Raw genomic sequence first — 46,662 nt, 5'->3', positions numbered from 1 at the left:
CGTCGGGACTCGGACCACCCGAGCGCCTGCCACTTCGCGGAGAAGCGCGAGATCGTCGCCACCCACGAGGCGTGAGTCACCGAAACCGCCTGCCGTCGTCGCCACGACGACGGCAGGCGGTTTCGTCTGTTCGTGAGCCGGATCGGCCGCGTGGCGCGTGGTTGCCCACGCGGCGTCAGCAAGCACGACGGGCGGTAGTTGCTCACCAGGGTGGCCGTGGCCCGGTTCAGCGCGTCCTGGGGCGGCTCACAGCGGGCCGCGGCCCGCGCGGAGCAGCAGCAGGGCCAGCTGGGTGCCGTCGGCGCCGAGCGCGACCCGGAACCGCTCCAGGATCTCCCGTTCCCGGGAGAGCACCAGGCGCGTCCCACCGGACGCCATCCGGGTCGCGCCGACCTCCTGGGACAGCGCGGCCCGCTCCTGCCAGAGCGTGACCAGCGCGTTGTCGATCTCGTCGATCCGTTCCCTGATCTGCACGATCCGCGCCGAGGCGGACGGCTCCTGGGTGCCGGTCTGCTGCTCGGCCGGCTCAGCGCCCGCACCCGCCGGTGGTGTGGCCACCGCCGGCTCAGCCCCCTGCGCGGCGGGCTGCCCCGGTCGGATCGGGCTGCCGCTCTGCTCCATCACGTCTGTCATCATCGGGTACCTCTCGCACTGTGGTGCCCGGTGCCCGGAACCTGGGACGGAAAAGGCCCCGGACTCCAGGAGCCCGGGGCTTTAGCAGGTCTGAATCGATCAGGCGCGACCTACGGCAGCCGGACTCCCGGTGCCATAGTAAAAGGACAAGCGCGCAGCGATCACGCCGTCGAGTATGCCCACGTCGTTCCCGGGTGCGCAAGCATTCCGCGTCGCGGAGGGCACCTTTCCCGCCGGTGGGCGTGCGAGGTGGTGGTGCGCGCCATCGGGCACGAGCTGCGCAGCGCCAGAGGCGCAGTGTCCGGCCTGCGGCATAGACTTGTCGGGCGATGCATCCTCTCTTCGACATCCCCGCGTCCCCGCCTGCGCCGGAGTCCGCGCCGGCCCGCCCGCACCGACCCGCGGCGGCCGCCGCGCGCCTCGATCCGCAGCAGCTGCTCGCCGAGCTGAACGGGCCACAGCGCGACGCCGTCAGCCATGCCGGCTCGCCGCTGCTGATCGTTGCCGGCGCCGGGTCCGGCAAGACCCGGGTGCTCGCGCACCGGATCGCCTACCTGCTCGCCGCTCGGGACGTGCACCCCGGTGAGATCATCGCGATCACCTTCACCAACAAGGCCGCCGGTGAGATGAAGGAGCGCGTCGCCGCGCTGGTGGGCCCCCGGGCCCGCCTGATGTGGGTGTCGACGTTCCACTCGGCCTGCGTGCGGATTCTGCGTGCCGAGCACGAGCACGCCGGCCTCAAGTCGACGTTCTCGATCTATGACGCGGACGACTCCCGCCGGCTGATGCAGTTGGTGACCCGCGAGCTGGATCTCGACCCGAAGCGCTACCCGGCGCGTGGGCTGGCGGCCCAGGTCTCCAACCTCAAGAACGAACTGGTCGACCCGGAGCAGTTCGCGGCGCGGGCCACCGGGCCCAACGAGCGGGCGCTGGCCGAGGCGTACACGCTCTACCAGCGCCGGCTGCGCGAGGCACACGCACTGGACTTCGACGACCTGATCATGACCACGGTGCACCTGCTCCAGTCCCACCCGCACGTCGCGGAGAGCTACCGCCGGCGGTTCCGGCACGTGCTGGTGGACGAGTACCAGGACACCAACCACGCCCAGTACGTCCTGATCAAGGAGCTGGTCTCCGGCACCGACGGGCTGGACCCGGCCGAGCTGTGCGTGGTCGGCGACGCCGACCAGTCGATCTACGCGTTCCGGGGTGCGACGATCCGCAACATCCTGGAGTTCGAACGGGACTTCACCGACGCGCGGACGATCCTGCTGGAGCAGAACTACCGCTCCACCCAGACCATCCTCAACGCTGCCAACGCGGTGATCGACCGCAACACCTCCCGCAAACCCAAGCGGCTGTGGAGCGAGGCCGGCGCCGGCGAGCAGATCGTCGGCTACGTGGCCGACACCGAGCACGCCGAGGCCGACTGGGCGGCCCGGGAGATCGACCGGCTGGTGGACGCCGACGAGACCCGCCCCGGCGACGTCGCCGTCTTTTACCGCACCAACGCCCAGTCACGCGTCTTCGAGGAGGTGTTCATCCGGGTCGGCCTGCCCTACAAGGTGGTCGGCGGGGTGCGCTTCTACGAGCGCAAGGAGGTCCGCGACGCCCTCGCGTACCTGCGTTCGGTGGTCAACGACGACGACACGGTGAGCCTGCGGCGGGTGCTCAACACCCCGCGCCGAGGCATCGGCGACCGCGCCGAGGCGTGTGTCGAGGCGCTCTCCAGCCGCGACCGGATCTCCTTCGGCGCGGCGCTGCGCCGGGCCCGGGAGGCGTCGGGCATCTCCAGCCGGGCGGCCAACGGCATCGCCGACTTCGTGGCGCTGCTCGACGGCGCCCGCGCGCTGGCCGAGACTGGCACCCCGGAGGAGGTGCTGGAGGCGCTGCTGACCCGCTCCGGCTACCTCACCGAGCTGGAGGAGAGCCTGGACCCGCAGGACGCCGGCCGGGTGGACAACCTCCAGGAGCTGGTCAGCGTCGCCCGCGAGTACACCGAGCGGATCGAGGCGCTGGGCGAGGAGGGCGATCGGGCCACCCTGGCCGGCTTCCTGGAGCAGGTGGCGCTGGTCGCCGACGCCGACCAGATCCCCTCCGACGACCCCGACCACCAGGGCGTGGTCACCCTGATGACGCTGCACACCGCCAAGGGGCTGGAATTCCCTGTGGTCTTCCTGACCGGGCTGGAGGACGGCGTCTTCCCGCACCTGCGCTCGCTGGGCGACACCCGAGAGTTGGAGGAGGAGCGCCGACTGGCGTACGTCGGCATCACCCGTGCCCGACAGCGGCTCTACCTGTCCCGGGCGGTGACCCGCTCGGCCTGGGGGCAGCCGTCGTACAACCCGCCGTCGCGCTTCCTGGAGGAGCTGCCGACCGAGTTGGTGCACTGGGAGCGCACCGAGGGGTCGTACACCTCGTGGGCCGGCGGGGGCGGCGGCGTCGGTGGCCGCGCGGACCGCGCGCCCGGCGCGCGTGGCAACTTCACCGGGGGTACGCCGAAGGCGGCGCAGTTGGCGCAGCGGCTCGGCGTGGACGCCAGCCGGCTGACCACCGCCAGCGAGTTGCCGCAGGGGCCGAAGGTGTCCGCGGGCGACCGGGTCAACCACCAGCGGTACGGGTTGGGGCGGGTGCTCGCCGTCGAGGGGCACGGCCCGGGTGCCCGCGCGCAGATCGACTTCGGCGACCAGACCATGTGGCTGGTGCTCCGGCACGCTCCGGTCGACAAGCTCTGACCCGTCGCGCCCGCACCATTGCGCTGATGCAGGGAAGGAGGGGCCTCGGGCCCCTCCTTTCCTGCTGTCGCGCCCGGACCACGCCGGGATGTTGCCTCAGCAGCCCAGGTCGACGCCGTGGGCCCGCATGAACGGGGCCGGGTCGATCTGGTTCCACATGCCCTGGTGCACCTCGAAGTGCAGGTGCGGGCCGGTGGCGTCGCCGGTGGCGCCCTCGTAGCCGATGACCTGGCCGGCCTTCACCTTCTGGCCGACGGTGACCGCGATGCGGCTCTGGTGGGCGTAGTGGGTCAGGTAGCCGTTGCCGTGGTCGATGAAGACCGAGTTGCCGTACCCGTCGGAGGCGTCGCCGGCCTGGGTCACGGTGCCGGCGGCTGCGGCGTGGATCGGCGTACCGGAGGGCAGCGCCAGGTCGATACCGGCGTGCAGGGTGCCCCAGCGCTGCCCGTAGCAGGACGTGACGGCCGCGCCCGGCATCGGGTCGACCCAGGCGGGCGTGGGCTTTGTGGTCTTCTTCGGCTTCGGCTTGGCCTTCGCGGCGGCCGTCTTCGCGGGGGTCGGGCTGGCGCTGACCGCCGACGGGCTGGGTGTCGGGCTCAGCGAGGGGGCGACCGGGGTGCTCGACTCACGGACCGAGCGGTCGGCCCGGCTCGCGCTGTCGGCTCGGGCCTGGGCGTCGAGGGAGACGGCGGCGGGTGCCGGGTGGTCGGTGCCGCTGGTGGCGACGGCGACACCACCGAGGCCGAGGGCCACCAGGGCGGCGGCCCCGAGCACGATGAGGCGGTTCCGCCGGCCGGTGCGCCGCGGCGGCGCGGTCTGGCTGGTGTCGGGGGTGTTCTCGTTCTGGACGGGGCTGTCTTCCTGCACGGCGGACCTTCACAGTCGAGGGGCACTTGACCTCGAAATACTGGTGGCGGGCCGAGGTGGGGCAGGCGCGGGGACCGAACCCTCGGACGGAGAGCGGATGGTCGGTTGCCCGGATATGACCCGCTGTGCGGCGCTACATCCGGAAAAATGATCACCTTGGTGGGTGCCGTCGGTCACAGTCGACGCTGTGACCCGGGATACATCTGCCAGGACCGGCTGACGCAAAACCGCCCGGATCGACAGATCCGGGCGGTCAACGGTCGTGACGCATCGTCAGGAGGCGGCTACCTCGCTGTAGATTGCCTCGACTTGCAGCTTGATGTCCACTCCGCGCTCCTGGAGGAACGGCACCGGGTCGATCGGCTGCCCCTTGACATGGATCTCCAGGTGCAGGTGGGTGCCGTACGCGTGGCCGGTCTGACCCACGAGGCCGAGCTGGTCGCCCGCCTTGATCTGCTGGCCTTCCTTGACGCTCACCGCGGAGGAGTGGCCGTAGATGGCCTCGCTGCCGTCGGCGTGCTGGACGATCACCGCGTTGCCGTACCCGCCGAACCAGCCGGCCTTGGTGACCAACCCGTCGTGGATCGCCACGTAGGGAGTGCCCTCGCCGGCGACCAGGTCCACGCCGGTGTGCAGCTTGCCCCAGCGCATCCCGTACGGGGAGTTGAAGTCGTAACCCTGCAGCGGCAGCAGCCAGACCTCGGGCTCGGCGCTGTCCTTGCTGCGGCTGTCCCGGGAGGCGCGGTCGGCGTTCTCCGAACGGGCCGCGGCGTCCTGGCTGGTGACCGACGCCTGCTTGAGCTCGTCGAGGACCGTCGGGCTGACGTCCTTGGCGTCCGGCAGGGCGCTCGCGCCGAGAGCCACGATGCCGGCACCGACGAACGCGGTGGTGACGACAGCGGCGTAACGGCTGCGGGGTGGGGTGGGTACGCGGCGGCGACCGCGATATCGATCGGGCTCAGACGACAGGCGCTGGCGCACGCACACCCTCCGTTGTCGGGGTTCCGAAGCGGCCGGTGGCGTCCCCTGAGGCTCCAGTGAAACGTCCGCTGACCGCGTCGTCACCCGTCCATGGACCTGATGACAACCGTGGACACGTTAGCCAACCGCCAGGCGAGTCACAAGCTAGACCGAAAAATTGGCGTGTCGATCTGTCCGTTTGCGTCCACGATTGTCATGCATCGCGACGCCGAACGGTGCCCCCGTCGCTGCCCGTTCGTCGCCGAGCGTGACCGTTCCGGCGGAGTCGTCCGGCTTGACTCCGGACGACGCCAGGATGGTGTCCCCGGTCCTGCCAGCGACGTGGCGGCGGTGAGGTCGGAACGGGAAGGGGCCCGAGCTCTCCGGGTTGCCAGGTGGACACGCCGGGTAACGGCCGGTGACAGAGCCCGGATTTCCCGGGCCGGGCCCGCCGGGTTACCGTTCGTTAAGGTGAAGGCGGTCAAGCCGGTGAAAGGTGTGCGCTGATGAGCTCTCGGATTCGGGTCGTCGTCGCCAAGCCCGGGCTGGACGGCCATGACCGGGGCGCGAAGGTCGTTGCGCGCGCCCTGCGGGACGCCGGTATGGAGGTCGTCTACACCGGCCTGCACCAGACTCCCGAGCAGATCGTGGAGACCGCCATCCAGGAGGACGCCGACGCGGTCGGCCTGTCCGTGCTCTCCGGCGCGCACATGACGCTCTTCCGGCGGGTGCTGGAACTGCTCGGCGAGCGGGACGCCCGCGACATCGTCGTGTTCGGTGGCGGCATCATTCCGAACGGCGACATTCCCGAGTTGGAGAAGCTGGGCGTCGCGAAGATCTTCACGCCGGGCGCCACCACCCAGGCGATTGTCGAGTGGGTTCGACAGAACGTGGCCCAGCCGGTTTCCTGAGGCACGCCGATCTGTTGCGTCACCGACTGTGGGCACGGGGGAGGGGCCGGACGCACCCCTCACACGTCCGGCCCCTCTATGCACGATGCCCCGCCGCCACCCCTCGACCGACAGGGCATCGGCCGTATCCCGTCTTTGCGCTGTTCAGCGCTCCGACACCTGACTCAACGACGCCCCCACGGCAGGGTTACGCAAGCCGGACAACATCGCCCGGACGGTGGATGCCACCCGAGTCATGGCCGGAAAACGGCCACACCTGATGTCCGGTTGTGCATTACCGCACACCGTGCACCCGCTCGGTTGCCGGTGGTGCCGACCTCGCTAGGCTGCGGCCAATGGCCTGTTTCAACTGATGACAGGCGTCAAACTGTTTTCTGAACGCTGGTGGCGGCGCGACGGCGCGCCGCGGAGACGGGACGGGACGCGCAATCGTGGACCTGTACGAGTACCAGGGGCGGGACCTGTTCGAGCGGCACGGCTTGCCCGTGCTGGCCGGCGGCGTCGCCACTACCCCGGAAGAGGCCCGCGCGATCGCCGAACGCCTTGGCGGTCGTGTGGTCGTCAAAGCGCAGGTAAAGGTCGGCGGCCGAGGTAAGGCCGGCGGCGTCAAGCTGGCCGAGGGCCCGGATGAGGCAGTGGCCCGGGCCACCGACATCCTCGGCATGGACATCAAGGGTCACACCGTCCACAAGGTCATGATCACCGTGACCGCGGACGTGGCCGAGGAGTACTACTTCTCGTACCTGCTCGACCGGGCGAACCGCACCTTCCTCTGCATCGCCAGCGTCGCCGGCGGCATGGACATCGAGCAGGTCGCCGCCGAGACCCCCGACAAGGTCGTGAAGGCCCCGATCGACGCCGTCAAGGGCGTGGACGAGGCCAAGGCCCGCGAGATCGTGACCGCTGCCGGCTTCCCGGCCGAGGTCGCCGACCAGGTGGTCGAGATCGCCGTCAGCCTGTGGCAGGCGTTCGTCGCCGAGGACGCCACCCTGGTCGAGGTCAACCCGCTCGCCAAGAACGGCGACGGCCGGATGCTGCTGCTCGACGCCAAGATCAGCCTGGACGAGAACGCGGCGTTCCGGCACCCGGACCACGAGGCGCTTGTCGACCAGGCCGCTGTGGACCCGCTGGAGCAGGCCGCCAAGGCCAAGGACCTCAACTACGTCAAGCTCGACGGCGAGGTCGGCATCATCGGCAACGGCGCGGGTCTGGTCATGTCGACCCTCGACGTGGTCGCGTACGCCGGTGAGCGGCACGGCAACGTCAAGCCGGCCAACTTCCTCGACATCGGCGGCGGCGCGAGCGCCGCGGTGATGGCGAACGGGCTGGAGATCGTGCTCTCCGACCCGGCCGTGAAGAGCGTCTTCGTCAACGTCTTCGGCGGCATCACCGCCTGCGACGAGGTCGCCAACGGCATCATCCAGGCGCTGGCCCTGCTCGAGCAGCGCGGCGAGCAGGTCACCAAGCCGCTCGTCGTCCGCCTCGACGGCAACAACGCCGAAGCTGGCCGGGCGATCCTGGACAGCGCGAACAACCCGCTCGTGCAGCGGGTGGACACCATGGACGGTGCGGCCGAGCGGGCCGCCGAGCTGGCAGCTGCGGGGGTCTGATCATGGCTATCTGGCTGACCAAGGACTCGAAGGTCATCGTCCAGGGGATGACCGGTTCCGAGGGTTCCAAGCACACCCGGCGGATGCTGGCCGCCGGCACAGGAGTGGTGGGTGGCGTCAACCCGCGCAAGGCGGGCCAGACTGTCGACTTCGACGGCACCGAGCTGCCGGTCTTCGCGTCCGTCGCGGACGCGATTGCCGAGACCGGGGCCGACGTCACAGTCATCTTCGTGCCGCCGCAGTTCACCAAGGCCGCCGTGGTCGAGGCGATCGACGCCGCGATCCCGCTGGCCGTGGTGATCACCGAGGGCGTCCCGGTGCACGACACCGCGTCGTTCTGGGCGTACAACGTGGCGCAGGGCGAGCGGACCCGGATCATCGGGCCGAACTGCCCGGGCATCGCCTCGCCGGGCGCGTCCAACGCCGGCATCATCCCGGCCGACATCACCGGCTCCGGCCGGATCGGCCTGGTCAGCAAGAGCGGCACGCTGACCTACCAGATGATGTACGAGCTGCGCGACATCGGTTTCTCCACCTGCGTCGGCATCGGCGGTGACCCGATCATCGGGACCACCCACATCGACGCCCTCGCGGCGTTCGAGGCCGACCCGGAGACCGACGCCATCGTGATGATCGGTGAGATCGGTGGCGACGCCGAGGAGCGGGCCGCCGAGTTCATCAAGGCCAACGTCACCAAGCCGGTGGTCGGCTACATCGCCGGCTTCACCGCTCCGCCCGGCAAGACCATGGGTCACGCCGGGGCGATCATCTCTGGTTCGGCCGGCACCGCCGAGGCGAAGCAGGCTGCGCTGGAGGCCGTCGGCGTCAAGGTCGGCAAGACGCCGACCGAGACCGCGAAGCTGATGCGGGAGATCATGTCCGGCAACTGAGCCGGTCAGGCAGGACGAAGGGGGTCGACCGGTCACGGTCGACCCCCTTCGGCGTAGGCGCTCCGCGTTGGTCAGTCGTTGTTCCAGAACGGGTAGTTGCCGGTCGAGCGCAGGATCGCCCCGCCGATGATGTTGATCACGCCGAACGCGATGGCGAGGTAACCGAGCAGCGGCGACTGCCCGTACCGCCGGGCGTCGCGGATAGACAGGTAGCCGAAGACGATGCCGAAGATGCCGCAGCAGATCAGCCCCAGCACGATGCCCAGCACGCCCCAGAGGGTGGTGCGGTCGCGTCCCTGGGCCGGTGGTGGTGGGGGAGGCGGGTATGGCGTCGTCACAGCTTCCTCCGAGCGGTCATGGGCGACATGCCGGCCCGGACCGCTACCGGCGGGCCCGTCCCGGGTGGCGGCGACTCGCGCCCCCTCACGGCCGAGGCTAGACCGGCCCGGCTGGGCAGGACGTGGGTTCGGTGAACTCGCCGACCTTAGGAGGGGTTAACGGACTGCCACCGCCCGCGCGACGTGCCAGAGTAGAGCGGATGTCCCCCGTCACCCCTGACCGTCCCAGCCGTCCCGGCGGCGTGCGCGCCGACGACCGGCCGGTCGACCGTGCCGCACCGGCCCGGCGGGTGCCCGCGCCCCGCGCGGGCGGGTCGCCGCGCGGACGGGCGCCGTTGCCCGTCGCCGCCGGGGTGGCCGCCTGCTGGGCCGCCCTCACCTCGTACCTGCCGGTCGCCATCGTGCTCGGCCTGGTGCAGCTCGGCGCGGACTCCAGCACCCTCACCGGCACCCTGCGCACCGCGCTGACCGGCTGGTTGCTCGGGCACGGCGTGCCGCTGCACACCGAGTCCGGGCCGCTCGGGCTCGCCCCGCTGGCGCTGACAGTGCTCGCGCTCTGGCGGCTGACCCGCGCCGGTGTGCACGTCAGCCGCGCGATCGGTGCTCGCGACACCCGCTCGCCGCGCCGGGCACTGCTCGCCGCGGTCGCGGTCGGCATCGCGTACGCGCTGCTCGGCGCGCTCGCAGCGGTGCTGGTCGGCACCGGTGGGCCGGAGGTGTCAGTGATCCGGGCGAGTGGCACGTTCGCGGCGGTCGGCACAGTCGCCGCGCTGGTCGGCGCGGTACGGATCACCGCCGTGACCCGGCTGCTCGTCACCCGACTGCCGGGCCCGGTGCGCGACGGCGTTCGCACCGGTCTGGTGGCCGGGCTGCTGCTGCTCGGCGCGGGCGCGGGCGCGGCCGGCCTGGCGGTGGCCACCGGCGGCGGCGACGCGGCCGACATGATCGGGGCGTACCGGACCGGGGTCGCCGGGCAGGCCGGCATCACACTGGTCAGCGTCGCGTACGCGCCCAACGCGGCGGTCTGGTCGACCAGTTACCTGCTCGGGCCGGGTTTCGCGGTCGGGACGGACACCGCGGTCCGCACCAGCGAGGTGTCGGTCGGCGCGCTGCCGGCCGTGCCGCTGCTCGCTGGCCTGCCGCGCGGCCCGGTGGACGGCTTCGGCGCCCTGCTGCTCGCGGTGCCGGTGCTGGCCGGGATGGTCGCCGGTTGGCTGCTCGCCCGGCGGGTGGCCCGACTCGCCGGGCCGGAGCGGGCTGCGCAGCGCTGGGCCGAGTTGCTGGCGCCGGCGGCGCTGGCCGGGCCGGTCGCCGGGGTGGTGCTCGGTGCGGCCGCGGCGGTCTCCGGCGGGCCGCTCGGCGCCGGTCGGCTGGCCCAGGTCGGGCCGGTGGGTTGGCAGGTCGGGGCGGTGGCGGCCGGTGTCATAGCGGTCGGCGCGCTGCTCGGCGCCGCCGCCACCCGGGCGCTGACCCGCGGCCCCGCGCAGTAGACGAGCGCGGGGCGCCCCGGGGAAACCCGGAGCGCCCCGTCGAATCCGAGCCCGTCAGGGCTGGGTGGGCAGGTTGACCTGCGCCACGACGCTCAGGATGAGCAGCAGGATGCCCAGCCCGACGCCGACCGCGCCGCAGATCAGACCGGCCTTGGCCTGGCCGGCGTTGTTGGCCTGGCCCTGGGCCACCTTCTGCTTGGCGAGGTAGCCGGTCACGATGCCAGCGATGCCGACCGGGATGCCCAGGTACAGGCAGCAGACCAGCGGGATCGACGCGATACCGAGGATCATCGACACCAGGCCGAGGGTGTTGTTCTGCCCCTGCCCCTGCGCCTGCGGGTACCCGGCGTTCGGGTACGTCGGGCCGGCGCCGTACGGCGGCTGCTGCTGCGCGTACGGGTCCTGGTGCGGCGGCTGCTGACCATACGGCTGCCCCGAGGTGGGCTGCTGGCCGTACGGCGCCTGCGGCGCGGCGTACGGGTCGTGCGGCTGCTGGCCGTACGGCTGGCCGGAGGTGGGCTGCTGGCCGTACGGGGCGGCCGGCGGCTGGGGAGCGGTCGGGTCCTGGTTGGGCTGCTGGCCGTACGGGTCCTGACCGGGGTTACCGGGCTGCATTCGAGAAGCTCCTTGGACTGGTTCCGTCAGTTGGTGCTCTTTGTTTCCATCCATGATCGCGGTCAGTCCTCCCAAAGCCCAGTACAGCAACAGGACGACATGTCTCCCAAAGCAGGCAAACGGGCCCTCTTCGACCGCTTGGTGTGCCGGATCAGGGGCGGTGTGTGGGCCGGTGCGGCGTTCGGCCCGAGCGAGCGGCAGCGTACCGGGTCGACGCACGTCAGCACCGTCGAAGATCGGCGCACCGCCCGGTCGAAGGGCGTCCCTGACCTGCCCGATAGGGTGGCGCGGTGACCGAGCCCGCGCCTGTCGCCCGCATCGTCGTCCTCATCTCCGGCTCCGGGAGCAACCTTCAGTCGCTGCTGGATGCCGCCGCCGACCTCGCGTACGGCGCAGAGGTCGTAGCGGTCGGCGCTGACCGCGACGGCATCGCGGGCCTGGACCGGGCCGACGCGGCGGGGGTGCCGACCTTCGTCGAGCGGGTCCGCGACCACGACACCCGGGAGGACTGGGACCGCGCGCTCACCGCGCACGTCGCGAAGCACCAGCCCGACCTGGTCATCTCCGCCGGTTTCCTCAAGCTGGTCGGCCCGCACTTCCTCGCCGCCTTCGGCGACCGCTACCTGAACACCCACAACACGCTGCTGCCGGCGTTCCCCGGCATCCACGGCCCGCGTGACGCCCTCGCCTACGGCGTGAAGCTCACCGGAGCCACCCTCTTCTTCGTCGACGCCGGCATGGACACCGGGCCGATTGTCGCGCAGGTAGCGGTGCCGGTGCTGGACGACGACGACGTCGACACGCTCACCGAGCGCATCAAGGAAGCCGAGCGACGCCAGCTCGTCGAGCAGGTCGGTCGGCTGGTCCGTGAAGGCTGGACCATCACCGGAAGGAAGGTCACGGTTCCGTGAGTCCCACTCAGGACGGGCGCCGCCCGATCAGGCGGGCGCTGGTCAGCGTCTACGACAAGACCGGGCTGGTCGAGCTGGCTCAGGCCCTGCACGCGGCCGGAGTGGAGATCGTGTCCACCGGCAGCACTGCGGGCACCATCGCCGCCGCCGGGGTGCCGGTGACGCCGGTGGAGACGGTGACCGGGTTCCCCGAGGTGCTCGACGGCCGGGTGAAGACCCTGCACCCGAAGGTGCACGCGGGTCTCCTCGCGGACCTGCGCAAGGACACGCACGTGGCACAGCTCGACGAGCTGGGCGTGGCGGCGTTCGACCTGCTGGTCTCCAACCTCTACCCGTTCCAGGCCACCGTCGCCTCCGGCGCCGGTGTCGAGGAGTGCGTGGAGCAGATCGACATCGGTGGCCCGGCCATGGTGCGGGCCGCCGCCAAGAACCACGCCTCGGTCGCCGTGCTCACCGACCCGGCCGGTTACCCGGCCCTGCTCGGCGCGCTCGCCGAGGGTGGCTTCACACTGGCGCAGCGTCGCGCGCTGGCCGCCCGGGCGTTCGCCGACATCGCCGAGTACGACGTCGCGGTTGCCCAGTGGTGCGCCCGGGAGCTGGCGCCCGCCGACGACTGGTGGCCGCAGTTCGCGGGGCTGGCGCTGCGCAAGTCGACAGCGCTGCGCTACGGCGAGAACCCGCACCAGCCCGCCGCGCTCTACACCGACCCGGACGCCCCGGCCGGGCTGGCCCAGGCCGAGCAGCTGCACGGCAAGGAGATGTCGTACAACAACTACGTCGACGCCGACGCCGCCTGGCGGGCCGCGAACGACTTCGCCGACCAGCCGGCGGTGGCGATCATCAAGCACGCCAACCCGTGCGGCATCGCTGTCGGCGCGGACGTCGCCGAGGCCCACCGCAGGGCGCACGCCTGCGACCCGGTGTCGGCGTACGGCGGCGTCATCGCGGTCAACCGTTCGGTCTCGGTCGAGCTGGCCCGGCAGGTCGCCGAGATCTTCACCGAGGTGGTGGTCGCTCCCGGCTTCGACGAGGGCGCGGTCGAGGTGTTGCAGGGCAAGAAGAACATCCGGCTGCTGCGGGCACCGGCCTGGAAGCCGGCCCTGGTGGAGTTGCGGCAGGTGACCGGTGGCGTGCTGGCCCAGGTCGCCGACCGGGTGAACGCCCCCGGCGACGACCCGGCCAACTGGCAGTTGGCGACCGGCGAGGCCGCCGACGAGGAACTGCTGCGGGACCTCGCGTTCGCCTGGCGGGCGGTCCGCGCGGTGAAGAGCAACGCGATCCTGCTCGCCAAGGACGGCGCCACCGTCGGCGTGGGCATGGGTCAGGTCAACCGGGTCGACTCGGCGCAGCTCGCGGTCAGCCGCGCCGGTGCCGACCGGGCCCGCGGCTCGGTCGGCGCCTCGGACGCGTTCTTCCCGTTCGCCGACGGCCCGCAGATCCTCATCGACGCCGGCGTCCGCGCCATAGTGCAGCCCGGCGGCTCCATCCGCGACGAAGAGGTAATCGAAGCAGCCAAAAAGGCCAACGTAACGATGTACCTGACCGGAACCCGCCACTTCTTCCACTAACCCCGCCCGGGCCCCCGGCCCCCTACCTCGTTGATCATGAAGTTATTGCCCTGCACGTCGGCGTGTCAGGGCAGTAACTTCATGATCAACTGCAGGGGTCTGGTGCGGTCAGGCCGGGGTTGGGCGGAGTTCGGCGAAGTGGCAGGCCGAGGGGTGGGGGTCCGCTGCTCTCGGGACCGCCCGGGGGTCCTCGGTGGCGCAGATGTCCTGGGCCTTCCAGCAGCGGGTCCGGAAGTGGCACCCGCTCGGCGGGTCGGCCGGGCTGGGCACGTCGCCGACCAGCCGGATCATGTTGCGCTGGTCGCGGGCCTCCGGGTCCGGCACCGGCACGGCAGAGAGCAGAGCCTGGGTGTACGGGTGGGTGGCCCGCTCGTAGATCTCGTCCTCGGTGCCGATCTCGACGATCCGACCGAGGTACATCACCGCGACGCGGTCGGCGATGTGCCGCACCACTGACAGGTCGTGGGCGATGAAGATGTACGAGAGCCCCAGCTCGCCCTGTAGCTGCTTGAGCAGGTTGATCACCTGGGCCTGGATGGAGACGTCCAGCGCCGACACCGGCTCGTCGCAGACGATCACCTCGGGCTTCAGCGCGAGGGCGCGGGCGATGCCGATGCGCTGACGCTGACCGCCGGAGAACTGGTGCGGGTACCTGTTGATGTGCTCCGGGTTGAGCCCGACCAGGTCCAACAGCTCCTGGACCCGCCTGGCCTTGCTGCCCTTCGGCGCGGCATCCGGGTGGATCTCGAACGGCTCGCCGATGATGTCGCCGACGGTCATCCGCGGGTTCAACGAGGTGTACGGGTCCTGCATCACCATCTGCATGTTGCGGCGCAGCCGGCGCAGCTCGCCCCCGGAGGCCTTGAACAGGTCCCTGCCCTCCAGGGTGGCGCGTCCGGAGGTGGGCGTCTCCAACCGCATCAGCAGCCGGGCGAGGGTGGACTTGCCGCAGCCGGACTCGCCGACCACGCCGAGCGTCTCGCCCCGACGCAGCTCGAAGCTCACCCCGTCAACGGCCTTGACCGCCCCGATCTGCCGCTGGAACAGCACGCCCTGGGTGATCGGGAAGTGCTTGACCAGGTTGTCGACGGAGAGGATCGTCTCGCCGCGGACCTTGGTCGGGTTAGCGGGCGACGCTGTCATCACGGACCTCCTGCGCGAAGTGGCAAGCGCTGGTCCGGCCGTCGCCGAGGACCAGGTCGTGCGGCACCTCGTCCACGCAGACCTGCTGGACGTACGGGCACCGGGGGTGGAACGGGCAGCCGGACGGGATGCGCATCAGGTTCGGCGGCAACCCCTTGATCGTCGACAGTTCCTGGCCGCGGACGTCCAGGCGCGGGATCGATTCCAACAAACCCTTTGTGTACGGGTGGGCGGGCGCCTTATAGAGCGAGCGGACGTCGGCGTGCTCGACGATCCGCCCGGCGTACATGACGGCGATCCGGTCCGCGACGCCGGCGACCACACCCAGGTCGTGGGTGATCAGGATCATCGCCATGTTGAGGTCCCGACGCAGGTCGGCCAGCAGGTCCATGATCTGGGCCTGCACTGTCACGTCGAGGGCCGTGGTGGGCTCGTCGGCGATCAGCACCTTCGGGTCCAGCGCCAACGCCATGGCGATCATGACGCGCTGCCGCATGCCGCCGGAGAACTGGTGCGGGTAGTCACCGATCCGCTTGGCGGCACCGGGAATCTTGACCAGATCCATCAGTTCGACGGCACGACGTCGAGCGTCGGCCCGGGACATGCCGGCGCGCTGGCGCAGCGTCTCACCGATCTGCCAGCCGACCGGGAAGACCGGGTTGAGCGCGGAGAGCGCGTCCTGGAAGATCATCGCGATCTCCTTGCCGCGTACCTGCCGGCGCTGCTCCTCGGAGCGGGTGAGCAGATCCTCACCCCGGTAGAGGATCTGGCCGGAGCGGACGAACGCGGGCGGAGTGTCCAGGATGCCCATGATCGCCTGTGCGGTGACCGACTTACCCGAGCCGGATTCGCCGAGCACGGCGAGCGTCTCGCCGGCGTCCAGGTGGTACGACACGCCGTTGATCACCCGGGCGACACCCTCGTTGGTGCGGAACTCGACGTGCAGGTCCCGCAACTCCAGCAGGTGACCGCCCTCGGGCGTGGCGGAGGCGGGAGTGGGATTGACGGTCATGAGATTTTCACCGCAGCTTCGGGTCGAAGGCGTCACGGATCGCGTCGCCGAGCATGATGAACGCCAGCACGGTCAACGCGAGGAAGGCCGACGGGACGAGGAGCGGGGTGGCCGCCTCCCGCATGTGGATCCGGCCGGTGTCGATGTCCTGGCCCCACGAGATGGTCGGCGCCTTCAGACCGATGCCCAGGAAGGACAGCGTCGCCTCGGCCGCGATGAACGAGCCGAGCGCGATGGTCAGCACCACGATGGCCGGGGCCAGCGAGTTCGGCAGGATGTGCCGCCACATGATCCGGCTGTTGCCGGCACCGAGCATCCGGGCCGCCGCGACGTAGTCCTGTTCCTTGGCGGTGATCACCGAGGAACGAACCACCCGGGCGGCGGTGGTCCAGCCGAGGAGCGCCAGCACGAAGATGACCGCGCCGATCCGTGCCCACTGGCTGTCGCTGGACACCCGCTTGAGCAGCACGATCGCGGCCAGCAGCAGCGGGATGCCGAGCACCACGTCGATCACCCGAGAGAGCACGGCGTCGACCCAGCGGCCGAAGTAACCGGCCAGCATGCCGACCACCAGCGCGATGATTCCGGTGCCGAGCGTGGCGAGCGCGCCGACGAGCAGCGAGGCCCGGGTGCCGTAGACCGCCCGGGAGTACGTGTCGCAGCCCTGGAAGTCGTACCCGAAGATGGCCCCGCCGGACGGCCCGGCGTGCTGCCGGGACAGCACGCAGTCGTTCGGGTCGTTGGCGGTGAACACGCCGGGGAGCAGCGCCATCAGGGTGAAGATGGCGACCAGCGTCAGCGAGATCCAGAAGATCGGGTTACGGCGCAGGTCGCGCCAGGCGTCTCCGGCCAGGCTGCGGGGCTTCTGCGGGGCGCCGACCTGGTTGGGTGCGCCCGGCTCGCCCGAGGGGCCACGCCGTGCGGCCTGGTTCTCGCTGGCCGCCACAGTCTCAAAGTCACTCATAGCGGATCCTCGGGTCGAGTACGGCGTACAGGACGTCCACCACCAGGTTCGAGACCAGGTAGACCACGACGAGCACGCTGACGATGCCCACCACCAGGGGGCCGTCCTCGGTGCGGATGCCGCGGAAGAGGTTGAAGCCCACGCCCGGGATGTTGAAGACGCCCTCGGTGATGATCGCGCCGCTCATCAGGTTGCCCAGTTCCACACCGAGGAAGGTGACCACCGGGATCAGTGAGTTGCGCAGCACGTGGACGACGACGATGCGGCGCTTGACCAGCCCCTTGGACCGGGCGGTCCGGACATAGTCGGCGCGCAGGTTCTCGGCCACCGAGGCCCGGGTGAGCCGCAGTGCGGTGGCCAGAGACAGTGAGCCGAGCACGATGCCGGGCAGCAGGAGGGCGTAGAACGTCGGGTCGGAGCCGGCGGTGGGTGGGAAGAGTTGCCACTTGACGCCCAGGAAGTACTGCGCCAGCGGCGCCAGCACGATCGTCGGGATGCCCAGCACCAGCAGGGTCAGCACCAGCGTCGAGTTGTCGAAGATGCTGGCCCGGCGGATGCCGGCGAGCACCCCGGCGGTGACGCCGAAGATGATCGCCACAGCGAGCGCGATGAGCGCGAGCCGGACGGTGACCGGCCAGGCCGACTGGAGGATGTCACCGATGTTCCGGCCGGTGAGCGACTCGCCCAGATTGCCCCTGAGGAGGTTCTTCACGTAGTCGAAGTAGCGGTAGAAGAAACCACCGACGCCCGTCGCGTCCAGGTGGTATCTCTCGGTCAGGTAGGCCCGTTGGGCCGGCGTCACCGGCCGCTCACCGGCCAGCGCCTGGATCGGGTCGCCCTGCCCGGCGAATGTCAGCGCGTAGACGATCAGGGTGGTCCCGAAGAACGCCAGGACCATCTGCAGTAGGCGCCGCAGGATGTAGCGGAACATGCTTAGCAGTCTCTCCGGAAATGTGCGAAAGGGTCGCAGGACGGCATCTCTGGTCGTACCCGAAATATCCGAGACGTGCCGTCCGGCCCGGGGGAGCCGGCACCACCGACGCCGGGTCCGCTGCTGCGGCCCGGCCCCGGTGGCGCGGTCCGGGCCACCCGGGCTTCGTCGCCCGGGTGGCCCGCACCATGGTCAGCTCAGCTGGCTGCTTCGATCTTGACGAGGTTGACCCGCTGGAACAGGTCCATCTCCACGTTCTTGACCTTGGACGAGTGGCCGAACACGTTCTCGCCGAAGCGGAGCGGGATCACCGGCATGTCCTTGGCCAGGATGTCCTCCGCCTGCTGGTACTTGGCGATCGCCTCGTCCTGCGTCTTGGCGGCGGAACCCTCCTTGACCAGCTTGTCGAACTCCTTGTTGCTGTAGCCGTAGTAGTTCGACGAGCCGTTCGTGCTGTACAGCGGGCCGAGGTAGTCCTCCATGGACGGGTAGTCCATGACCCAGCCCAGGCGGAACATGCCGACCGGCTGCTTCTTCTCGACCTTGGTGAGCAGGTCGGCGAACTTCGGCTCGGCCGAGCCGACGGCGTCCACGCCCAGGTTGGCCTTGAGCTGGTTGGCCGTCGCGTCGACCCAGTCCTTGTGACCGCCGTCGCCGTTGTAGGAGATGACGATCTTCGACGGGCCGCCGGCGGCCTGGTAGAGCTTCTTGGCCTCGGTCGGGTTGAACTGACCGGCTGCGCCCGTGGTGTTGTCCCGGTAGCCCGGCAGCACCGGCGAGACAAACGAACGGGCCGACTGCTGCGAGCCCTTGAAGACCGACTTCGTGATCTCGTCCCGGTCGATGGCCATCGAGATCGCCTTACGCACGTCCGGGTTGCTGAAGTTCTTGTCGAACGTCGGGAAGGCCAGGAACTGGAACGACGACATCGGGCTGGTCTGGTAACGGTCGCCCAGGTCGGTCGGCGCGTTGCCAAGGCTCTCGGTCGGGATCGTCGGGAGCACGTCCAGGTTGTCGCCCAGCACGTCCGCGTAGGCCGCGGTGAGCTGCTGGTAGACCCGGAACTCGACGTCCTTCACCTTGGGCTTGTCGCCCGGGTAGGCGTCGTAGCGCTCGACGTCGATCTTGCTGTCGTGCTGCCAGGCACCCTTCATCTTGAACGGGCCCTGACCGATCGGCGTCTGCTCGTAGGAGTCCTTGAGCACGCCCGGAGCCGAGAACGCGGCGTCCGGCAGCGGGTAGAACGCGTTGTAGCCGAGCATCGTCTTGAAGTCGATGTACGGCGCGGAGAGCGTCACCTGGAAGGTCAGGTCGTCGACCTTCTTCAGGCCCGACATCTCCTTGGCCTTCGGCTTGTCACCCTGCAGGTCCTCGTAGCCGGCGATCTTCTCGAAGAAGTAGCTGCCACCCTGGCCGTTGGGCGCGTAAGCGCCGTAGTTCCAGGCGTTGATGTAGTCCTCGGACGTGACCTTCTCACCGTTGTGGAAGGTGTAACCATCCTTGAGCTTGATCGTCCAGACGGTGTTGTCGGACGAGGTGATCGACTGCGCGGCGACCTCGTACGGCGTGTTCTGGGCGTCGTAGTCGACGAGCGGGCTGAACAGGCCGGCGAGCACCTGGGACCCGGACGTCTCGGTGGTGTTGGTCGGAACCAGGTGCTGGGGCTCGGCGATCTGGATGCTGACCGCCGAACTGCCGTTGCCGCCGGATCCACCATCTCCGCCGCTGCCGCAGGCCGCGAGGCCCAGCGTCACCGCGAGCGGGAGGGCGGTCCAGGCGGCGAGTCTACGAACTCGCATTGAGCCTCCTCATCTCCTCACGCTGCGCAGTCAGGCCCGACGCTGGGTTACGCTGCGCAACAAGCGGTAACGGTAGGTCGGCGACGAGCCTTCGACAACGACGCGGTTGCAGGTGGGTAACGGTCCGGGGTTGCCTAACTTGTCGGGGGCGAGCGAATGTGCTAGCCGAAACCGGGTTTGTCGGCGATGGCCTGCGGAAATCGCGATGGTTCGCGAAGTGGTCGGCCCCGCCTGGGCCGCTTCGGTGCCGCCTGGGGCTGGCGTCCCTTCTCTGCGGTACGGGCCTGTCCTGTCTGGTTCGATCGTGATCGAATCCACAAATTGTGACCGAGAGTGACGAGCAACACCTCACGCACGGTCACTCCGTCGACGGTTGCCCCACAGTGGCCCGGCCCGCCCCGGTGGCCGCCCCACCGCAGAGGCGGCGGACGGCCCGAGCGAGGTCGTCTGATCCGCGGGGTGGTGGCCGTGAGACGATCTGGTCGTGACGGCGACGCTTCTGGACGGCAAGGCAACCGCAGCGGAGATCAAGGACGCGCTGCGCATCCGGGTGAAGGCACTCGCGGAACGCGGCATCATCCCGGGGCTCGGCACGGTCCTGGTCGGGGCGGACCCGGGCAGCCAGGCGTACGTCAACGGCAAGCACCGCGACTGCGCCGAGGTGGGCGTCGCCTCGATCCGCCGCGAACTGCCGGCCGACGCCACTCAGGAGCAGGTCGACGACGTGCTGGCCGAGCTGAACGCCGACCCGGCGTGCCACGGCTACATCGTTCAACTGCCGCTGCCGGCCCACCTCGACACCCAGCGGGTGCTCGAGTTGATCGACCCGAACAAGGACGCCGACGGCCTGCACCCGGTCAACCTGGGTCGCCTCGTGCTCGGCTACGACGGTCCGCTGCCCTGCACCCCGCGCGGCATCGTCGAGCTGCTCCGCCGGCACGACGTGGCGCTACGTGGGGCCACCGTCGCGGTGGTCGGTCGCGGCAACACCGTTGGCCGACCGCTCGGCCTGCTGCTCACGCGGCGCAGCGAGAACGCCACTGTCACCCTCTGCCACACAGGCACCCTCGACCTCGCCTCGCACACCCGGGCCGCCGACATCGTCATCGTCGCGGCCGGCGTACCGGGTCTGCTCACCGCCGACTTGATCAACCCAGGCGCGGTGGTGGTGGACGTCGGCATCACGCGCGTGATCGGCGCGGACGGCAAGGGCCGCTACACCGGCGACGTGGCCCCGGAGGTGGCCGAGACGGCCGGCGCGCTGGTCCCCATGCCCGGTGGCGTGGGCCCGATGACCCGGGCCATGCTGCTCACCAATGTCGTCGAGCGCGCCGAGCGCGGCTGACAGACACGTCGGCAGCGCCGAACCAGGACGGCGGTGACGTTCGCCCCATCCCGGCGATGGCCGCTGCCCCTGGCCTGATCGGTGCCAGGATGACTGATACGGTCCGGAAAACCGACTGGTATCAGGGAGTGGGACGACCATGGGTAAGAAGGTCACTGTCGTCGGGGCTGGCTTCTACGGCTCCACCACCGCACAGCGCCTGGCCGAGTACGACGTCTTCGACACCGTAGTGATCACCGACATCGTGGAGGGCAAGCCCGCGGGCCTCGCGCTCGACCTCAACCAGTCCCGGGCCATCGAGGGCTTCGAGACCAAGGTGGTCGGCGTGACCACCGGCTCCAACGGTGAGGGCTACGAGAGCATCGAGGGCTCCGACGTCGTCGTGATCACCGCTGGTCTGCCGCGCAAGCCCGGCATGAGCCGGATGGACCTGCTGGAGACCAACGCCAAGATCGTCCGCCAGGTCGCCGAGAATGTCGCCAAGTACGCCCCGAACGCCGTCGTCATCGTGGTCTCCAACCCGTTGGACGAGATGACCGCGCTTGCCCAGCTCGCCACCCAGTTCCCGAAGAACCGGGTGCTCGGCCAGGCCGGCATGCTCGACACCGCCCGGTTCAGCAACTTCGTCGCCGAGGCGCTGAACGTGCCGGTGGCTTCGGTACGCACGCTGACCCTGGGCTCGCACGGCGACACCATGGTCCCGGTGCCGTCGAAGAGCACCGTCAACGGCAAGCCGCTGCGCGAGGCCATGCCGGCCGAGCAGATCGAGGAGCTGGTCGTCAAGACCCGCAACGGTGGCGCCGAGGTGGTCGCGCTGCTCAAGACCGGTTCGGCCTACTACGCCCCGTCCGCCGCCGCCGCCCGGATGGCGAAGGCCGTGGCGGAGGACTCCGGCGAGGTCCTGCCGGTCTGCGCCTGGGTCGACGGCGAGTACGGCATCTCCGGTGTCTACCTGGGCGTCGAGGCCGAGATCGGCGCCGAGGGCGTCAAGCGGGTCGTCGAGACCGACCTGGACGCCGACGAGCGCGCCAGCCTCCTGGAGGCTGCCGAAGCCGTCCGCGCCAAGCAGGGCGACATCTCCAGCATGTAGTTCCCCGAAGAACCGCTTCAGCGAAGGGCGCGCCGGCAGAGCCGGCGCGCCCTTCCCCGTCCCCACCCCCAAGCCCCTGTTGATCATGAAGTTGTTGCCAGTCTCATCGGCGAGTCGAGGCAATAATTTCATGATCAACAAGAGTGGGGGTGGGGGTGAAGGGGGTGCCGAGGTGGGGGGTGGCCAGGACGGTGGGGGAGTGGGTGTGCAGGGCGGTTCGCCGGGAGGTGCGGGCTTGTTCCGGGTCTTCCTCGTGGGCGTACGCCAGGTCGGGGTCGACGAGTTGCACCATGTGCACCAGCAGGTCCCCGGTGAGCAGCATCCGTTCGTCGGCCGAGGTCAGGAGCACGGACTGGTGGCCGGGGGTGTGGCCGGGGGTGGGCAGCAGGCGTACCGCCGGGGTGAGGGCGGTCTCCCCGTCGACCACCCGGAGCTGGCCGGCGGCGCGCAAGGGCGCGATGAGGCCGGCCGGCAGTCCGGGGTTGAGCGTCTCCGCCGCGTCGAGTTCGGCGCGCTGCACCAGGTAGCTTGCGTTCGGGAAGTACGGCCGGCCCGGTGTGCCGGCGACCGCCCAGCCGATGTGGTCGCTGTGCAGGTGGGTCAGGACGACGGTGTCGACATCGGCCGGGTCGATGCCCGCGGCGGCCAACTCGGCGGGCAGTCGCCCCGGCACTGGCGCCCAGCTCGCGGCGGGTGCGTCGGCCGGGCCGATCCCGGCGTCGACCAGGGTGACCGGCCCGTCGCCGGCGCGGATCGCGAAGCTGCGGAACGGCAGCCACCACTGCCCGTCGGTGGTCACCGAATCGGGGTCGCGCCGGTCGGCCTCCGCCCAGTGCGCCGCTGTGGCCTGCGGAAACGCCTCCGCGCGGGGCTGGAAGAAGGCACCCTCACCGTCGGTGAGTGCGGTGACCGTGATAGACCCGAGGGTGCGGTTCAGTGGCATCGGACGATGATTCCAGGGCATTCCTGTTCCGCGCAGCCCGGTTTCGCCGGCCGGTCGAGGCCGGCTGGGGGCTGCCGGCCCAATTGCAGTACGCTCGTACTGCTTGAGCACGTGTCCCCCGAGAGGAGCGCCGGCCGATGGCGAAGATCAAGGTAAACAACCCGGTCGTAGAACTCGACGGCGACGAGATGACCCGGATCATCTGGAAGCAGATCCGGGAGCAGCTGATCCTGCCCTACCTCGACGTCGACCTGCACTACTACGACCTGTCGATCCAGCACCGCGACGAGACCGACGACCAGGTGACGATCGACGCCGCCAACGCCATCAAGGAGCACGGCGTCGGCGTCAAGTGCGCGACCATCACCCCGGACGAGGCCCGGGTCGAGGAGTTCGGCCTGAAGAAGATGTGGCGGTCGCCCAACGGCACCATCCGCAACATCCTCGGCGGCGTCGTCTTCCGTGAGCCGATCATCATGTCCAACGTGCCGCGGCTGGTCCCCGGCTGGACCAAGCCGATCATCATCGGCCGGCACGCCCACGGTGACCAGTACAAGGCCACCGACTTCGTCGTCCCCGGCCCGGGCACGGTGACCATCACCTACACCCCGGCCGACGGCGGCGCGCCGATGGAGATGGAGGTCGCCAACTTCCCCGGCGGCGGCATCGCCATGGGCATGTACAACTACGACGAGTCGATCCGGGACTTCGCCCGGGCGTCGTTCCGGTACGGACTGGACCGCAACTACCCGGTCTACCTGTCCACCAAGAACACCATCCTCAAGGCGTACGACGGCCGGTTCAAGGACATCTTCGCCGAGGTGTTCGAGACCGAGTTCAAGGCCGAGTTCGCCGCTGCCGGCATCACCTACGAGCACCGGCTCATCGACGACATGGTCGCCGCCGCGCTCAAGTGGGAGGGCGGCTACGTCTGGGCCTGCAAGAACTACGACGGTGACGTGCAGTCCGACACCGTCGCGCAGGGCTTCGGCTCGCTGGGTCTGATGACCTCCGTCCTGCTCTCCCCGGACGGCCGGACCGTCGAGGCCGAGGCCGCGCACGGCACTGTCACCCGGCACTACCGGCAGTACCAGAAGGGCGAGAAGACCTCGACCAACCCGATCGCGTCGATCTACGCCTGGACCCGGGGCCTGGCCCACCGGGGCAAGCTGGACGGCACCCCGGCGGTCACCGAGTTCGCCAACACCCTGGAGCAGGTCATCGTCGACACCGTCGAGGGCGGCCAGATGACCAAGGACCTCGCGCTGCTCATCTCGCGCGATGCCCCGTGGCTGTCCACCGACGAGTTCATGAACGCGCTCGACGAGAACCTGGCCCGCAAGATCGCTGCCTGATCCAGGCGTACCGCGTCATCGGAGCCCGCCGGCACCTCTGCCGGCGGGCTTCGGCGTGTCCGGCGCCGCCGCGCCGGTCGGCGTCACTGCGGCCGGCGCCATTCGTTGACCAGGATGGACGAGATGCCAGTCGCGTCCCGGAAGGTTGACCACGGTCGACCCGCGGCACCCGTGCGCCGATCAGCCAGCCTTCCCGGCTGTGCCGTGCACAGCCAGCCGTCCCTTCCCTGCGGGGGGCCCTGTCCGGGCCCCCCGCGCCCTGTTTCCTGAGAAGCTCATGCCGCGCCGCGCACTGCAGGTTTTTCAGACGGCACGCAGCAGGTCGGCGGCGCGTTCCGGGGCGATGTCGTTGATGAAGACGCCCATCCCGGACTCCGAGCCCGCAAGGTACTTCAACTTGTCAGAGGCCCGCCGGATGCTGAACAGCTGCAGGTGCAGGTGGCCCAGCTCGCGGTCCACCCGCACGGGCGCCTGGTGCCAGGCCGAGATGTATGGCATCGGCATGTCGAACAGGCCGTCGAAGCGGCGCAGCAGGTCCAGGTAGAGCGGCCCGAAGGCGTCCCGCTCGCTGTCGTTGAGCGCCGGGATGTCCGGCACCACTCGGTGCGGCGCGATGTGCACCTCGAACGGCCAGCGGGCGGCCGCCGGAACGAACGCCGTCCAGTGTTCGTTCTCGGTGACCACCCGGTCGCCGGTGGCGCGCTCGGCGGCCAGCACGTCCGCGTACAGGTTGCCCCCGCCGGTCCGCTCGGCGTGCCGGCGTGCCGCGGCCAGCAGCGCGCGGGTGCGCGGCGTTACGAAGGGGTACGCGTAGATCTGGCCGTGCGGGTGGTGCAGCGTGACGCCGATCTCGACGCCCCGGTTCTCGAAGCAGAAGATCTGCTCGACGCCGGGTAGCGCGCCGAGCACCTCGGTGCGGTCGGCGAGCGCGTCCAGCACGGTGCGGACCCGGCGCGGGGGCAGGCTGGCGAAGGAGGCGTTGTGATCCGACGTGAAGCAGACCACCTCGCAGCGGCCGAGGCCCGGCCGGACCGGTGTGAACGGGGTGATCGCACCGGGCTCCTCGGCCACCCGACCGCTCAGCGAGGGGAACCGGTTCTCGAAGACCACCACGTCGTAGTCGGGTGCGGGGATCTCGGTCAGCCGGTCGCCCACCGACGGGTCGAGGGGGCACTCGTTCGCCGGCGGGAGGAAGATGCGGGTCTGCCGGTGCACGGCGACCGCCACCCACTCGTCGGTCAACGGGTCGTAGCGCAGCTGCGACGCGGGGGGAGGCGGCGGCAGGTCCCGGCGGTCCGGCTGGTCGCGGACCGCGTCGTCGCGCTCGTCGAAGTAGATCAGCTCCCGGCCGTCGGCCAGGTCGATCGCGGTGCGCTTCACGGCGCCGTCCCCTCAGTTGTCGGCGTGCGCGTCACGCGGCCCGCCCCTGTCGCCTTCACCATGATCAGTTCGCCCACCTGTTCGCCGAGTACCCGTCGTGCGGGTGGAGGCAACCGGTCGTCGCTGACCAGTACGTGGGCCGCCGCCAGAGCGACGATCGAGGAGATGCCGACCGTGCCCCACTTGGTGTGGTCGGCGAGCACCACCAGGTGGTCCGCTGCCGCCACGAGCGCCCGATCGGTCTCCGCCTCCATCAGGTTCGGGGTGGTGAAGCCGGCCCGCTCGGTGATGCCGTGGACGCCCAGGAAGAGCAGATCCAGGTGCAGCGACCGGACGGCCCCGACCGCGAGCGGGCCGACCAGTGCGTCCGACGGTGTGCGTACGCCGCCGGTGAGCACCACCGTCTGGTCCGGGCGGCCGCCGGCGTGCATGATCTCGGCCACCGGCAGCGAGTTGGTCACCACCGTCAGCTCGGGCACGTCCACCAGTCGGCGGGCCAGTTCGGCAGTGGTGGTGCCGGCGGAGAGCGCGACAGCCGCTCCCGGCCGGACCAGCTGAGCCGCCCGGTCGGCGATGGCTGCCTTCTCCGGCAGTTGGCGGACCGACTTGGCGCGGAAGCCCGGCTCGTCGGTCGAGCTCGGCCCGGTCGTGGTCGCGCCGCCGTGCACCTTGGCCAGCAGGCCGCGCTCGTGCAGCGCATCGAGGTCACGCCGGATGGTCATGTCGGACACGCCGAACTCGCCTGCCAACTCGCTGACCCGGACGCCGCCGGTCGAGCGGACCCACTCCAGGATGGCCGCCTGGCGCTGCTGAGCGAGCATCCGCCGTGCCTCCCCGGACGTCCACGTACTCTCACGCGGTCAAACGTGTTCCAACAAAGATGAACACTAGCGCGTGCCGCTCAGCTGTGGAAGGAACGGGTACGGCGACGCCTCAGGCGGTGGTGATCTTCAGCTCCACCCAGCCGGTCTCGGTCAGGTGGTGCAGCACTGCCTGCACCGCGTCCGCCACGCTCAGGTCGGTGGTGTCGAGCACCAGATCGGCGTCGGTCGGCTCCTCGTACGGGTCGTCGATGCCGGTCATCCCGGTGAGCAGGCCGGCCCGCGCTCGCGCGTACAGGCCCTTGCGGTCCCGCCGCTCGCACACCTCCAGCGGGGTGGCCACGTGCACCAGCACGAAACCCGCCCCGGCGGCGAGGGCCATCTCCCGGGCGGTGGCCCGGGCCGCCGCGTACGGGGCGATCGGGCAGCAGATGCCCACCCCATGGTGTCGGGCGGTCTCGGCGGCCACCCAGCCGATCCGCCGGACGTTGAGATCCCGGTCGGCCTTGCTGAAGCCCAGCCCGGCGGAGAGTTCCCGGCGCACCACGTCCCCGTCGAGCAGGGTCACCGTACGGTCGCCGCTCTCCCGCAACGCGTCCGCCAGCCCTCGGGCGATCGTCGACTTACCGGAGCCGGAGAGGCCGGTCAGGAAGACCACCAGCCCGCGCTGCCGACGCGGCGGCCGGGCCCGGGCCAACTCCCGTGCCACGGCGGGCGGGGTGTGCCACTCCGGGAGCGGGAAGCCCCGGTCGAGCAGGTCGTCGATCTCCGGCTGGGTCAGCGCGAGCCGGCGGTTGCGCGGTGGGATGTCTTCCCGCCACCGCCACTGCCCGTCCCGGTTGTCGTAGGCGAGTTCGCGCGGCACCAGCACCCGCAGCCCGGCGCCGGAGAGCATCTCCCCGGTGGAGAGCAGATGGGTGACCCCGTACGCGGCCGAAACCCGGGCGCGCAGCAACGCGTCGCTGATCTCCTCGCGGCGGTGCGACAGCGGCACCGCGACCAGGGTGGCGGGCGGCATCCGGTCCCGTGCGGCGAAGATCGTACGGACCAGCGCCTCCGGCGGGAGCCCGTCGACGCCGCCCTCGCCGACCGGGATCATCACGAGCAGATGAGCGGCCAGGGTGCGGGCGGCGTGGGCGATCTGGGCGAGCTGTGGACGATGCAGGGGCCGATCGGCGATCACCCCGAGCACCCGGCCCGGAGGCAGCAGCGCGCGGACCTCCTCCGGGTTGCGCCGCAGGCGCTGGAACGGACCGTGCCCACCGTCGCCCAGCCGCCGAACCTGGCCGCCCACGCCCGCCACGCCCTCGCGCACCGGCCAGACGTCGGCCACGTCCAGGGCGGCCGCCGGGGCGCCCTCCCCGTCGGTCAGCACGAGCGCCCGGCGGGCCGGGTCACGCGGATCGAAGCTCTGCGCCAGCGCGGCCGGCACCTGGAGGACGACAGCGACCTGCCACGGTGTGCCGTCGGCCAGCCGGGCACGCCGGCTGACCGAGACCAGGTCGGCGCGGGTCATGAAGCCGGTCAGAGGGGCGTACGCGCCGGTCAGCAGCAGCTCCAGATCCGCGAGCTCACCGGGACGTGGCGTGTACGCCGGTGCGTCCCGTAGCACCTCGTCGGGCAGCACCCAGCCGTTGCTCATCCACACCCCCCACTCGCTGACCGGCACACAGTTTCGCAGCCGACCGCCCATCGGTCGAGGGCGCCACTCCAGGACCCCGGCGGGCAGATCAGCGCTTGATCCGACGGCCTACCGCCGACCGCACCCGGTTCCACACCTTCCGCTCGTCGCGGATCCGGGGTCGCGAGCCGTCGGCCCGGCAGATGAACACCAGCGGCAGTCGCGCGTCCTCGGTCCAGCCCACGTTGGTGATCCGGGCCTTGAGCAGCCAGCTGCCCCTGGTCCGGCCGCCGTTGAGGGCGGCGAAGTCGATCGTGGCGGTGGCCCGGTGCACCAGGTGGACGGTGTCCGCTCCGGTCGTACCGGTGATCCGGTCGGTCTCGAAGGTGTTCGGAAGAAAGATCTCGGCGCCGGTCTCCCGGTGGCGGGCCACCAGGTCCAGTCGGGCCTTGCGCACCTGCGCGGTGGCGTCGAGCACCTCGGGGGCGATCTCCTCCATCGGGAGCACCAGCACGTCGCGGCCGTCGTCGGCGCGGAAGCCGACCGGCTGGTCCGCGGCGCGCAGCTCGGCGGCGACGGTCACCGTGACGGCGTGGTCGGTACGCCGGAGTTCGTCGATCGTGCCGTGTGCGGCGATGCCCGCCTCCCAGCGGGCGAGCCTGCGCAGGTCCGCGACGCGGCCCTGCTCCGCCAGGTACGCCACGGCTCGGAGCAGGGGCGGCAGACCGCCCGCGACACCGGGGGCGAAGCGGTCCTGGATGACCTTCTGGATCTCCAGCGCGACCTGATCCAGCCATGCCTCGGGGGCGTTCAACAGCCGCTTGCCGCGCAGCCGGCTGAGCATCTCGTTGCGCAGCCAGCGCCGGTGCAGCCGATCCCGCAGCGGACCCGGCTCGGTGTTGGCGTCCACGACGTCCAGCGACTCCCGCACGCTGGCGTAGTAGCTCGACGGGTCCAGTTGGCCCGCGGTGACGTTGCGCGCGTCGCCCCGCTGGACGTGGTGGTAGCAGGTGTAGTCGGACAGCACCGAGGTGCGCCGGGACAGGAAGTAGGCCCGGACGACCAGCGAGTGGTCCTCCAGCCGACGCTTGCCGCCCTCCGGGAACCGCAGACCGTGCTCGTTGAGGAACGACCGCCGGAACAGCTTGTGGCAGGTCAGGCTGTCGATCAGGGGGGAGTTGCCCAGTGTGGCGTCGAAGCGGTTCTTGCGGAACAGCTCCCGCGGCACGGGGCGCCCGTACCCGGCCATCTTGCCCACCACGATGTCGGCGTCGTTCGCCTTCGCGCAGGCGTGGAGCCGCTCCAGCGCCTCGTCGGCGAACCAGTCGTCGTCGTCGGCGAAGAAGACGTACTCGCCGCGGGCGTGGTCGATGCCGAGGTTGCGCGGACGTGACGGCCAGCCGGAGTTCTCGATGTGCAACACCCTGATGTGCGGGTGCTCGGCGGCCAGCCGGTCCAGCCGCTCCGCTGTGTCGTCGGTCGAGCCGTCATCGACGAAGATCGCTTCGAATTCGTCGGCGGGCAGTGACTGGCGCAGCAGCGAGGCGGCGAGCTTCTCGATGTGCGGGCCGCAGTTGTACGCCGGCACGACGACGCTCACCTTGGGGACGCCCACCTCGGCCATCAGGATCCCTCCCGCGTCGTCGGTCGATCACCGGGCGGGTCGATGCCTGGTGAACGGGAGGTGAATGGTGTCACCTTGGATGTGTCTTTCCCAAGGCGGGGTCGGGCCGAACGCGGGACCGGCGGAAACGTCGCGAGGGCCTCGGCGGGGGACCTTAGGGGTCCCGCGGGGAAAGGATCAGGGGAGTGCCGGGGGCGTGCCGGTGTCCCTGCTGGGCATCGACTCCCTACGCTGGGCGCGTGACACTGATCGCGACCCAGTCGCTCACCAAGACGTACGGAGGTCGGGTCACCGCGCTGGCCGACCTCACCGTCGCCGTCGAGCCCGGGATCATCGGCCTGGTGGGCGCGAACGGCGCCGGTAAATCCACGTTGATCAAGATTCTGCTCGGCCTGATCGCACCAACCAGCGGTCAGGTCTCGGTGCTCGGCATCGACCCGACCGCGGACCCGGCGGCTGTCCGCAGCCGGGTCGGCTACATGCCGGAGCACGACTGCCTCCCACCGGACCTGTCCGCCGCCGAGCTGGTCACCCACCTTGGCCGAATGAGCGGCCTGCCCCGCACCGCGGCCCGCGAGCGGGCCTCGGAGGCGCTGCGGCACGTGGGGCTCTATGAGGAGCGCTACCGCCCGGTCGGGGGCTACTCGACCGGCATGAAGCAGCGCGTCAAGCTGGCCCAGGCGCTGGTGCACGACCCGGACCTGCTGTTGCTGGACGAGCCGACCAACGGCCTGGACCCGGCCGGCCGCGACGCCATGCTGGCCCTGGTACACCGGATCGGCACCGAGTTCGGCATCTCCGTGCTGGTCTGCTCGCACCTGCTCGGCGAGGTCGAGCGGATCTGCGACACGCTGATCGCCATCGACGGCGGTCGGCTGCTGCGCGCCGACAACATCTCCGCGATGACCACTGCCACCGACGTGCTCGCCGTGGAGGTCAGCGAAGGCACCGAGGAACTCGCCGCCCGGCTCGCCGAGCTGAAACTGCCGGTCGCCCGGGACGGGCGACTGCTCCTCGTGCCGCTGGCCGACGACGGCACCTACGACCTGATCCTCGGTGCGGTCGCCGAACTGGACCTGCCACTGCACCGACTGGACCAGCGCCGGCACCGGGTGGCCGAACTCTTCGCGACGAGGGAGCTCACTCATGCCTGAGCCGACCGCAGCCGCCGTGCGCCCCGCGCCGACCGGCGTCATCCACGACATCGGCTACCAGCGCTACGAGGGTCCGCGGCTGGGCCGCCGACAGGTCTTCGGCGCGCTCTACCTGCACGGTCTGCGCACCGCGTTCGGGTTCGGGCGCAGCGCCAAGGCCAAGATCTTCCCGTGGCTGGTGGTCGGCATCGTCTCCCTGGTCGCGGTGGCCCTGGCCGCGGTACGCAGCCAGATCGGCGAGCCGGTCGCCACGTACGCCCAGTTCGCCGACGCGATGAGCTGGCTTGTCATCTTCTTCGTCGCGGTCGTCGCTCCGGAGCTGGTCTCCCGGGACCTGCGCAGCGGCGTGCTGCCGCTGTACTTCTCCCGGCCGTTGCCGCGCGCCGACTACGCGCTGGCCAAGCTGCTGGCGCTGGTCACCGCGCTCTGGCTGCTGCTCGGCGGACCGCAGTTGCTGATGTTCCTGGGTGCCGCCTTCACCACCAAGCAGGGCATGCGCGGGGTGTGGAACGAGCTGCTCGACCTGCTGCCCGGGCTGCTCTACGCCGGGCTGTGGGCGGTGGTCTTCGCCTCGGTCGGGCTGCTGGTCGCCTCGTTGACCGGCAAGCGGGCCTTCGCCGCCGGTGGGGTGGTGGCGGTCTTCCTGATGACCACCCCGATCGTCGGGGTGCTGAGCATCCTGCCGTCGCGCGCCGCCAACGAGCTGGCCGGGCTCGCCTCGCCCTCCACGCTGGTGCAGGGGGTGGGCATCTGGTCGCTGGGTGACCTGCTGGTCGAGGGCGATCCGGGCGAGATGATGATCGGCGGGTTCGGCCCGGTCTACGCCCTGGCCGCGGTGCTGTTGGTCGCCGGCGCGACCGCCCTCCTGCTGGCTCGCTACCGGAAGGTCGCCTCCTGATGAGCACGCTGAGCCTGACCGGGGTGTCCCGGTGGTACGGCAACGTGGTCGCGGTCAACGACATCAGCATGGCCCTGGGGCCGGGCGTGACGGGGCTACTCGGCCCGAACGGCGCCGGCAAGACCACGCTGCTGCACATGATGGCCGGGTTCCTCGCCCCGTCGCGCGGCACTGTCACCCTCGACGACGATCCGACCTGGCGCAACCCCGACGTCTACCGGCGGCTGGGGCTGGTCAGCGAACGGGAGGCGGTGCAGGGTTTCCTCACCGCGTACGAGTTCGTGCTGGCCAGCGCGAAGCTGCACCGGCTGCCCGATCCGGCGGCCGCAGCGCGACGGGCGATCGACCTGGTGGAGCTGGAGTCGGCGCAGGACCGCCGGATCGGCACGTACTCCAAGGGCATGCGCCAGCGCGCCCGGGTGGCCGCCGCGTTGGTGCACGACCCGCAGGTGCTGTTGCTCGACGAGCCGTTCAACGGGATGGACCCGCGCCAGCGGCTGCACATGATGCAACTGCTGCACACCCTGGGTGACGCCGGTCGGACGATCCTGTTCAGCTCGCACATTCTGGAGGAGGTCGAGCAGGTCTCCGGGACGGTGCAGGTGATGGTGGCCGGGCGGTTGGCGGCCTCCGGCGACTTCCGGACCATCCGCCGGTTGATGACCAACCGCCCGCACGTGTTCGCGGTGCGCTCCACCGACGACCGGGCCCTGGCCGTCGCGCTGATCGCCGAGCCGTCGGTCAGTGGGGTCGAGTTGGACCCGACCGGCCTGACCGTGCGGGCCGGTGACTACGGCGCCTTCACCCGGGCGCTACCCCGGATCGCACTGAACAAAGGCATCCGGGTGCGGCAGTTGGTGCCGTCCGACGAGTCCCTGGAGAGCGTCTTCTCCTACCTGGTGGAGGCCTGACATGTCCACAGTTACCTGGATCACCGCGCGTGGGTTGTTCGGCCGACGTCGGTTCCTGCTGCTGCTTCCGCTGCCGTTGGTGCTGCTCGGGCTGGCCGTGCTCTGCCGGTCGCTGGGGGTGGACCCGGGCGAGTGGGGGCCGCCGGTGCTGGTCGGCCTCGGGCTGGCAGTGGTGCTGCCGGTGGTTGCGCTGATCATCGGCACGGGCGTGCTGGGCGCCGAGATCGACGACGGCACTGTGGTGCACATCCTGACCAAGCCGCTGCCGCGCTGGCAGATCGTGCTGCCGAAGCTCGCGGTCGCCGCCGGGGTCACCGCGGTCACCGTCGCGGTGCCGCTCTACGTCGCGGGCGTGCTCGCCGACTCGGTACGCCTCGGACTGGCGTTGGCGTTCGCGGCGGCGCTCGGCGCGCTGGCGTACTCGGCGTTGTTCCTCGCGCTCAGCCTGGTCACCAGACGGCCGGTACTGCTCGGGCTGGTCTACGTGCTGATCTGGGAGGGGCTGCTGGGCAACTTCGTCAGCGGCACCAAGGTGCTCTCCATCCAGCAGTACGTGATCGCCCTCGCCGACCGGATCGCCCCCACCGGGCTGCTGGAGACCAGCGTGTCGGTGCCGGTGGCGTCGGTGATGACCGCGCTGGTCAGCGTCGGCTTCACAGTGCTCGCCATCGACCGCCTGCGCTCGTTCAGCGTGGCTGGCGAGACGAGCTGACAACGATGCAGGACGCTGTTCCGGCCAGCCCCCGCGCGGCGGTAGGGCTGGCCGGATGGACCGGCCGGGCCACATCGGGCCAGGCTGGTGACTGTGAGCGTCGAAGCGGAGCGGACGTCGTTGGCTGAGCCATACTCCCGGAGCAGCCGGCCGTGGCTGACCAGCCTGGCCGTCGCCGGGCTGGCCTGTGCCACTGTCGCCACGGCGGCCCAGGGCAGCGGCCAGTTCCACTGGTGGGCGGTGTTCATCCTGATCCCGGCCGCGCTGATCGCGGCCAGCGGCGGGCCGTTGCTGGCTCGCGGCGGCGGCCGGGCCTTCGCCGGGTACATGCTCGCCTGCGTCGGCACGATTGTCTTCGCGGTCGGCGCGCTGCTGATGTTCGGCGTGATGGGGCGAGGTTGGCCGCTCATGGTGGTGCTGCCCTGCCTGGCGGTGGCCGGCACCTACGGCTGGCGCGCGGCCCACCCGCTGGCCCGCGGCCTGCACCGGGCGGTGGCCCTGCTCGCGCTGACCGGAGCGCTGCTCGGGCTGACCCTGCAGCTGATCCGGGTGGATCTGATCCACCTGGAGACCGGTTGGTGGGGCGCGTTCCTGATGCTGGCCGGGGCCATCGTGCTGGGCAACGCGGGCGAGCTGACCCGGCACCGGATGCCGTACCGCCTCCAGGCGATCACCCTGCTGGTCGGGCCCGCCGTGATCGCGTTCCTGCTCGGGCTGCGCTTCCTGCGCGGCTGGTGACCCGCCGGTCCGCCGCCGCCCGAGCGGGCGGCGGCGGACCCGGTCAGAAGGCGCAGGCGATGACCAGCTCCGGGGTACGGTCCGGGAGCAGATCGAGTTTGGCGATCCGGCCGGCCGCCCGTAGGTCGTCGGCGACCAGCGTGAGCTGCTCCAGCAGCGCCGCCGGGCCGAGCGCCTCCGCCAACGGGACCTCCGCCTTCATCGACAGCTTCCGCTCCGACTTGGCCCGTCGCACCTGGCTCAACGCGTCACCGGCGAGCCGCAGCAGCGCCGGCTCACCCGACCCCTCGATCGTCCGGGCCACCTCGTGGGTGGTGGGCCACGGCGCCAGGTGCACCGAGCCGTACCGCCACCACGACCAGATTTCCTCCGTCACGTACGGCAGCACCGGGGCGAACAACCGCAGCTGCACCGACAGCGCCGAGGCGAGCGCCGCCCGTGCGGAGTCGGCCGCCGCGCCGGTGCCGTAGGCCCGCTCCTTGACCAGCTCGATGTAGTCGTCGCAGAACCGCCAGAAGAACGCCTCGGTGACCTGCAGTGCCGCCGTGTGGTCGTACGAGTCGAAGGCGGTGCTCGCGGCGGTGACCACGGTGGCCAGCTCGGCCAGCATGGCCCGGTCCAGTGGTGTGGTCGCCGACAGCTCCAGGTCGCGGCGCGGCGTCAGACGCGCCGAGCTGGAGTTGTCGTACGGGGCGCGCGACGCGTCCGCCGCGCCCAGCCCGAGCGCGAACTTGGACGCGTTGAGCAGCTTGGTGGCCAGTCGCCGGCCGACCTTGATCTGCGCCGGGTCGAAGGCCAGGTCCATGCCCGGCTTGCCGCTGGCCGCCCAGTAGCGCACCGCGTCCGAGCCGTGCTGCTCCAACAGTGCCAGCGGGGTGACCACGTTTCCCTTGGACTTGGCCATCTTCTTGTGGTCGGGGTCGAGGATCCAGCCCGAGAGCACTGTGTCCCGCCAGGGCAGCACCCCGTGCTCGAAGTGCGAACGGATCACGCTGTCGAAGAGCCAGGTCCGGATGATCTCCTGCCCCTGCGGGCGGAGATCCATCGGGAAGACCCGGGCGAACAGGTCCGGGTCGGTCTCCCAGCCACCGACGATCTGCGGGGTCAATGAGGACGTGGCCCAGGTGTCCAGCACGTCCGGGTCGCCGATGAAGCCGCCCGGCTGGCCGCGGTGCGACTCGTCGTAACCAGGGGCCGGATCGCTGGATGGATCGACCGGCAGCGCGGACTCGTCCGGCGTGAGAGGGTGGGACCAGTCCGGCTCGCCAGTGCCGTCGAGCCGGTACCACACCGGCACCGGCACCCCGAAGAAGCGTTGACGGCTGACCAGCCAGTCCCCGTTGAGGCCGCCCACCCAGTTGTCGTAGCGGTGTTTCATGTGCGCCGGCACCCAGTGCAGCTGCTCGCCCCGGGCCAGCAGGGTCGCTCGCAGCGCCGGGTCCCGGCCGCCGTTGCGCAGATACCACTGTCGAGTCGAGACGATCTCCAGTGGCCGGTCACCGCGTTCGTAGAACTTGACCGGGTGGGTGATCGGGCGCGGCTCGCCGATCAGGTCGCCGGCGTCGGCCAGCATCCCGACGATCTCCCGGCGGGCGCCGTTGACGGTCTGCCCGGCCAGCGCCGCGTACGGCTGCGCCGGCACCCCGTGCGGCGGCCCGGGAAGCAGCCGACCGTCCCGGCCGATCACCACCCGGGTGTTCAGCCCCAGCTCACGCCACCAGGTCACGTCGGTCAGGTCACCGAACGTGCAGACCATCGCGACGCCGGTGCCCTTGCCCGGGTCGGCGAGCGGATGGGCGTACACCGGCACCTCGACGTCGAAGAGCGGGCTGCGCACAGTGGCGCCCACCAGGTCGGCGTACCGCTCGTCGTCGGGGTGGCAGACCAGCGCCACGCAGGCCGGCAACAGCTCGGGCCGGGTGGTGTCGATGAGCACCTCACGCCCGTCGGGCGCCGCGAACCGCAGTCGGTGGTAGGCACCGGGGCGCTCCCGGTCCTCCAACTCCGCCTGGGCGACGGCGGTGGCGAAGCCGACGTCCCAGAGGGTCGGCGCCTCCGACTGGTACGCCTCGCCACGGCGCAGGTTGCGGACGAACGCCCGTTGGCTGGTGGTCCGGGCGATCCGGCCGATCGTCGTGTACGTCAGAGACCAGTCCACCGAGAGCCCGAGCCGCCGCCACAGCGCCTCGAAGGCCTGCTCGTCGGTGACCGTCAGCCGTTCGCACAGCTCGATGAAGTTGCGCCGGGAGATCGGGGTGGGGTCGCGGCGGGCCGCGTCGTCGACCGGAGCCGCCGGTGGTCGCCACACCGGGTCGTACGGCAGCGCCGGATCGCAGCGCACCCCGTACACGTTCTGCGCCCGACGCTCGGTGGGCAGGCCGTTGTCGTCCCAGCCCATCGGGTAGAAGACGGTCTTGCCGCGCATCCGCTGGTAGCGCGCCGTGGTGTCGGTGTGCGTGTACGAGAAGACGTGCCCCATGTGCAACTCGCCCGATACGGTCGGCGGCGGTGTGTCGATCGAGAACACGTCGCTCCTGCGACCATCCCGGCTCGGCGCGTCTGACGCCGCGCCGCGACCCGGAACGGTCGGCTCCGAGCGGTCGAACGCGTACGTGCCTTCCTCCTGCCAGCGGCGTGCCCAGCTCTCCTCGAGCCCGTCCAGGGTCGGACGCTCGGGAACGCCGGCGCGGGCCGTCCTCGCCGTATCGGTCATCCTGCGATCGTAGGCAGGGGCCAACGGCCGGACCACGGGTTAACCGGCGCGCCACGAGAATTCGTGCCGATGGGCTGTCGGCCGGCGCGACGGCGCGGTGTGCGGGTCGACCGCTGTGGGCCGACCGGCTGGTGCCGGTCGGCCCACTCGTCAGCGAGCGACCGGGCCGGCCACCGGGCCGGACGTGGCCAGCCGGATCCGCAGCCTGTCGCCGCTGCGGGTGTTGGCCCGCTCCAGGATCGTGGAGATCGGGGCGTAGGAGTTCTGCTCGTTCGGGTTCGTGCAGGCGCCCTGCCCCGGGTCGCCGTTCGAGAGGATGCCCAGCGCCTTGCCGTCGGCCTCGGTGAACAGCGGCCCGCCGCTGTCTCCCGGCCGGGCGCAGATCCGCACGTCGATGCCGCCGCTGCTCTTGCCGGTGATCTCCCCGCACCGGGTGCCGGGCACGTAGCCGGCGCCGGCGCCGGAGTCGACGTACTGCTCACCGGCCTTCGGGGTGTACGCCGACCCGGTCGCGCAGACGACCCAACCGCTCTGGATGGAACTCCACGGGACGTAGCCGGTGATCCGCACGTCCCGGCTGCCGCTGGTGGCGCATCGGGGGTTGTCCGCGACGCACCAGTAGTTGACCAGGCTGGGCGTGCTCCTGGTCCCCCGCGGGTACGTCCACTGGCGCAGAGCGGCAGGCTGGTACGGCATGATCGCGTAGTCGTACGGGTAGGCGTTCTCGGCCAGGTCCGGGTTGGGCGCCTCCACTGTCACGGGCACCTTCGGGCCGAGGAACTGATGCCAGGTCCGGTCGACCTGCTGGTGCCGTCCGCCGACGACGCAGTGCCCCGCGGTCAGCACGTACGCGTCGCGCACTCCGACGATGAGGTTGAAGCCGGTGGTGCAGCCGCCGACGGTGCCGTCGTCGCGGGGCACGTCCAGGCGGATGCCGCCGCGCATCGGCGCCTGCGGGCAGTAACGCGGGTCGCACGCCTTCTGCACGTTCGTCGCGGGGGTCCTGGCCTGGGTCCGGGTCGGCACCCCAGCGGCGCGGCGCGCCTCGGCCAGCCGCGGGTGGTCCGCCGTGATCTTGTCGCCGGTGAGCACCACGATCTCGTTGGCCTGCTGATCCACCACGACATCCGAGCCGGGTGACGCGTCGAGCGTGACGGCGATGGCGGCTGCGGCCTCGGTGAGCTGACTCACCGTGTGCCGCACGGCGACCACCCGGACGTTCGCCGGGTCCGTCACCCCGGCCACGGCCGCCTGTACCGCCGCGACGTCGGTCGCTCCGACGGTCAGCACGCCGCCGGCCAACTGGTCGAGCCACATGCCGCCGTACGAGCGCGGGACCTGCTCGGTCAGCCGCGCGGCGAGGGGCGCGGACAGTTCCTGAAGGGCGAGCCGTCGGGCCGCCTCGGTGGTGGAGATCCGGTAGCGGTCGCGCAGGTACGCGACCGATTCGGGTGCAGCCTGAGCGACCGCCTGGGCCGGACGGGCGCGCACCGGCCCGGAGGCCGCATCCGGCTCCGTCTTCTGCTCCGTCTGCGGCCCGGTAGCGACGCCACCGGAGGCGGTTGCGCTCGGTGCCGTGCTCGCTCCGCCGGCTGTCGCCCTGCCCAGCCCTTCCTCAGCCGCCGCCGCCGTCGTCGACGGGCGCTCGGCTCCGTCTCCTCTGGTCACCGCGACGGCGGCTCCGATCAGACCGACGACGGTCAGCCCAGCCACGATCACGCGTCCCCGTGTGCGCACCCCGTACCCTCCCCGTGTGTTCGGTGGTGCCGACCGGAACGATCCGGTCGTTGTTGCCGGCCTCACCAGGCGGGTGCGGCCGAACGAGCCGTGATTGTAGCTAGACCAGTGACTCCCGCCACTGCCGATGCAGGGCGGCGTACCGGCCGTCGGCCTCGGCCAGCACGGCGGGTGGACCGTCCTCGACGACAGTTCCGCCGTCGAGGACGAGCACCCGGTCGGCGGTCTCCACAGTGGAGAGCCGATGGGCGATCACCAGTGCGGTGCGGTCGCGCAGGATGGTGCCGAGTGCCCGCTGCACCAGACGTTCCGTCGGCACGTCCAGCGACGACGTCGCCTCGTCCAGGATGAGCACTGTCGGGTCGGCCAGGAACGCGCGGGCGAACGCGACCAGTTGCCGCTGCCCGGCGGAGAGCCGGCCGCCGCGCCGGTGCACCTGAGTCGCGTACCCCTCGGGTAGTGCGGCGATGAAGTCGTGTGCGCCGATCGCCCGCGCGGCGGCCTGGACGGCGGCGTCGTCGGCCCCGGGGCGGCCGAACCGGATGTTCTCCGCGACGGTCCCGCTGAACAGGTGGTTCTCTTGCGTCACCAGCACCACGGCGCGGCGCAGGTCGGCGTCGCGTACGTCGCGCAGGTCGACCCCGTCCAACCGGATGGTGCCGGTGTCGGGGTCGTGGAACCGGGCGACCAGCTTCGCGATCGTCGACTTGCCCGCCCCGGTGGGGCCGATCAGCGCCACTGTCTGCCCGGCCGGCACTGTCAGCTCCAGCCCGCAGAGAATCGGGGTGTCGGCCCGGTAGCCGAACCCGACCGCGCGAAAGATCAACTCGCCACGGCCGGGGCCGGTCGGCAGCGGTGTGGGCCGGGCCGGTTCGGCGACGGCCGGTCGTTCGTCGAGCACCCCGGCCAACTTCTCCAGCGCGGCCGTGGCCGACTGCAACGAGTTGTAGAACTGGCTCAGCTCCTGCATGGGCTCGAAGAAGCGGCGCAAATAGAGCAGGAACGCGGCGAGCACACCGACCTCGGTCTGCCCGCCGAGCACCCGCCAACCGCCGTAGCAGAGCACCACCGCCACTGTGACGTTGCCGATCAGCTTGATCGCGGGCGAGTACGTGGCGATCAGTCGGAACGCGTGCAGGCTGCTCCGCCGGTAGTCGTCGCCGAGCGCCACGAAGATCCGCTGGTTGCGAGGCTCCCGGCGGAACGCCTGCACCGCCCGGATGCCCCGCATCGACTCGACGAAATGCACGATGACCAGCGCGACCGCGTCCCGGGTCCGCCGGTACGCGCTGGCCGACGACCGGGCGAACCAGCGGGACAGCCAGAACAGGAACGGGAAGGCGAACAGCGTCACGGCCGCCAGCGGCAGGTCCAGCCAGAGCAGGATGGCGGCCACCGACAGGATCGAGAGCCCGGCCAGCACCAGGCTGTCGATCCCACCGTCGACCAACTCGGCGATCGAGTCCAGGTCGCTGGTGAGCCGGGAGACCATCCGGCCGGACGTGTACCGCTCGTGGAAGCCCACCGACAGCCGCAGGAAGTGCCCGAACACCCGCTGCCGCAGGTCGAGCAGGACGGCCTGGCCGATCCGGGCGGAGAGGGTGAGGAAGCCGCGGCGGGCCGCGTACTCGGTCACCGCGGCCACCGCGAACGCCCCGGCGACGGTGACCAGCGGGCCGGCGTCGCCGGCACGCAACGGCGGGATGGCCCGGTCGATGCCGATCATGACCAGGTACGGGCCGGCCATCGCGGCGGCGTTCTGGGCCAGCAGCAGGGTGACCGCCGCGGCGAGACGCCTTCGATGCGGGCGGAGCAGGCCGCCCAGCAGGGTGCGGCTGAGCCGGCGCAGCCGGGCCACCGCCTCGGGGCTGGTGTCCTCGGCTCGACTGCGGTCGGCCTCCGGGTCGGTGGCGGTTCCGCGCCAGCGGTTGAGCTCGGGCTCCTCCTCGGGAGGTGGGTCGGGCTGCTCCGGCACGCTCACGAGCGCACCAGCCCCCACCCGTCCGAAGGGGACGAACTCGGCCCGCTGGCCCCGGACGACGGTGGGTGCGCGGCGGGCGGCTCGGCGGCGAGCAGCGCCCGGTACGCCGGGACGGTGGCCAGCAGGTCGGAGTGCCGGCCGGTCGCGGTGATCCGCCCGTCCTGCAGCAGGGCGACCCGGTCGGCCAGCGCGATCGTGGACGGCCGGTGCACCACCAGCAGCGCGGTGCTGTCGCGCAGGACCCGCCGTAGCGCCGCCTCGACCAGGGCCTCGGTGTGCACGTCGAGAGCGGAGAGCGGGTCGTCCAACACCAGCACCGCCGGTCGGCCGAGCACGGCCCGCGCCAACGCGAGCCGTTGCCGTTGCCCGCCGGAGAGGGACAACCCCTGCTCGCCCACCCGGGTCGCCAACCCCCAGGGCAGGTCGTACGCGAAGTCGGCCTGGGCCAGCGCGAGGGCCGCGCGGATCTCGTCGTCACCGGCGTCCGGGCGACCGAGGGTGAGGTTCTCCCGCACCGACATGGAGAAGAGCGTGGGCTCCTCGAACGCCACCCCGACCAGTCGGCGCAGCGAGGCCAGCCGCAGCTCGCGAAGGTCGTGCCCGTCCAGGGTGATTCGGCCGGTGGTCACCTCGTGCAGCCGGGGCACCAGGGAGAGCAGCGTGCTCTTGCCGGAGCCGGTGGCGCCGACCAGGGCCAGCGTCTCGCCCGGTTCGATGGTCAGGTCGATCTGGCGCAGCACCCCCGTGGTGGCACCCGGGTAGCTGAACGCGACCCGCTCGAAGCGCAGCCGACCGCGCACCGCGTCGCGCGGCAACGCGACAGCGCCGGGAGAATCCACGATCTCCGGTGGAGTGTCCAGCACCTCCTGGATCCGGTCGGCGGCGGTGGCCGCCTCCTGACCGTTGGCGATGATCCAACCCAGCGACTGCACCGGCCAGATGAGCATCAGTTGGAGACTGACGAACGCAACCAGCTCGCCGATGGTGAGCGCGCCCTGCGCGGCGGCGGCCGCCCCCGCCGCCAGCACCACGCCCAGTGTCACGTTGGGCACCAGGTCGAGCAGCGCCGACGTGTTCGCCAGCAGCCGCCCCTTGCCGACACCCGTGTCGTGCAGCCGCCGGGCCGCACCGGCGAAGCGAGCGGCCAGTTCGGGCCCCCGCCCGTACGCCTTCATGGTGCGCAGGCCCTGCGCGGTCTCCTCGACAAGCGTCGCCACGTCGCCCTGCTGATCCTGCATCCGGCGGGACGCGGCGTGGTAGTGCCGGCCGAAGCGGCGACTGATCAGCAGCAGCGGCACCGCGCTGGCCGCGACCAGCACCCCGAGCGCCGGGTGCAGGTTGATCAGCAGCACCACCACGACCAGGTACGTGGTCAGGTTGAGCACCAGGAAGAACACGCCGAAGGAGAGGAACCGGCGGATCACCGACAGGTCGCTGGTGATCCGGGAGAGCAACTGGCCGGACTGCCAGCGGTCGTGGAAGCTTGTCGGCAGCCGTTGCAGGTGGGCGTAGACGTCGGCGCGCAGCGCCGCTTCCATGCCCACCGCCGAGGACGACTGCACCCATCGGCGGATGAAGATGAGCACCGCCTCGACGACGCCGAGCAGCAGCGCCAGGCCGCCGAGTTGAAGCAGCCCGGCCGGTTCGTGTCGGGCCACCGGCCCGTCCACGACCCGCTGCACGACCAGTGGTACGGCGATCCCGGCCGCGGTGCCGGCGAGGCCCGCGACGAGCAGCCAGGCGAACTCGGCGGCGTACGGGCGCAGGTAGGGGCGCAGCCGCCAGAGGTTGTGCACGGGGTGGGTGCCCGCGGCGGCCCGGGCGGCCGGGTCGCCGTCGCTCTCCACAGGCACTACCAGACGGTAGCGTCAATGGGTGTCGATGTTCCTGTCAGCTTGTTGTCAAGCGTCGCTCATGACCGAGAAGCCACTTCTTCACGTCCAGCCCCCAGCGGTAGCCACCGAGCGTGCCGTCGGTGCGCAGGACCCGGTGGCAGGGCACGAAGAGGGCTGCCGCGTTCCGGGCGCAGGCTGCCGCGGCGGCCCGCACCGCGGGCGGTCGACCGGCCAGCGCCGCGTACCCGGTGTAGGTGACCGGGGTGCCCGGCGGCACCTCGCGCAGCACCTGCCAGGCGTGCGCCATGAACTCTCCACCGGTGCGTTGACGGACCGGCACGGCGTCGATGGCGGCGAGGTCACCGTCCAGGTAGGAGTGGACCGCCGCGCTGACCGGGCCGAGGTCGGCCCGCGCCCGCAGCGGTGCCCGCAGGGTCGGGTGGACCAGTGGCAGCAGCGCCGCAGGGTCCGCTGTGAAGCCGGCCGCCCGCACGTCACCGTCGGGACCGGCGAGGATGCTCAGTGGGCCGGCCGGTGTGCTCAGTACGGTGCTGTCGATGTTCATGCCGCTCTCCAGAGTCTGATCGTGGCGTAGGACCGCCAGGGACGCCACCGCTCGGCGTACCTGTCGAGGGTCGGTGGGGTGTCGGGTAGGCCGAGCGCGGCGGCGCCGCGCCGGACCGCGAGGTCGGAGCTGAGGAGGACGTCCGGGTCGCCGAAGGCGCGCATGGCCAGGTAGTTGGCGGTCCATGGGCCGATGCCGGGCAGTGCGAGCAGCCGCCCAACGGCCTCCTCACGATCCACCCCGGGGGCAAGGTCGACAGACCCGTCCACCACTGCCAGAGCCAACCCCCGCAAGGCCTCCCGCCGCCCCACCGGCATCCCGAACCCCGAATCCGGCAGCGACAAAAGATCCCCCGCACTCAAGAACCCCCGCAGCTCACTGCGTTGATCATGAGGTTGACCTGGAGTTTGATCGTCATCGACCTCGTCAACCTCATGATCAACACGGTGAGCGGTCAGGAGGCGGGTGAGGGTTGTCCTCGCGGAGGTGACCGAGACCTGTTGGCCGATGATGGCCCGCACGGCCTGCTCGAAGCCGTCTACGGCGCGGGGGACGCGGATGCCGGGTTCGGCGGTCACCACCGGGGCCAGCGCCGGGTCGGCGGCCAGCGTCGCGTCGATGGCCGCCGGGTCCGCGTCCAGGTCGAGCAGCCGGCGGCAGCGGGCCACCGCCGGCGCCAGGTCGCGCAGGTCGGCGAGCCGCAACGTCGCCGCCACGTGCCCGTCCGCCGGGGTCAGCGCCACCTGGCCGGTGCCGTGCGGCAACCGCAGACCCCGGTGGTACGTCCCGTCGCGGACCTCCTCCACGCCGGGCAACGCCCGCACCGCCAGGAAGTCCAGCAGCGCCCGGGTGTGCAGCGGCGGGCGGTACGCCAGCCGGAGCGCGATCGTCCCCGCCCCGGCCGGCGCCTGCTGGCGGCCACGGGCAGCGCGCAGGTCCGACGGGGCGCTCGCGTACACCTCGCGAAGCGTGTCGTTGAACTGCCGCACGCTGCCGAAGCCGGCGGCGAACGCGATCTCGGCCATCGCCAGGTCGGTCGTCTCGATCAGGATCCGGGCGGTCTGGGCGCGTTGGGCCCGGGCCAGCGCGAGCGGCCCGGCGCCCATCTCGGCGCTCAGCATCCGGTGCAGGTGCCGCTCGGTGTAGCCCAGCCGGGAGGCCAACCCGGGTACGCCGTCCCGGTCGACAACCCCGTCGGCGATCAACCGCATCGCCCGACCGACCACGTCCGCCCGGACGTCCCAGAGCGGTGAGCCGGGCGCGGCGTCCGGCCGGCAGCGGCGGCAGGCGCGCAGCCCCGCGCCCTGCGCCGCGGCGGCGGACGGGAAGAACCGGACGTTCTGCCGCTTCGGCGTGATCGCCGGGCAGGACGGCCGGCAGTAGATCCCGGTGGACGTCACACCGGTGTAGAACCAGCCGTCGAACCGCTGGTCACGGCTGTCCACGGCCCGGTAACACCGCTCGAAGTCCATCTCCATGTCACCGATGATGCCCCGCTCGACCGGTCATCGGCTGGCGGGAATCGGACCTGGGTGTGCGCGCACCCCACCTCCGGTCAGCGGCGACGTCGGTGCGGCTGACCGGACCGACCGGTCCGGGTGACCTGCCCGCTCTGGTCGGCCTGGCCGGCGCGGTGGGACCGGTTGCCCTGGCTGGCGCGGTTGGCCTGGCCGGTCAGCAGAGCGGAACCGAACACACCGTCCGGGTCGTACCGCTTCCACAGCCGTCGGACCCGCGACCCGGTCTCGCCCGGGTAGATCCGGGCGAACGCGACAGGGTCTGGCCGGCTCTCGAAGTTGACGTACGCGCCGTCGGCGCGTGCCCCGGCGGCCCGCCAGGCGGCGTTCAACGCGGCGTCGGCCTGCGGCGGGAACACCGAGGCCACGATCAGCGTGTCCTGGTGGCGATGCGGGTACGCGGTCGCGTCGGAAGCGACGTCGTTGACAGCCCCACCCAACGAGCGGAGCTGGATCACCGCCCGCCCCGGCCCGGTCACCGCTCGCGTCACGGCCCGCGCCCCGGCGTCGTCCAGTGCGGTGAACAGGCCGTTGGTGGTCGTGCCACGCTGCTGCCCGACGTTGGGGTTGAGGTGCGCGGTCGGCACCAGCGTCGGGTAGGGCAGCAGGTCGGTCCGGTGTTCGAGCACCTTGCCGATGGCGAGCAGCGGTTCCACAGCCGGTCGGGCCCGGCGCAGGCTCTCGGCGGCGACCACTGCGGTGATGGACATGAGGACCGATCGACCCTCCGCGTACACCACGGCGGCCGCGGACAACTCCCGTGGCGCCTGGGCGAGGTAGCTCGTCCACTCCCGGACGGTGCGACCGTCCGGATGCGCCTCGACGACCAGCTGCGCGACACCGACGTTGCGCTGCTCGGCCGCCTCGATCTCGAATGCCACCACGATGCCCGCGCCGGCCCCGGCCCCGCGGACCAGCCAGAACAGCTCCGGCTCGTGGTCGGCGTCCGCGCGTACCAGCGTCCCGTCCGCCAGCACCACCTCGACGGCGCGGACCCGGTCGATGGTGAGGCCGTGGGCGCGGACCAGCCAGCCGACACCACCGCCGGTGGCCAGGCCGCCGACGCCGACGCCGCCGTAGTCACCCGAGCTGATCACCAGGCCGTACGGTGCCAGCGCCTTCGCCACGTTCGCCCAGCGTGCGCCGGCCTCGACCCGGACCAACCCGGCCCGCTCGTCGATTACCTGAACCCGGTTGAGCATGGAGAGGTCGATGACCACCCCACCGTTGTTGGACGAGGCTCCGGACAGGCCGTGCCCGCCGCTGCGGACCGCGATGGGCAGCCGCTGTTCCCGCGCGTAGCGGAGCGCGTCGACCACCTGCGCGGTGGTCTTCGGCAGCAGAACCGCGGCCGGCGACGCCGACCTGGTGTACGTCGAGCGCAGGTGCGCGTACCGGCGGTCGCCGGGTATGACGATCTGCCCCCGGAGGGAGTCGGGCACCCGGGCCATGGCGGTGCTCATCGTTGCCCCCGCAGCTCGCGCCTCGGGAGTCCGGGATCGGTCATGGCCCAAGAATGAGCGGGCACGCCGGCCTCGACAAATTCGGGGACCGGTGCCCGCTGGTCGCTGCGACGCGCGACGCTCGCCGCTACGGGAAGCGCCGCGCGGAGGTGACCGGAATCTCCTGGGTTGACCGGTCAGGCCGGGGCGGAAGAACCACCGTCCCAGGTCATCGTCGCTATCCACTATCGGTGGGGTTTTTCGGCCCGAAAGTGTCGGTCGTGCCGGGTAGCGTCCGGCCACCAACTGAAGAAGGGGTGCGGCGGATGACGAGCGTGGCGGGTTGGGCGGCAGCGTCGACACCGGGTGCGTTCCCGCCGCTGCCCCGCGCGGTGGCGCAGTCCTTCTACCGCCGGATGCGGGCCGTCGCGCCGGCCGCGGTGGGCGCCATCGAACGGGACCGGGCGGGCGGCCCCGAGCAGAGTTTCCCCGACACGGCTTGCGGCCGGTTGGCCGGCTCCCTGGACGACGCGGGCCTGCGGGCGCTCGGGATGTGGACGCACCACTGGTGCATGCGCTTCTACGACGACGACACGAGGGTCGGCCGGCGGTTGATCCGCGAGATCGCCGCGCGGCCGGGGCTGGGCTGGACGGCCGACGAGGTGCGGTGGATGCTGCGCGAGTCGGTCTCGGCCGGCCCGGCCGCCGCCGACCGGTTCACCCTGCCCCGCGCCGCCGCCGCGCAGTTGTCCCCGGCCGACCGCCCGGCCCTGGGTCACTGGCCCGAGGTCGAGCTGCCCCGCCAACGGCGGCCCGACCAGTCTCATTGATCATGACGCTGCCGGGGCCGCTCAAGCGCAAGGCGATCCTGCTGGCCAAGGTGCAGGACGAGGCGGGTCACGG

General features: G+C 71.2%; 39 protein-coding genes. 16 read left to right on the top strand and 23 right to left on the bottom strand.

Annotation, left to right across the window (positions count from 1 at the left end; translation table 11 throughout):
• On the bottom strand, positions 1-206 hold a 206-nt coding region (locus ABZS40_RS32355), incomplete at its 3' end, for a hypothetical protein (protein WP_354947896.1).
• Between the two features lie 40 nt (positions 207-246).
• Positions 247-636: a chorismate mutase gene (locus tag ABZS40_RS32350; RefSeq protein WP_354947894.1), complete on the bottom strand. Its 390-nt coding sequence runs from the start codon at positions 634-636 to the stop codon at positions 247-249.
• Positions 637-962: 326 nt separating this feature from the next.
• Here ABZS40_RS32350 and pcrA point away from each other — a divergent pair, with 326 nt between their 5' ends.
• A complete protein-coding gene (gene pcrA, locus ABZS40_RS32345) occupies positions 963-3,368 on the top strand; it encodes a DNA helicase PcrA (protein WP_354947892.1) in 2,406 nt (801 codons plus the stop codon).
• Positions 3,369-3,464: 96 nt separating this feature from the next.
• Here the strand turns inward: pcrA and ABZS40_RS32340 are convergent, their stop codons facing one another.
• Positions 3,465-4,235 (bottom strand): M23 family metallopeptidase, encoded by a 771-nt coding sequence (locus ABZS40_RS32340; RefSeq protein WP_354947890.1) that lies wholly within the window; start codon positions 4,233-4,235, stop codon positions 3,465-3,467.
• Between the two features lie 273 nt (positions 4,236-4,508).
• Positions 4,509-5,216 carry a M23 family metallopeptidase gene (locus ABZS40_RS32335; RefSeq protein WP_354947888.1) on the bottom strand — a complete coding sequence of 236 codons (708 nt, stop codon included), beginning with the start codon at positions 5,214-5,216 and terminating at the stop codon, positions 4,509-4,511.
• Between the two features lie 485 nt (positions 5,217-5,701).
• Here ABZS40_RS32335 and ABZS40_RS32330 point away from each other — a divergent pair, with 485 nt between their 5' ends.
• The 3 genes from ABZS40_RS32330 to sucD all read left to right on the top strand — a co-directional run bounded on the left by ABZS40_RS32330 (position 5,702) and on the right by sucD (position 8,606).
• Complete coding sequence (locus ABZS40_RS32330) at positions 5,702-6,106, top strand: cobalamin B12-binding domain-containing protein (protein ID WP_030491849.1); 405 nt, start codon at positions 5,702-5,704, stop codon at positions 6,104-6,106.
• A 431-nt stretch (positions 6,107-6,537) separates the two neighbouring features.
• A complete protein-coding gene (sucC, locus tag ABZS40_RS32325; protein WP_327034009.1) occupies positions 6,538-7,716 on the top strand; it encodes an ADP-forming succinate--CoA ligase subunit beta in 1,179 nt (392 codons plus the stop codon).
• Positions 7,717-7,718: 2 nt separating this feature from the next.
• On the top strand, positions 7,719-8,606 hold the full coding sequence (sucD, locus tag ABZS40_RS32320) for a succinate--CoA ligase subunit alpha (RefSeq protein ID WP_354947885.1): 888 nt from the start codon (positions 7,719-7,721) through the stop codon (positions 8,604-8,606).
• 71 nt (positions 8,607-8,677) lie between these two features.
• Here sucD and ABZS40_RS32315 read toward each other — a convergent pair whose 3' ends face one another.
• Positions 8,678-8,944, bottom strand: a complete 267-nt coding sequence (locus ABZS40_RS32315) for a hypothetical protein (RefSeq protein WP_091406354.1) — start codon at positions 8,942-8,944, stop codon at positions 8,678-8,680.
• A 200-nt stretch (positions 8,945-9,144) separates the two neighbouring features.
• Between ABZS40_RS32315 and ABZS40_RS32310 the strand changes: the two genes are divergently transcribed.
• A complete protein-coding gene (locus ABZS40_RS32310; protein ID WP_354947883.1) occupies positions 9,145-10,434 on the top strand; it encodes a DUF6350 family protein in 1,290 nt (429 codons plus the stop codon).
• 54 nt (positions 10,435-10,488) lie between these two features.
• Here ABZS40_RS32310 and ABZS40_RS32305 read toward each other — a convergent pair whose 3' ends face one another.
• On the bottom strand, positions 10,489-11,049 hold the full coding sequence (locus tag ABZS40_RS32305; protein ID WP_354947882.1) for a DUF4190 domain-containing protein: 561 nt from the start codon (positions 11,047-11,049) through the stop codon (positions 10,489-10,491).
• 290 nt (positions 11,050-11,339) lie between these two features.
• Here ABZS40_RS32305 and purN point away from each other — a divergent pair, with 290 nt between their 5' ends.
• Positions 11,340-11,960, top strand: coding sequence for a phosphoribosylglycinamide formyltransferase (purN, locus tag ABZS40_RS32300; RefSeq protein WP_354947880.1), 621 nt, complete (start codon positions 11,340-11,342; stop codon positions 11,958-11,960).
• Positions 11,957-13,528, top strand: coding sequence for a bifunctional phosphoribosylaminoimidazolecarboxamide formyltransferase/IMP cyclohydrolase (gene purH / locus ABZS40_RS32295; RefSeq protein ID WP_354947878.1), 1,572 nt, complete (start codon positions 11,957-11,959; stop codon positions 13,526-13,528). The genes purN and purH overlap by 4 nt, the downstream gene beginning before the upstream one ends.
• 108 nt (positions 13,529-13,636) lie before the next feature.
• Here purH and ABZS40_RS32290 read toward each other — a convergent pair whose 3' ends face one another.
• The 5 genes from ABZS40_RS32290 to ABZS40_RS32270 form a co-directional block, all read right to left on the bottom strand.
• A complete protein-coding gene (locus ABZS40_RS32290) occupies positions 13,637-14,671 on the bottom strand; it encodes a dipeptide ABC transporter ATP-binding protein (RefSeq protein ID WP_354947876.1) in 1,035 nt (344 codons plus the stop codon).
• Positions 14,652-15,683 carry an ABC transporter ATP-binding protein gene (locus ABZS40_RS32285; RefSeq protein ID WP_354947874.1) on the bottom strand — a complete coding sequence of 344 codons (1,032 nt, stop codon included), beginning with the start codon at positions 15,681-15,683 and terminating at the stop codon, positions 14,652-14,654. Before ABZS40_RS32285 ends, ABZS40_RS32290 begins: the two co-directional genes overlap by 20 nt.
• A 7-nt stretch (positions 15,684-15,690) precedes the next feature.
• Entirely contained in the window at positions 15,691-16,647 is a 957-nt protein-coding gene (locus ABZS40_RS32280) for an ABC transporter permease (protein WP_354947872.1), read from the bottom strand.
• The gene (locus tag ABZS40_RS32275; RefSeq protein WP_354947870.1) at positions 16,640-17,578 is read right to left on the bottom strand and encodes an ABC transporter permease; all 939 of its coding nucleotides are present in this window, start codon (positions 17,576-17,578) and stop codon (positions 16,640-16,642) included. The genes ABZS40_RS32280 and ABZS40_RS32275 overlap by 8 nt, the downstream gene beginning before the upstream one ends.
• Positions 17,579-17,775: 197 nt before the next feature.
• Positions 17,776-19,377 carry an ABC transporter substrate-binding protein gene (locus ABZS40_RS32270; RefSeq protein ID WP_354947868.1) on the bottom strand — a complete coding sequence of 534 codons (1,602 nt, stop codon included), beginning with the start codon at positions 19,375-19,377 and terminating at the stop codon, positions 17,776-17,778.
• Between the two features lie 484 nt (positions 19,378-19,861).
• On the opposite strand from ABZS40_RS32270, the gene ABZS40_RS32265 reads away from it, so the two are divergent.
• A complete protein-coding gene (locus ABZS40_RS32265; RefSeq protein ID WP_354947866.1) occupies positions 19,862-20,722 on the top strand; it encodes a bifunctional methylenetetrahydrofolate dehydrogenase/methenyltetrahydrofolate cyclohydrolase in 861 nt (286 codons plus the stop codon).
• Positions 20,723-20,861: 139 nt separating this feature from the next.
• Positions 20,862-21,812 (top strand): malate dehydrogenase, encoded by a 951-nt coding sequence (locus ABZS40_RS32260; RefSeq protein ID WP_354947865.1) that lies wholly within the window; start codon positions 20,862-20,864, stop codon positions 21,810-21,812.
• Between the two features lie 103 nt (positions 21,813-21,915).
• Here ABZS40_RS32260 and ABZS40_RS32255 read toward each other — a convergent pair whose 3' ends face one another.
• A complete protein-coding gene (locus ABZS40_RS32255) occupies positions 21,916-22,755 on the bottom strand; it encodes an MBL fold metallo-hydrolase (RefSeq protein WP_354947863.1) in 840 nt (279 codons plus the stop codon).
• A gap of 137 nt (positions 22,756-22,892) precedes the next feature.
• Between ABZS40_RS32255 and ABZS40_RS32250 the strand changes: the two genes are divergently transcribed.
• Positions 22,893-24,110 carry an NADP-dependent isocitrate dehydrogenase gene (locus ABZS40_RS32250; protein WP_354947861.1) on the top strand — a complete coding sequence of 406 codons (1,218 nt, stop codon included), beginning with the start codon at positions 22,893-22,895 and terminating at the stop codon, positions 24,108-24,110.
• A 303-nt stretch (positions 24,111-24,413) separates the two neighbouring features.
• On the opposite strand, the gene galT is transcribed toward ABZS40_RS32250, so the two are convergent.
• The 4 genes from galT to ABZS40_RS32230 form a co-directional block, all read right to left on the bottom strand.
• Positions 24,414-25,490 (bottom strand): galactose-1-phosphate uridylyltransferase, encoded by a 1,077-nt coding sequence (gene galT / locus ABZS40_RS32245; RefSeq protein WP_354947859.1) that lies wholly within the window; start codon positions 25,488-25,490, stop codon positions 24,414-24,416.
• Complete coding sequence (locus tag ABZS40_RS32240; RefSeq protein WP_354947857.1) at positions 25,487-26,311, bottom strand: DeoR/GlpR family DNA-binding transcription regulator; 825 nt, start codon at positions 26,309-26,311, stop codon at positions 25,487-25,489. The genes galT and ABZS40_RS32240 overlap by 4 nt, the downstream gene beginning before the upstream one ends.
• Before the next feature lie 112 nt (positions 26,312-26,423).
• On the bottom strand, positions 26,424-27,953 hold the full coding sequence (cysC, locus tag ABZS40_RS32235) for an adenylyl-sulfate kinase (protein ID WP_354947855.1): 1,530 nt from the start codon (positions 27,951-27,953) through the stop codon (positions 26,424-26,426).
• 88 nt (positions 27,954-28,041) lie between these two features.
• Positions 28,042-29,556 carry a glycosyltransferase family 2 protein gene (locus tag ABZS40_RS32230; RefSeq protein WP_354947853.1) on the bottom strand — a complete coding sequence of 505 codons (1,515 nt, stop codon included), beginning with the start codon at positions 29,554-29,556 and terminating at the stop codon, positions 28,042-28,044.
• Between the two features lie 239 nt (positions 29,557-29,795).
• On the opposite strand from ABZS40_RS32230, the gene ABZS40_RS32225 reads away from it, so the two are divergent.
• From ABZS40_RS32225 to ABZS40_RS32205, 5 genes are all read left to right on the top strand, one after another.
• Positions 29,796-30,710 carry an ABC transporter ATP-binding protein gene (locus tag ABZS40_RS32225; RefSeq protein ID WP_238681676.1) on the top strand — a complete coding sequence of 305 codons (915 nt, stop codon included), beginning with the start codon at positions 29,796-29,798 and terminating at the stop codon, positions 30,708-30,710.
• Positions 30,703-31,608, top strand: coding sequence for an ABC transporter permease (locus ABZS40_RS32220; RefSeq protein WP_354947851.1), 906 nt, complete (start codon positions 30,703-30,705; stop codon positions 31,606-31,608). Before ABZS40_RS32225 ends, ABZS40_RS32220 begins: the two co-directional genes overlap by 8 nt.
• Entirely contained in the window at positions 31,608-32,519 is a 912-nt protein-coding gene (locus ABZS40_RS32215) for an ABC transporter ATP-binding protein (RefSeq protein WP_238681678.1), read from the top strand. Before ABZS40_RS32220 ends, ABZS40_RS32215 begins: the two co-directional genes overlap by 1 nt.
• Position 32,520: 1 nt before the next feature.
• Positions 32,521-33,231: an ABC transporter permease subunit gene (locus ABZS40_RS32210; protein ID WP_354947849.1), complete on the top strand. Its 711-nt coding sequence runs from the start codon at positions 32,521-32,523 to the stop codon at positions 33,229-33,231.
• Positions 33,232-33,324: 93 nt separating this feature from the next.
• On the top strand, positions 33,325-33,969 hold the full coding sequence (locus ABZS40_RS32205; RefSeq protein WP_354947847.1) for a hypothetical protein: 645 nt from the start codon (positions 33,325-33,327) through the stop codon (positions 33,967-33,969).
• Between the two features lie 43 nt (positions 33,970-34,012).
• On the opposite strand, the gene valS is transcribed toward ABZS40_RS32205, so the two are convergent.
• The 7 genes from valS to ABZS40_RS32170 all read right to left on the bottom strand — a co-directional run bounded on the left by valS (position 34,013) and on the right by ABZS40_RS32170 (position 45,780).
• On the bottom strand, positions 34,013-36,682 hold the full coding sequence (gene valS / locus ABZS40_RS32200) for a valine--tRNA ligase (RefSeq protein ID WP_354947845.1): 2,670 nt from the start codon (positions 36,680-36,682) through the stop codon (positions 34,013-34,015).
• 150 nt (positions 36,683-36,832) lie between these two features.
• A complete protein-coding gene (locus ABZS40_RS32195) occupies positions 36,833-38,395 on the bottom strand; it encodes a trypsin-like serine protease (protein ID WP_354947843.1) in 1,563 nt (520 codons plus the stop codon).
• A 124-nt stretch (positions 38,396-38,519) separates the two neighbouring features.
• Positions 38,520-40,400: an ABC transporter ATP-binding protein gene (locus ABZS40_RS32190; protein ID WP_354947841.1), complete on the bottom strand. Its 1,881-nt coding sequence runs from the start codon at positions 40,398-40,400 to the stop codon at positions 38,520-38,522.
• Entirely contained in the window at positions 40,397-42,253 is a 1,857-nt protein-coding gene (locus ABZS40_RS32185) for an ABC transporter ATP-binding protein (RefSeq protein WP_354947839.1), read from the bottom strand. Before ABZS40_RS32185 ends, ABZS40_RS32190 begins: the two co-directional genes overlap by 4 nt.
• A 37-nt stretch (positions 42,254-42,290) precedes the next feature.
• Positions 42,291-42,800 carry a methylated-DNA--[protein]-cysteine S-methyltransferase gene (locus tag ABZS40_RS32180; protein ID WP_354947837.1) on the bottom strand — a complete coding sequence of 170 codons (510 nt, stop codon included), beginning with the start codon at positions 42,798-42,800 and terminating at the stop codon, positions 42,291-42,293.
• Positions 42,797-44,278 (bottom strand): AlkA N-terminal domain-containing protein, encoded by a 1,482-nt coding sequence (locus ABZS40_RS32175; protein ID WP_354947835.1) that lies wholly within the window; start codon positions 44,276-44,278, stop codon positions 42,797-42,799. The genes ABZS40_RS32180 and ABZS40_RS32175 overlap by 4 nt, the downstream gene beginning before the upstream one ends.
• Positions 44,279-44,355: 77 nt before the next feature.
• A complete protein-coding gene (locus ABZS40_RS32170) occupies positions 44,356-45,780 on the bottom strand; it encodes an FAD-dependent oxidoreductase (RefSeq protein WP_354947833.1) in 1,425 nt (474 codons plus the stop codon).
• Positions 45,781-46,085: 305 nt separating this feature from the next.
• Here ABZS40_RS32170 and ABZS40_RS32165 point away from each other — a divergent pair, with 305 nt between their 5' ends.
• On the top strand, positions 46,086-46,589 hold the full coding sequence (locus ABZS40_RS32165; RefSeq protein ID WP_354947831.1) for a hypothetical protein: 504 nt from the start codon (positions 46,086-46,088) through the stop codon (positions 46,587-46,589).
• Positions 46,590-46,662 lie beyond the last annotated feature (73 nt).

The organism is Micromonospora sp. NPDC005324 (assembly GCF_040607155.1).
In the GTDB taxonomy this organism is placed as follows: Bacteria; Actinomycetota; Actinomycetes; order Mycobacteriales; family Micromonosporaceae; genus Micromonospora; species Micromonospora trifolii.
This window is presented reverse-complemented; position numbering and strand designations above follow the sequence as displayed.

Bases quoted from the DNA above. Each gene is read 5' to 3' on its own strand.
- ABZS40_RS32350 (WP_354947894.1), bottom strand. From the start codon at position 636: ATGATGACAGACGTGATGGAGCAGAGCGGCAGCCCGATCCGACCGGGG.
- pcrA (WP_354947892.1), top strand. From the start codon at position 963: ATGCATCCTCTCTTCGACATCCCCGCGTCCCCGCCTGCGCCGGAGTCC.
- ABZS40_RS32330 (WP_030491849.1), top strand. From the start codon at position 5,702: ATGAGCTCTCGGATTCGGGTCGTCGTCGCCAAGCCCGGGCTGGACGGC.
- sucD (WP_354947885.1), top strand. From the start codon at position 7,719: ATGGCTATCTGGCTGACCAAGGACTCGAAGGTCATCGTCCAGGGGATG.
- ABZS40_RS32310 (WP_354947883.1), top strand. From the start codon at position 9,145: ATGTCCCCCGTCACCCCTGACCGTCCCAGCCGTCCCGGCGGCGTGCGC.
- ABZS40_RS32305 (WP_354947882.1), bottom strand. From the start codon at position 11,049: ATGCAGCCCGGTAACCCCGGTCAGGACCCGTACGGCCAGCAGCCCAAC.
- ABZS40_RS32290 (WP_354947876.1), bottom strand. From the start codon at position 14,671: ATGACAGCGTCGCCCGCTAACCCGACCAAGGTCCGCGGCGAGACGATC.
- ABZS40_RS32285 (WP_354947874.1), bottom strand. From the start codon at position 15,683: ATGACCGTCAATCCCACTCCCGCCTCCGCCACGCCCGAGGGCGGTCAC.
- ABZS40_RS32280 (WP_354947872.1), bottom strand. From the start codon at position 16,647: ATGAGTGACTTTGAGACTGTGGCGGCCAGCGAGAACCAGGCCGCACGG.
- ABZS40_RS32275 (WP_354947870.1), bottom strand. From the start codon at position 17,578: ATGTTCCGCTACATCCTGCGGCGCCTACTGCAGATGGTCCTGGCGTTC.
- ABZS40_RS32270 (WP_354947868.1), bottom strand. From the start codon at position 19,377: ATGCGAGTTCGTAGACTCGCCGCCTGGACCGCCCTCCCGCTCGCGGTG.
- ABZS40_RS32260 (WP_354947865.1), top strand. From the start codon at position 20,862: ATGGGTAAGAAGGTCACTGTCGTCGGGGCTGGCTTCTACGGCTCCACC.
- ABZS40_RS32255 (WP_354947863.1), bottom strand. From the start codon at position 22,755: ATGCCACTGAACCGCACCCTCGGGTCTATCACGGTCACCGCACTCACC.
- ABZS40_RS32250 (WP_354947861.1), top strand. From the start codon at position 22,893: ATGGCGAAGATCAAGGTAAACAACCCGGTCGTAGAACTCGACGGCGAC.
- ABZS40_RS32240 (WP_354947857.1), bottom strand. From the start codon at position 26,311: ATGCTCGCTCAGCAGCGCCAGGCGGCCATCCTGGAGTGGGTCCGCTCG.
- cysC (WP_354947855.1), bottom strand. From the start codon at position 27,953: ATGAGCAACGGCTGGGTGCTGCCCGACGAGGTGCTACGGGACGCACCG.
- ABZS40_RS32230 (WP_354947853.1), bottom strand. From the start codon at position 29,556: ATGGCCGAGGTGGGCGTCCCCAAGGTGAGCGTCGTCGTGCCGGCGTAC.
- ABZS40_RS32220 (WP_354947851.1), top strand. From the start codon at position 30,703: ATGCCTGAGCCGACCGCAGCCGCCGTGCGCCCCGCGCCGACCGGCGTC.
- ABZS40_RS32215 (WP_238681678.1), top strand. From the start codon at position 31,608: ATGAGCACGCTGAGCCTGACCGGGGTGTCCCGGTGGTACGGCAACGTG.
- ABZS40_RS32210 (WP_354947849.1), top strand. From the start codon at position 32,521: ATGTCCACAGTTACCTGGATCACCGCGCGTGGGTTGTTCGGCCGACGT.
- valS (WP_354947845.1), bottom strand. From the start codon at position 36,682: ATGACCGATACGGCGAGGACGGCCCGCGCCGGCGTTCCCGAGCGTCCG.
- ABZS40_RS32180 (WP_354947837.1), bottom strand. From the start codon at position 42,800: ATGAACATCGACAGCACCGTACTGAGCACACCGGCCGGCCCACTGAGC.
- ABZS40_RS32175 (WP_354947835.1), bottom strand. From the start codon at position 44,278: ATGGAGATGGACTTCGAGCGGTGTTACCGGGCCGTGGACAGCCGTGAC.
- ABZS40_RS32170 (WP_354947833.1), bottom strand. From the start codon at position 45,780: ATGAGCACCGCCATGGCCCGGGTGCCCGACTCCCTCCGGGGGCAGATC.
- ABZS40_RS32165 (WP_354947831.1), top strand. From the start codon at position 46,086: ATGACGAGCGTGGCGGGTTGGGCGGCAGCGTCGACACCGGGTGCGTTC.